This window comes from Aeromonas sp. SER (genome assembly GCF_038739615.1).
Classification (GTDB): Bacteria; Pseudomonadota; Gammaproteobacteria; order Enterobacterales; family Aeromonadaceae; genus Aeromonas; species Aeromonas jandaei.
On record NZ_JBCGFC010000002.1, the window covers coordinates 229,607 to 285,972 of the forward strand.

Annotated in this window: 55 protein-coding genes and 1 riboswitch (2 of these 56 running past the window's edge); of the genes, 17 read left to right on the forward strand and 38 right to left on the reverse strand. The window is 60.2% G+C overall.

Annotated elements, in window-relative coordinates; all coding sequences use genetic code 11:
• Positions 1-469: the 3' portion of a hypothetical protein gene (locus tag AAHA41_RS03895; RefSeq protein ID WP_323069801.1), read on the forward strand. The gene continues 281 nt to the left of window position 1, outside the view; 469 of the gene's 750 nt are visible here — the last part of the coding sequence; its start codon lies beyond the left edge, outside the window; the stop codon is at positions 467-469.
• A gap of 127 nt (positions 470-596) precedes the next feature.
• On the opposite strand, the gene AAHA41_RS03900 is transcribed toward AAHA41_RS03895, so the two are convergent.
• The 4 genes from AAHA41_RS03900 to AAHA41_RS03915 all read right to left on the reverse strand — a co-directional run bounded on the left by AAHA41_RS03900 (position 597) and on the right by AAHA41_RS03915 (position 3,760).
• A complete protein-coding gene (locus AAHA41_RS03900) occupies positions 597-1,184 on the reverse strand; it encodes a histidine phosphatase family protein (protein WP_323069802.1) in 588 nt (195 codons plus the stop codon).
• Between the two features lie 161 nt (positions 1,185-1,345).
• Positions 1,346-1,999, reverse strand: a complete 654-nt coding sequence (locus AAHA41_RS03905; protein ID WP_320656252.1) for a PAS domain-containing protein — start codon at positions 1,997-1,999, stop codon at positions 1,346-1,348.
• A gap of 65 nt (positions 2,000-2,064) precedes the next feature.
• Entirely contained in the window at positions 2,065-3,354 is a 1,290-nt protein-coding gene (locus AAHA41_RS03910; protein WP_323069803.1) for an L-serine ammonia-lyase, iron-sulfur-dependent, subunit alpha, read from the reverse strand.
• A gap of 22 nt (positions 3,355-3,376) precedes the next feature.
• Complete coding sequence (locus tag AAHA41_RS03915; protein ID WP_033115021.1) at positions 3,377-3,760, reverse strand: Rid family detoxifying hydrolase; 384 nt, start codon at positions 3,758-3,760, stop codon at positions 3,377-3,379.
• A gap of 250 nt (positions 3,761-4,010) precedes the next feature.
• Between AAHA41_RS03915 and AAHA41_RS03920 the strand changes: the two genes are divergently transcribed.
• From AAHA41_RS03920 to AAHA41_RS03930, 3 genes are all read left to right on the forward strand, one after another.
• A complete protein-coding gene (locus AAHA41_RS03920; protein ID WP_323069804.1) occupies positions 4,011-5,306 on the forward strand; it encodes a hypothetical protein in 1,296 nt (431 codons plus the stop codon).
• A gap of 192 nt (positions 5,307-5,498) precedes the next feature.
• Positions 5,499-7,505 (forward strand): methyl-accepting chemotaxis protein, encoded by a 2,007-nt coding sequence (locus tag AAHA41_RS03925; protein WP_323069806.1) that lies wholly within the window; start codon positions 5,499-5,501, stop codon positions 7,503-7,505.
• A gap of 277 nt (positions 7,506-7,782) precedes the next feature.
• On the forward strand, positions 7,783-8,073 hold the full coding sequence (locus AAHA41_RS03930) for a hypothetical protein (protein ID WP_071910965.1): 291 nt from the start codon (positions 7,783-7,785) through the stop codon (positions 8,071-8,073).
• Positions 8,074-8,123: 50 nt separating this feature from the next.
• Here the strand turns inward: AAHA41_RS03930 and AAHA41_RS03935 are convergent, their stop codons facing one another.
• Positions 8,124-8,312, reverse strand: a complete 189-nt coding sequence (locus AAHA41_RS03935) for a hypothetical protein (protein WP_033115019.1) — start codon at positions 8,310-8,312, stop codon at positions 8,124-8,126.
• 269 nt (positions 8,313-8,581) lie between these two features.
• Positions 8,582-10,483 carry a biosynthetic arginine decarboxylase gene (gene speA / locus AAHA41_RS03940; RefSeq protein ID WP_041208699.1) on the reverse strand — a complete coding sequence of 634 codons (1,902 nt, stop codon included), beginning with the start codon at positions 10,481-10,483 and terminating at the stop codon, positions 8,582-8,584.
• A 966-nt stretch (positions 10,484-11,449) separates the two neighbouring features.
• Here speA and pepT point away from each other — a divergent pair.
• Together pepT and AAHA41_RS03950 are read left to right on the forward strand one after the other, a co-directional pair.
• Positions 11,450-12,673, forward strand: a complete 1,224-nt coding sequence (pepT, locus tag AAHA41_RS03945) for a peptidase T (protein ID WP_323069808.1) — start codon at positions 11,450-11,452, stop codon at positions 12,671-12,673.
• 143 nt (positions 12,674-12,816) lie between these two features.
• Positions 12,817-14,529 carry a GNAT family N-acyltransferase gene (locus AAHA41_RS03950; protein WP_323092135.1) on the forward strand — a complete coding sequence of 571 codons (1,713 nt, stop codon included), beginning with the start codon at positions 12,817-12,819 and terminating at the stop codon, positions 14,527-14,529.
• A 77-nt stretch (positions 14,530-14,606) separates the two neighbouring features.
• Here AAHA41_RS03950 and AAHA41_RS03955 read toward each other — a convergent pair whose 3' ends face one another.
• The 4 genes from AAHA41_RS03955 to AAHA41_RS03970 form a co-directional block, all read right to left on the reverse strand.
• Positions 14,607-14,918 carry a SelT/SelW/SelH family protein gene (locus tag AAHA41_RS03955; protein ID WP_323070590.1) on the reverse strand — a complete coding sequence of 104 codons (312 nt, stop codon included), beginning with the start codon at positions 14,916-14,918 and terminating at the stop codon, positions 14,607-14,609.
• 40 nt (positions 14,919-14,958) lie between these two features.
• On the reverse strand, positions 14,959-16,080 hold the full coding sequence (locus AAHA41_RS03960; RefSeq protein ID WP_043851246.1) for an adenosylhomocysteinase: 1,122 nt from the start codon (positions 16,078-16,080) through the stop codon (positions 14,959-14,961).
• 197 nt (positions 16,081-16,277) lie between these two features.
• Positions 16,278-17,015 carry a hypothetical protein gene (locus tag AAHA41_RS03965; RefSeq protein ID WP_323070589.1) on the reverse strand — a complete coding sequence of 246 codons (738 nt, stop codon included), beginning with the start codon at positions 17,013-17,015 and terminating at the stop codon, positions 16,278-16,280.
• Positions 17,015-17,575, reverse strand: coding sequence for a YceI family protein (locus AAHA41_RS03970; protein WP_041208710.1), 561 nt, complete (start codon positions 17,573-17,575; stop codon positions 17,015-17,017). The genes AAHA41_RS03965 and AAHA41_RS03970 overlap by 1 nt, the downstream gene beginning before the upstream one ends.
• Positions 17,576-17,684: 109 nt before the next feature.
• Here AAHA41_RS03970 and AAHA41_RS03975 point away from each other — a divergent pair, with 109 nt between their 5' ends.
• A complete protein-coding gene (locus AAHA41_RS03975) occupies positions 17,685-18,581 on the forward strand; it encodes a LysR family transcriptional regulator (protein ID WP_323070588.1) in 897 nt (298 codons plus the stop codon).
• Here AAHA41_RS03975 and AAHA41_RS03980 read toward each other — a convergent pair.
• Entirely contained in the window at positions 18,578-18,991 is a 414-nt protein-coding gene (locus AAHA41_RS03980; protein ID WP_323070587.1) for a hypothetical protein, read from the reverse strand. The genes AAHA41_RS03975 and AAHA41_RS03980 overlap by 4 nt on opposite strands.
• A 66-nt stretch (positions 18,992-19,057) precedes the next feature.
• On the opposite strand from AAHA41_RS03980, the gene AAHA41_RS03985 reads away from it, so the two are divergent.
• Positions 19,058-20,788 (forward strand): formate--tetrahydrofolate ligase, encoded by a 1,731-nt coding sequence (locus AAHA41_RS03985; protein ID WP_323070586.1) that lies wholly within the window; start codon positions 19,058-19,060, stop codon positions 20,786-20,788.
• Positions 20,789-20,913: 125 nt separating this feature from the next.
• Here the strand turns inward: AAHA41_RS03985 and AAHA41_RS03990 are convergent, their stop codons facing one another.
• Together AAHA41_RS03990 and folE are read right to left on the reverse strand one after the other, a co-directional pair.
• Entirely contained in the window at positions 20,914-22,563 is a 1,650-nt protein-coding gene (locus AAHA41_RS03990; protein ID WP_182925825.1) for a methyl-accepting chemotaxis protein, read from the reverse strand.
• A gap of 387 nt (positions 22,564-22,950) precedes the next feature.
• Positions 22,951-23,607: a GTP cyclohydrolase I FolE gene (gene folE, locus AAHA41_RS03995; protein ID WP_071910945.1), complete on the reverse strand. Its 657-nt coding sequence runs from the start codon at positions 23,605-23,607 to the stop codon at positions 22,951-22,953.
• 227 nt (positions 23,608-23,834) lie between these two features.
• On the opposite strand from folE, the gene moeA reads away from it, so the two are divergent.
• Complete coding sequence (gene moeA / locus AAHA41_RS04000; protein WP_323070591.1) at positions 23,835-25,061, forward strand: molybdopterin molybdotransferase MoeA; 1,227 nt, start codon at positions 23,835-23,837, stop codon at positions 25,059-25,061.
• On the forward strand, positions 25,058-25,813 hold the full coding sequence (gene moeB, locus AAHA41_RS04005; protein ID WP_323070585.1) for a molybdopterin-synthase adenylyltransferase MoeB: 756 nt from the start codon (positions 25,058-25,060) through the stop codon (positions 25,811-25,813). The genes moeA and moeB overlap by 4 nt, the downstream gene beginning before the upstream one ends.
• Before the next feature lie 96 nt (positions 25,814-25,909).
• Here the strand turns inward: moeB and AAHA41_RS04010 are convergent, their stop codons facing one another.
• The 18 genes from AAHA41_RS04010 to moaA form a co-directional block, all read right to left on the reverse strand.
• A complete protein-coding gene (locus AAHA41_RS04010; protein ID WP_323070584.1) occupies positions 25,910-26,725 on the reverse strand; it encodes a hypothetical protein in 816 nt (271 codons plus the stop codon).
• Positions 26,718-27,761 (reverse strand): plasmid segregation protein ParM domain-containing protein, encoded by a 1,044-nt coding sequence (parM, locus tag AAHA41_RS04015; protein WP_185226818.1) that lies wholly within the window; start codon positions 27,759-27,761, stop codon positions 26,718-26,720. The genes AAHA41_RS04010 and parM overlap by 8 nt, the downstream gene beginning before the upstream one ends.
• A 105-nt stretch (positions 27,762-27,866) precedes the next feature.
• Entirely contained in the window at positions 27,867-28,643 is a 777-nt protein-coding gene (locus AAHA41_RS04020; protein WP_043851238.1) for an alpha/beta fold hydrolase, read from the reverse strand.
• Between the two features lie 76 nt (positions 28,644-28,719).
• The gene (gene modC, locus AAHA41_RS04025; protein ID WP_323070583.1) at positions 28,720-29,796 is read right to left on the reverse strand and encodes a molybdenum ABC transporter ATP-binding protein; all 1,077 of its coding nucleotides are present in this window, start codon (positions 29,794-29,796) and stop codon (positions 28,720-28,722) included.
• Positions 29,793-30,473, reverse strand: coding sequence for a molybdate ABC transporter permease subunit (modB, locus tag AAHA41_RS04030; RefSeq protein WP_323070582.1), 681 nt, complete (start codon positions 30,471-30,473; stop codon positions 29,793-29,795). Before modB ends, modC begins: the two co-directional genes overlap by 4 nt.
• A gap of 104 nt (positions 30,474-30,577) precedes the next feature.
• A complete protein-coding gene (gene modA, locus AAHA41_RS04035) occupies positions 30,578-31,306 on the reverse strand; it encodes a molybdate ABC transporter substrate-binding protein (protein ID WP_323070581.1) in 729 nt (242 codons plus the stop codon).
• Positions 31,307-31,390: 84 nt separating this feature from the next.
• The gene (moaE, locus tag AAHA41_RS04040; protein ID WP_323070580.1) at positions 31,391-31,864 is read right to left on the reverse strand and encodes a molybdopterin synthase catalytic subunit MoaE; all 474 of its coding nucleotides are present in this window, start codon (positions 31,862-31,864) and stop codon (positions 31,391-31,393) included.
• Positions 31,865-31,964: 100 nt separating this feature from the next.
• Entirely contained in the window at positions 31,965-32,210 is a 246-nt protein-coding gene (gene moaD, locus AAHA41_RS04045) for a molybdopterin synthase sulfur carrier subunit (protein WP_064339746.1), read from the reverse strand.
• Positions 32,207-32,716, reverse strand: a complete 510-nt coding sequence (gene moaC, locus AAHA41_RS04050; protein ID WP_071910928.1) for a cyclic pyranopterin monophosphate synthase MoaC — start codon at positions 32,714-32,716, stop codon at positions 32,207-32,209. Before moaC ends, moaD begins: the two co-directional genes overlap by 4 nt.
• 9 nt (positions 32,717-32,725) lie before the next feature.
• Positions 32,726-33,232: a molybdenum cofactor biosynthesis protein B gene (gene moaB, locus AAHA41_RS04055; protein WP_041208733.1), complete on the reverse strand. Its 507-nt coding sequence runs from the start codon at positions 33,230-33,232 to the stop codon at positions 32,726-32,728.
• 258 nt (positions 33,233-33,490) lie between these two features.
• Positions 33,491-34,084: a cytochrome c3 family protein gene (locus AAHA41_RS04060; protein WP_042031377.1), complete on the reverse strand. Its 594-nt coding sequence runs from the start codon at positions 34,082-34,084 to the stop codon at positions 33,491-33,493.
• Positions 34,085-34,095: 11 nt separating this feature from the next.
• Positions 34,096-34,551, reverse strand: a complete 456-nt coding sequence (locus tag AAHA41_RS04065) for a nitrate reductase cytochrome c-type subunit (RefSeq protein ID WP_033114992.1) — start codon at positions 34,549-34,551, stop codon at positions 34,096-34,098.
• Positions 34,551-35,426, reverse strand: coding sequence for a quinol dehydrogenase ferredoxin subunit NapH (napH, locus tag AAHA41_RS04070; RefSeq protein ID WP_323070579.1), 876 nt, complete (start codon positions 35,424-35,426; stop codon positions 34,551-34,553). The genes AAHA41_RS04065 and napH overlap by 1 nt, the downstream gene beginning before the upstream one ends.
• Positions 35,423-36,157 carry a ferredoxin-type protein NapG gene (gene napG, locus AAHA41_RS04075; RefSeq protein ID WP_104014318.1) on the reverse strand — a complete coding sequence of 245 codons (735 nt, stop codon included), beginning with the start codon at positions 36,155-36,157 and terminating at the stop codon, positions 35,423-35,425. Before napG ends, napH begins: the two co-directional genes overlap by 4 nt.
• A 15-nt stretch (positions 36,158-36,172) precedes the next feature.
• Complete coding sequence (napA, locus tag AAHA41_RS04080; RefSeq protein WP_043851229.1) at positions 36,173-38,662, reverse strand: nitrate reductase catalytic subunit NapA; 2,490 nt, start codon at positions 38,660-38,662, stop codon at positions 36,173-36,175.
• A 154-nt stretch (positions 38,663-38,816) separates the two neighbouring features.
• On the reverse strand, positions 38,817-39,074 hold the full coding sequence (locus tag AAHA41_RS04085) for a chaperone NapD (RefSeq protein WP_033114988.1): 258 nt from the start codon (positions 39,072-39,074) through the stop codon (positions 38,817-38,819).
• A 13-nt stretch (positions 39,075-39,087) separates the two neighbouring features.
• The gene (gene napF, locus AAHA41_RS04090) at positions 39,088-39,621 is read right to left on the reverse strand and encodes a ferredoxin-type protein NapF (protein ID WP_323070578.1); all 534 of its coding nucleotides are present in this window, start codon (positions 39,619-39,621) and stop codon (positions 39,088-39,090) included.
• Positions 39,622-39,859: 238 nt separating this feature from the next.
• Positions 39,860-40,855 carry a GTP 3',8-cyclase MoaA gene (gene moaA, locus AAHA41_RS04095; protein ID WP_323070577.1) on the reverse strand — a complete coding sequence of 332 codons (996 nt, stop codon included), beginning with the start codon at positions 40,853-40,855 and terminating at the stop codon, positions 39,860-39,862.
• Positions 40,843-40,983, reverse strand: a riboswitch (molybdenum cofactor riboswitch). Its footprint overlaps the gene before it by 13 nt.
• A gap of 84 nt (positions 40,984-41,067) precedes the next feature.
• On the opposite strand from moaA, the gene narQ reads away from it, so the two are divergent.
• The 3 genes from narQ to AAHA41_RS04110 all read left to right on the forward strand — a co-directional run bounded on the left by narQ (position 41,068) and on the right by AAHA41_RS04110 (position 44,097).
• Positions 41,068-42,780, forward strand: a complete 1,713-nt coding sequence (narQ, locus tag AAHA41_RS04100) for a nitrate/nitrite two-component system sensor histidine kinase NarQ (protein ID WP_041208739.1) — start codon at positions 41,068-41,070, stop codon at positions 42,778-42,780.
• Positions 42,780-43,418, forward strand: a complete 639-nt coding sequence (gene narL / locus AAHA41_RS04105) for a two-component system response regulator NarL (protein WP_033114985.1) — start codon at positions 42,780-42,782, stop codon at positions 43,416-43,418. Before narQ ends, narL begins: the two co-directional genes overlap by 1 nt.
• A 103-nt stretch (positions 43,419-43,521) precedes the next feature.
• Positions 43,522-44,097, forward strand: coding sequence for an LON peptidase substrate-binding domain-containing protein (locus AAHA41_RS04110; RefSeq protein WP_033114984.1), 576 nt, complete (start codon positions 43,522-43,524; stop codon positions 44,095-44,097).
• A gap of 248 nt (positions 44,098-44,345) precedes the next feature.
• Here the strand turns inward: AAHA41_RS04110 and AAHA41_RS04115 are convergent, their stop codons facing one another.
• The gene (locus tag AAHA41_RS04115) at positions 44,346-46,442 is read right to left on the reverse strand and encodes an ATP-binding protein (RefSeq protein ID WP_323070576.1); all 2,097 of its coding nucleotides are present in this window, start codon (positions 46,440-46,442) and stop codon (positions 44,346-44,348) included.
• Positions 46,443-46,457: 15 nt separating this feature from the next.
• Positions 46,458-47,642, reverse strand: a complete 1,185-nt coding sequence (locus AAHA41_RS04120) for an FIST N-terminal domain-containing protein (protein WP_323070575.1) — start codon at positions 47,640-47,642, stop codon at positions 46,458-46,460.
• A 116-nt stretch (positions 47,643-47,758) separates the two neighbouring features.
• Here AAHA41_RS04120 and yvcK point away from each other — a divergent pair, with 116 nt between their 5' ends.
• On the forward strand, positions 47,759-48,673 hold the full coding sequence (gene yvcK / locus AAHA41_RS04125; protein ID WP_139395660.1) for a uridine diphosphate-N-acetylglucosamine-binding protein YvcK: 915 nt from the start codon (positions 47,759-47,761) through the stop codon (positions 48,671-48,673).
• A gap of 29 nt (positions 48,674-48,702) precedes the next feature.
• Here yvcK and AAHA41_RS04130 read toward each other — a convergent pair whose 3' ends face one another.
• The 3 genes from AAHA41_RS04130 to lpcA form a co-directional block, all read right to left on the reverse strand.
• Positions 48,703-49,038 (reverse strand): Hpt domain-containing protein, encoded by a 336-nt coding sequence (locus tag AAHA41_RS04130; protein ID WP_071910911.1) that lies wholly within the window; start codon positions 49,036-49,038, stop codon positions 48,703-48,705.
• 297 nt (positions 49,039-49,335) lie between these two features.
• Positions 49,336-50,127 (reverse strand): class II glutamine amidotransferase, encoded by a 792-nt coding sequence (locus AAHA41_RS04135; protein WP_071910909.1) that lies wholly within the window; start codon positions 50,125-50,127, stop codon positions 49,336-49,338.
• A 134-nt stretch (positions 50,128-50,261) separates the two neighbouring features.
• Positions 50,262-50,840, reverse strand: a complete 579-nt coding sequence (lpcA, locus tag AAHA41_RS04140; protein WP_033114978.1) for a D-sedoheptulose 7-phosphate isomerase — start codon at positions 50,838-50,840, stop codon at positions 50,262-50,264.
• Positions 50,841-51,096: 256 nt separating this feature from the next.
• Between lpcA and fadE the strand changes: the two genes are divergently transcribed.
• Both fadE and AAHA41_RS04150 read left to right on the forward strand, forming a co-directional pair.
• Positions 51,097-53,553 (forward strand): acyl-CoA dehydrogenase FadE, encoded by a 2,457-nt coding sequence (fadE, locus tag AAHA41_RS04145; RefSeq protein WP_323070574.1) that lies wholly within the window; start codon positions 51,097-51,099, stop codon positions 53,551-53,553.
• 157 nt (positions 53,554-53,710) lie between these two features.
• Complete coding sequence (locus tag AAHA41_RS04150) at positions 53,711-54,985, forward strand: amidohydrolase (protein WP_041208746.1); 1,275 nt, start codon at positions 53,711-53,713, stop codon at positions 54,983-54,985.
• A gap of 97 nt (positions 54,986-55,082) precedes the next feature.
• Here AAHA41_RS04150 and AAHA41_RS04155 read toward each other — a convergent pair whose 3' ends face one another.
• The gene (locus AAHA41_RS04155) at positions 55,083-55,445 is read right to left on the reverse strand and encodes an RnfH family protein (protein WP_005344097.1); all 363 of its coding nucleotides are present in this window, start codon (positions 55,443-55,445) and stop codon (positions 55,083-55,085) included.
• Positions 55,438-55,872 (reverse strand): SRPBCC family protein, encoded by a 435-nt coding sequence (locus tag AAHA41_RS04160; RefSeq protein ID WP_005344096.1) that lies wholly within the window; start codon positions 55,870-55,872, stop codon positions 55,438-55,440. The genes AAHA41_RS04155 and AAHA41_RS04160 overlap by 8 nt, the downstream gene beginning before the upstream one ends.
• Positions 55,873-56,041: 169 nt before the next feature.
• Between AAHA41_RS04160 and smpB the strand changes: the two genes are divergently transcribed.
• Positions 56,042-56,366, forward strand: the 5' portion of a protein-coding gene (gene smpB / locus AAHA41_RS04165; protein ID WP_005344095.1) for an SsrA-binding protein SmpB. The gene runs 164 nt beyond the window's last position; the window shows 325 of its 489 coding nt (coding positions 1-325); its start codon is at positions 56,042-56,044; its stop codon lies off the right edge, out of view.

Here is a 56,366-nt window from a genome sequence, read left to right on the forward strand (position 1 = left end):
CTACGTTGCGCGCATCGCCCCCATCACCCTCGCAGTCTACGCCCGGCAGGAAACTATTCCGCCCCTGAGCAACATAGAGGCACTGCGCAACTACCGGATTGGTGCCATCGATGTGGCAGAGCTGAGGGAGCTGCTTGATAACGCAGCGATCCGCTACGAGCTGCTGCCCAAGGCCAGTCTGGGGATCGCCATGCTGCAGGCCGGGCGCTTCGACCTGTTGATTAGCGACGAACTTCCCGAGCTGATCACCTCCCCCAGACATAAAAACAGGCTCCAGCGAGTGATGATCCTTGCCCGGGTGGAAAGGTGGCTGGCCTGCCATCCACAGATCCCGCCCGACACAGTGAAACGCCTGCGCACATCGCTCTCCCTTGGAGTCTTTGGCGATGCCATGGCCGATATCTGGCAAGGGTATGGTTTGAGCTCGGTATATGAGGGGGTCAGACGGGAGTGGATTGTGATTCCCTGACCACATCCCTATTCAACCTTCTCTCGCGGCCAACTTCAGCAATGTCAGCACAGGTTTCCTCTCCTGTTTTCGCCCTCCCCACCTTTCACCTCGAGCTATCAATGGAGCCCCCCCCCGCTTGAGGCAGTCAGCAGGCTATCCGGGTGATCTTGCCCGCTTGCAGCTTGTAGAAGGCATCCTGCGGCAACTCCTGAGCCCAGATCGCAGCCTCATCGAGGTCGGCATAGACGCCACGCAGCATGGCGCCGAGCAGACCGTGGGAAATGACGATGGCGCGCTCGGCGACCTTCGGGTCCAGCAGCCACTGCTGGGCGCGACGCTGAATGCTGAGGACACTCTCGGCCCCCGGCGCCTGCAGATACCAATCGCCCCTGCCGGTATCGAGTTCAGGGTGAGCCTGGCAGAGCTCGGGGATCCGGCACCCTTCCCACTCTCCCATGCCAAGCTCCATCAGCCGCTCATCCCAGATGATGCGATCGGCGGGCAAACCCAACTGCTCGCACACCAGCAGGGCGGTCTGGCGGGCGCGCCCGAGCGGGCTGGCGTAGACGGTCCAGCGGGCGGGATCCGCCAACTCGTCGGCAAGCCGCCGTCCCATGGCAATAGCTTGCGCTTCACCCTTCTCGGTCAGATCGGAGTTACAGCGTCCCTGCAGGCGCTGTTCGGCATTGAAAAGGGTCTGGCCATGGCGCAGCAGATAGATGATTCGTGACATGTGATTTCCAGCTGATTCAACGAGATGGGAACAAGGCGACAACCCGGGTGGTGCGGTAACGGCTTTCATTGCCCATGCTGGGTAACGCACAGCCAGCGTTACGGCCTGTGACTCTGGCTGTTGTCGCTTGTGCAGAGTATGGGGAGGCAGGTGTCATGCACCTACCCCTTCTTGATCTCCCGCAGGTAGCGGTAGATGGAGTGGACCGAGATGCCGAGCTGACGCGCGGCGATCTGGGCACTGTCTTTAAGCTCGAAGATCCCCATGTCGTGCAGCTGGTTGACGATAACCCGAGTCTTCTGGGAAGGGGGCACGGCGTCATTACCGCGCACCTCGGCGCTGACAGTATCTATGGTGCTGTTGAGCGCTTCGTCGATGTTACGGGCAAACACCTCGGGGGTCGCGTGGTTCTCGCTGGCATGCATGCACTCGGGCATCATGGCACGCAACACGGATTGTAGCGGGGCATCCATGTCGGTGTTGATGCAGAGCAGCCCGATCGCCTTGTGCTCCCCGTTGCGAATGACGGTGGTGAGCGAACGCAGGGTCTTGCCGGTGGCACACTTGGTCATGTAGGGGTTGGAGATATCCTGCCCGCTCTTGAGCTTGATCATCGCCAGGTTGGTGATGGGGGCGCCGACGCTGCGGCCGGTGATATGACCGTTGGCAATCTTGATGATCGAGGGGTTGCGCACATCCAGACTGTGGAGCAGCACCTCGGTGTGCTGACCATACATGGCGGCGATGCCATCCACGATGATCTCCATCGATTTGAGGATCTGGAAATCGTTCTGACTCAACTCTTGCAGCTTCACATTCGGACCTTCTTGCAAGGGCTGCTGCCGGGCGATGGACGCCGGGCAGCAGCCGACAGGGACACTCAGGCGGACATGATATCAATAATGGTGCTGTCTGTGGCAGACATGCCGTCCTTCACCATCTGACCCACGTTGCGAATGGTCTGATCCACGTTGTCGGAAACAATCCCCTGCCCCGACACCGAGTGGCTGTTGAGCGCCATCAGGAAGCCACGTACCGCCGCACCGGAGGAGGTGCTCACCTTCATGGCACAGGAGGCTTTGGCTCCGTCACACACCATGCCGGCACTGTCACTCAGCACGTTCTGGATGGCGAAGCAGGATTGCTCGAAGCTGCCGCCAGCGAGATAGACCATGGCCATGGCGGCTGCCGCGCTGGTCACGGTATTGCCGCAGAAGGCCGACAGCGGCGGATAGTGGGACTTGATATAGATGGCGCCCAGATGGCTCATGATGAGAGCGCGAGCCAGCAGCTCTTCACTGGCACCATAGCGCTCGGCAATCACCATCACCGGAATGGTGGCCGCGATGCCCTGGTTACCGCTGCCAAAGTTGCTCATGGCAGGCAAGGTGGCGCCCCCCATACGGGCATCGGAGGCAGCCGCCGTCATCATCACGATGCGGTTCATCACATCCTCGCCGATAAGACCGGCATCAATGTTCTGCTGCATGGTACGACCTATCTCGAGACCATAGGGGTTGTTCATCCCCTCGGCGGAGAGCTTACCGTTGAGTTCGGAGGCCTTGAGGATGAACCTGATCTGCTCGAACTCCACCTGGGTAGCGAACTCATAGATGGCGGCGATGCTGATATCCACGCCATCGCAGATGGAACCGGTGGCACCGCCCTGGCTCTGATCGGCGGTGAAGGTCACCTCGCCATCGCGACGCTGCTCGACGATGCGGGTATGGCCGCCGCACAGGGTCACTTCGGCGCTGTGCTCTTCACCATTTTCATCAGAGCCATAAACAGTCACGCGGCAGAAGATAAACTCGGGGGCAGCAGTGCGGCTGACCAGCACGCCACCTGCATCGATCAGGGCTTGGGCACGGGCCACCTGATCTGCGGTGATGGCGGCCAGCACCTCCAGTCCGCCATCGGCATTGCCACCGAGGGCGCCGGCTGCGGCTGCGATCGCCAGACCAATCTTGCCGGTACCCGGCACATAGACACCCATCGAGTTCTTGTAGAGATTATCCGACACCGCCACCTCGATACGACGCGGTGCGCAGCCCAGTTGCCGGGCGGCAACTGCGGCGGCATAAGCGGCGGCGATAGGCTCGGTACAGCCCAGCGCCGGTTTGACAACCTGTTGAATAATCTGCAGATACTGCTGCCACGCTTGTTTCATTGATTGAACCTTTCTCTATCCGTTACCGAGCGATATGGGCGATCGCTTCCACTTCAACCTTGACGCCCATCGGCAGATCCTTCACCGCGAAGCAGCTGCGCGCCGGACAATCTTTCTGGAAATAGGCTTTGTAAACCTCGTTAAACGCGGCAAAATCGCTGATCTCGGCGAGATAGCAGGTAGTCTTGAGGACTGTCTCCAGCGAGCCGCCGCCCGCCTCCAGCACCGCTTTCAGGTTTTCGAGTGCCTGACGACTCTGTGCCTCAATACCGCCGGCAACCACGCCGCCCTGCTGTTTGCACACCGGCAGCTGGCCGGAGGTAAAGATGAGGTCGCCATAGGCAGTGCCATGGCTGTAAGGTCCGATGGCGTCGGGAGCCGAGGCCGCAGTGATGATTTTTTTCATATTAACCACTCCGTAATTGCAATTATTTTTGCATTTATAGCTCTGCTTTCGCTCAACATTATTTGCTTTTTAGTTTATCCATTCAACAAAAAGATAGAAAAATGGCGTAAAAAGGCATCTTTAGGTCTCATAGTAAACCGTGATCACCCTCCTGATTTGAATAAAAGAGAGCGCGGACGCATTGTTTGCAACGCATTCATTCAACTATATTTGCGCCCGCTCTTACCCTTACAACGACAAGAAGGTTCTAATGGACGCGCATAGCACCACACTCAACGGCCCCATGATGGGCACCCTGGAATGGAAAGAGGCGGTTCGCTTCGACAGCACCGACTGGGGCTGGATCATCATGAGCATCGGCATGGCCATCGGCGCGGGGATCGTCTTCCTGCCGGTACAGGTGGGGCTGATGGGCTTGTGGGTCTTTCTGCTCTCGGCGGTAATAGGCTATCCGGCCATGTATATGTTCCAGCGCCTCTTTATCAATACCCTGGCCACCTCGCCCGAATGCAAGGACTATCCCAGCGTCATCACCGGCTACCTTGGCAAGAACTGGGGTGTGCTGCTCGGCGCCCTCTACTTCGTGATGCTGGTGATCTGGGTCTTTGTCTACTCCACCGCCATCACCAACGACAGCGCCTCCTTCCTGCAGAGCTTCGGCGTCACCGACGGCCTGCTCTCGGAAAATCCCCTCTACGGCCTGCTGCTTATTTGCGGTCTGGTGGCGCTGGCCTCGCGCGGCGAAAACCTGCTGTTCAAGATCTCCACCTTTATGGTGCTGACCAAGATCAGCGTGGTGGCCGTGCTCGGCCTGATGATGGTGGACAAATGGGATGCGGCCAACATCACCGCCATGCCCGTCGCCGGAGACTGGATGAAGGATGCCATCATCATGCTGCCCTTCACCCTCACCTCCATCCTCTTTATCCAGAGCCTGAGCCCCATGGTGATCTCCTACCGCTCGCGGGAGAAGTCGCTGGAGGTGGCCCGTTTCAAGGCGATGCGCGCCATGAATATCGCCTTCGGCATCCTGTTTGTGGTGGTATTCTTCTACGCAGTCTCCTTCACCCTGGCCATGGGTCACGATCAGGCGGTCAAAGCCTCCGAGGAGAACATCTCCGCACTGGCGATGGTGGCGCAGGGGATGCCCGGCCAGACCCTCAAGCTCCTCAGTCTGACCCTCAACATCTTTGCGGTAATGACCGCCTACTTCGGCGTCTATCTGGGCTTTCGTGAAGCCTGTCAGGGGCTGGCGATGAACCTGCTGCGCCGGGTGCTGCCGGACAACCGCATCAACAAGGGATTGGTGGGCAAAGGGATCATGGTGTTCACCGTCATGCTCTCCTGGGGTGCCATCGTGCTCAACGCCCCGGTGCTGAGCTTCACCTCCATCTGCAGCCCCATCTTCGGTATGGTGGGCTGCCTCATCCCGGCCTATCTGGTCTATCAGGTACCGGCGCTGCACAAGTACAAGGGCACTTCCCTCTACATCATCATCGTCACCGGCCTGCTGCTCTGTGTCTCGCCTTTCCTGGCGTTCAACTGAGTAGCCAGATAACCAGACAGCCAACAGACGGGTCACCTTCGGGTGGCCCGTTTTCATTGCTATTGCGCTGGCAACAGAACAAAAAGCCAAGGGGATCACAACTTCCCCCTCTCCCTGACCGAAGTGCTGCGGCGAGGAGTAATATTCAGCCATAACCGCATGCACCCGTCTTTTCGGGTATCGAGGCCTCATATGAAATGGATTTTCAACCCGGCTATCAGGCTGGGCAACCAGCTCTCTTTCAAATACAAATTTCTGCTCTGGTCCTGTCTGATGCTGCTGCCGCTGGCCTACAGCATGGCCAATCTGCTGGGACGGCTGCAGGATGACAACGAACAGGCCCGCAAGGAGCTGGCCGGCGTCATCAATCTGGCCCCGGTGCCCGCCATCGAGCAGGCGCTGCTGACCCACCGCAATCTGGTCACCCAGCACGCCTACGAGCAGAACCCGGTGGGAGAGGATAAGGTCAAAGCTGCCGCTCAAGCGGTGGAGGATAGCCTGCGCGCCTTTGCCGATACCCGTCAGGAAAATCCCGCTTTCGACGCCCTCAAACAGGGGTGGGCTGCCCTGCAGAGCGAAGGGGGCAAGCTGGAGGTTGATCAGAGCAATCTTCGCCACGACAAGCTACTGACCGAAGTGCGCCACCTCTACAAGAACATCACCGCCGCCAGCAGCCTGATCCAGGATCCGGCGCTCGGCACCTATTACATGGTGATCCTCACCAGCGAACGGCTGCCACAACTGCGCGACCTGCTGGCTCAGGTGCGGGATCGCGCCGCTACCATCGCCGACTTCGGCCTGTTTCAGGCGGAAGGGTACAGCGGTCTGCGCTTTCGCCTTGACCTCATCAACGCCACCCTGCAGGAGCTGGAAGCCGATCTGACCCTGCTCTACCAGATTGAACCCGCCTATCGCGCCGAGCTGGGCCAGCAGACCGATACCCTGCTGCAACAGGTTCGTCAGGGGGTCGATACCATGGAAAACAAGATGATGAAGGATCAGCTGGTACAGCTCTCAACCAAGGAGGTGCTGGCGCTGGGAGATGGGCTCGACAACACCATCACCAAGCTGGCAGGCCAGGTGCGCCAGCGGCTGGAAACCGACCTGCATCAGCGCATGGCAGCCAACCAGCGCCATTTCTGGTGGGTAACGGCGCCACTGACCGCCATCCTGCTGCTCTATATCTACCTGATGATTGGCGCCTATCTCTCCCTGCGCGACACCGTGGGCCGGGTACGGGAGATCGCCGCCCGGGTCAACGCCCAGGATCTCAGCCAGCACATCGAGATCATCGGTCAGGATGAGCTGGCCGCCATCAGCCGTGATTACAACATCACCCTGGAGACCCTGCGCACCCTGATGCAGCGGGTACGGGAAAACGGCGTCACCGTGGTGGAGAGCGCCACCGAGATTGAGGATCGCACCTGCCGCTCGCAGGAGGTGATCGCCGCCCAGCAAGGGGAGACCCATCAGGTGGCCACCGCAATCAAGGAGCTGGCCGCAACTTCACAAGACATGGCGGGCAACGCCCTGCAGGCTGCCCGCATGACTCAGGAAGCCCAGCAAGTGGTGGGTCAGGGCGAGGCTGTGGTCGATCGCACCATCAAGGCGATCGACCATATCAACCGCGAAGTACTGCGCACCGCCGAGAGCATTCGTCAGCTGGAGCAGCAGTGCAGCCAGATTGGCGGCGTCATCAGCGTGATCCGCGGTATCGCCGAGCAGACCAACCTGCTGGCACTCAACGCCGCCATCGAGGCCGCCCGGGCGGGTGAACAGGGGCGCGGCTTCGCCGTTGTGGCCGATGAAGTACGCTCGCTGGCCAGTCGCACCCAGGGGGCCACCGTCGAGATCCAGCAGATGATTGAACAGCTGCAATCCGGCGCCCGCGCCTCGGTCAATGCCATGTCTGCCGCCAGCCGCGAAGCGCAGGAGGGGGTCGGTCTCGCCCAGGAAGCCCAGCACGCTTTCGGCGCCATCACCGAGAAGGTGGATCGGATGGTCGATACCAATGCCATCATCGCCAGCGCCATCGAACAGCAGGGCGCTGTGGTCAACGAGATTGAGCGCAATGTAGTGCGCATCTCCGATGGCAGTGACGAGGCGCTGCAGGTCGCCAACGAGGCGCGCGATGCCGCTCGCCAGATCCACCAGCTTACCGAGCAGCTGCGCAGCATGGTGCAGAGCTTCGTCCTCTAAACCAGCCTGATCGGGTCAGCAATCAGTTAAAACCAGTCTCGTCGGGCTGGTTTTTTATACTCTACTTCTACCCCGCTAACCCCGTGCGGGGTGATGAAAAAAATCGCCATCTCTGTTGCGTGCAAGAGTGCCGCCAGAGTAAGCTCGGACGCAATAAAAAAGAGTCGAACGCTACCCATCCCCTGCACAAGTACAAGATACCGGCAAGAAAGTGGAAAAGCAGTTCAACCCGCGGAAGGTCACATCACGACAAACCCGTTCAGGCGAGGCATCGCAGATGGCGAAGTACCAGTTTTTCACCATGCCGGACTCCAACCGGCAGCACTACACCTTTATCGACATGGCCTCCCCCACCTTTCTGCCCGAAAAAGAGGCGCTACTGGCGCAGGGATTTGAAGTCGAGGAGGATTTTATCGATGCCCGGAGTCCGCAAGAGGCGGTGGAGAAGTACCGATCCAACTTTCTCTACGTGGCCGATGAAATAGGCAAATCAGACAGCAGCTACGCCTTTGCCGTCGCACTGATGGAGATGGGCAAGAGAGTATTTGGCCGCAACTCGGGCCATTAATCGTTAAAGAAGGATTGGCCATCGCGGCAACAGGCGCGATGGCCACTGGTTTAACAGCAGGCCAGCTGGCGGAGCATCTCGATCAGCTCCTCTTCGCTGCTCGGCTCATAAGCAAGCTGCAGACAGGGAGCCGCGCCCCCCATCAACATGTAGACATTGGTGCTGCAGTGGTCGTAGTGATACCACTTACCATTGATGCAGACGTCGGTATAGCATCTCGGATCCCTTTCCAGTTCCATATTCACATCCTTTTGTTACATCTCCACAACATCACTTCTGACCGTAAAGTAACCGCCGCGGATCACACTTGATGCAGATCAAGAGAAGCGGCTGACAACCGCAGATATCTGCCGGATCTGTGGCCTGCACGGCCCGGAGTGGCCCATTGCTATCCGAATGAAGATGGGGAAAGCCCCGCGACAGCACTGCAGGCGTTCCACAACAAAAACGGCGCCCGCAGGCGCCGTTTTTTCATCTCCCCGCCAAAGCGAGGGGCAAGCCAAAAGGCTTATTCATCTTCCAGATAGGCGTAGCCTTGCAGACCCAGCTCCAGCTCGTCGAGCAGGGCTTTGCGGGTTGCGTCGTCCAGCGCCGGGTGGGAGGCGATCCGCTGGTAGTTCTCACGGATAACGGACGGGTCGATGTTGACGTAACGCAGCAGCTGGTCGACGGTATCGCCGCGCACCACGTTGCGAATGTCCATCTTGCCCTCTTCGTCCAGCCACACTTCCGCACAGTGGGTATCACCGAACAGGTTGTGCAGGTCGCCCAGGATCTCCTGATAGGCACCGACCAGGAAGAAGCCGACGTGGCACTCTTCGTTCTCGCCGTAAACCGGCATCGGCAGGGTGCTCTCGACCCCCAGACCGTCGACGTAGTGCTCGACCTGGCCATCGGAGTCACAGGTGATATCCATCAGGATGCCGCGACGGCTGAGCGGACGCTCGAGACCGGCCAGCGGCATCACCGGGAATACCTGACCGATACCCCAGGCATCCGGCAGGGACTGGAACAGGGAGAAGTTGGCAAAGCACTTGTCAGCCAGCTTTTCACTCAGTTCGTCAGCCAGCGCACGGTGGTTGCGGTTGACCGGATTGAGCAGCTCTTTGAGCGCCAGACAGGTGTTCTGGTGCAGCATCTCGGCCCAGGCACGCTGTTCGAGGTTGAGCAGACCCATGGTGTACTGGGTGTTGACGTCAGCCAGATCGGCTACCGAGTCGTGGAAGATCTCCAGCAGGGAGGGATCTTCACCGCTCAGATCCTGCCACCCTTTCCACATGTTCTGCAGAATGGTCGGCGCATCTTCGCCCGGCGCGCTGATGTCGTTCATCTCCACCCCTTCGGCACCAATGATGTTGGTGACCAGTACGGCGTGGTGAGCGGTCAGGGCTCGGCCGGACTCGCTGATGATGGTCGGGTGCGGCAGGTCGAACTCGCGGCAGACATCGCCGATGCCCCATACCACGTTGTTGGCGTACTCGGAGAGGCTGTAGTTGGCGGAGCAGTGGCTCTGGGAACGGGTTCCCTCGTAGTCCACCCCCAGGCCGCCACCGACGTCAACGACTTCGATGTTGGCACCGAGGCGACGCAGTTCGGCGTAGAAACGGCCGCACTCGCGGATACCGCCCTGAATGTCGCGGATGTTGGCGATCTGGGAGCCCAGATGGAAGTGCAGCAGTTGCAGACAATCCAGCTTGCCGACACTGCGCAGACGCTCGATCAGCGCCAGGATCTGGGAGGCTGACAGACCGAATTTGGACATGGAGCCGCCGCTCGATTCCCACATGCCGGAGCCGGTGGACGCGAGCTTGGCGCGCACGCCGATATTGGGCTTGATGTTGAGACGAGCTGACTCGTCCAGCACCATCTCCAGCTCGGAGGGCTTCTCTACCACGATGTAGACCTTGTGGCCCATCAGGTTGCCGAGCAGAGCGTGGCGGATATATTCGCGGTCTTTGTAACCGTTGCAGACGATCACCGAGCCTTGCTCATGGTGATGGGAAAGCACGGCCAGCAGTTCCGGTTTGGAACCAGCTTCCAGGCCAAGCCGGGGCTTGTCGCTGTAGGACTGGCTGATGGTCTCGATGACACGACGCTGCTGGTTTACCTTGATCGGGTAAACGCAGAGGTAGTCCCCTTCATAGCCTGACTTTTCGATGGCCTGACCGAAGGCATTGAACAGCGCATCGACCCGGCTCTTGAGAATGTCGGGGAAGCGCAGCAGCACGGGGGTGGTCAGCCCGGACTGACGCAACTGTTCGATGGCGTCAGAAAGCACGATCTGTGCGTCAGGGCGTGACTTGTCGGGAGCAACGGTCACATGACCGGCGTCATTGATATTGAAAAAACCCGCACCCCAGTAGGGAACGTTGTAGACCTTCAAGGAGTCCTTGCTGGACCAGTTAGTCATGGGCTATGCCTCGCAAATGAGCGACGGGAAGTCGCCTTCGTTACCCTCAATCACATCCAGACCATCTTGTGCAAAGCAGTGTTGCGCTTTGCACATCGCGGCAAGCCAGAGGCTGCCTGGTGGATCTTGGGAAGTAACGAGTCTTGATGTGGGGCTGGTGGCTTTACATCAAGCTCAACGGTATGCGGTGCTACTTTACGTTGCACCGCGGTACTTTGATGACAAACGACATCAGCCACGTCGTCCGTTCATCATTCGGCAGCCATCACGACAGCAGGAGAGGGTTCCAAGGAAGAGAAGCGAAGGCGCCAGCACGCATGCGTGTTGATAGACGACAACAACCACAGCCCAGCTCATATCCAGTGACCGCCCATGACAAGGGAAGATGATGAGCCGTTGGCCCACTCGGTCAAAAGAAAGATGAGTGTCTGTTGTTCTCCCTGATACCGGAGCCTAACCGGTATTAAAGAAACCATTCCCCAGCAGTGTCTGTCGTTTCTGCGTGCCTCGCCCTATAGGCGTATGATCCTTCCGGTTTCTGGCGGCTCTGCCTGCTTCAGGGTTACCTTCGGATCGGCGCGGAGTGTACACACTTACCGCGGGCGGTGACAATAAAAAATAGTGCTCAAAATCCGCTTTTAATAAGCCACTCAAATCTTGCTGGCGGGCAGGCGGGGGCTGGGATAGCGCATGATCGCCCCACCCTGTTATGCGCGCTGAAAAGAGTCGCGTTTCCCCCTCCAAAGAGGCAGCCCTTGTGATGCGGGACTTGCAGGCCAAACACCCCGCTGCCGACCATGATTAAAAATCCCCGAAGTGGCGACTTTTATGCGCAATAAACCGGCAGCAGCTGTGCTTGTGCCCGCTGGTAGGACCAAGGCAAAAAATGGAAAAAACCTGCGCTGACGCAATGAGTGGTGAGGCTGGATTGGCGCAAAATGAGCGTTCACAACCGGAGGCTGATTAATGGATACCCTGCTTGAGCGTTTTTTGCGTTACGTGACTTTTCATACCCGCTCTGACGAGACCAATCCCGCCTGCCCGAGCAGCGAGGGACAACTGATCTTCGCCCGCGCCCTGCAAGAAGAGATGGAAGCGCTGGGGCTGACCCAGGTTACTCTGGATGAGCACGGCTACCTCACCGGCTGCCTGCCGGGCAACCAGCCGGATGCTCCCGCCATCGGCCTGATTGCCCACATGGACACCGCCGACTACGAGGCGGAGCACGTGGTGCCGCAGATCATCGAGAACTATCAGGGCGGCGATATCTGTCTTGGCAAGGGTGACGAGGTGCTCGCCATCCGTGACTACCGCTTCCTGAAAAACTATCTGGGGCAGGACCTCATCACCACCGACGGCACCACCCTGCTGGGAGCCGACGACAAGGCGGGTATCGCCGAAATCCTCAGCGCCATCGACCATCTGCAGGCGCACCCCGAGATCCCGCGCGGTGATGTCTGGGTCGGCTTTACCCCGGACGAAGAGATTGGCCGTGGCGCCAACCTCTTCCCGCTCGACCGATTCCCGGCCAAGTGGGCCTACACCGTCGATGGTGGTGAGCTGGGCGAGCTGGAGTTCGAGAACTTCAACGCCGCCAGCGCCAACATCCGCTTCGTCGGCAACAACGTCCACCCCGGCACCGCCAAGGGGAGCATGATCAATAGCCAGACCCTGGCCGCCCGCTTCCACGCCGCCATGCCGGCCGACGAGACCCCGGAGTGCACCGAGGGATATGAGGGCTTCTTCCATCTGGCCCAGATGAGCGGCACCGTGGAGGAGAGCACTCTGCACTACATCATCCGCGACTTTGACGACCAGCGTTTCGCCGAGCGCAAAGCCTTGATGGAGAGCCGGGTAGCCACCATGCAGGCCGAGCATCCCAAGGCGCGCATCGAGCTGACCCTGACCGACAGCTATCGCAATATGCGCAGCCAGATTGAGCCGCACATGCATATCGTCGAGCTGGCCCGCGCCGCCATGGAGGCAGCCGACGTGGTGCCCAAGATCAAACCCATTCGCGGTGGTACCGATGGCGCCCGCCTCTCCTTTATGGGTCTGCCCTGTCCCAACATCTTTACCGGTGGTCACAACTTCCACGGCAAGCACGAGTTCATCCCGTTGCAATCCATGGAAAAAGCGGTCGCCACCCTGGTCGAGCTGGTTCGCCTCACCTCGGCCTGGCGCGGCTAAACCGGCCATCGTCACCACAGTGACAACCAAGAGGGGAGCCGCTTAACCGGCTCCCCTCTTTGCCATCAAACTGTCATCCCATCGACATCTGCCGGGAACAGTCACCCGCCATGCTGGGGGCAAAGGATCGCCGGAGCCCCCAGATGTTCACTATCGATACCCTGCTTGCCCAGCACTTCCCGCGCCTCAATGGCCATCCCCGGCTTGCCAGCCTCGGCAAACGAGCCCTTGGCTGGCTGCTCAACGAACCCGCCTTTAACGACTTTGCCCTGCGCCATCCTCACCTGCGCGGCCTCGACTTTGTCGAGCAGGTGCTGGCGGAGCTGGCGGTAGATTGCCGGGTGAACGAGGCGCAGCTTGAGCATATCCCCGCCAGTGGCCGGGTCATTATCGTTGCCAATCACCCCATCGGCTCCCTCGACGGGCTGGCATTGCTGCGCCTGCTCGGTCGCATCCGCCCCGATGTGAAAATCGTTGCCAACCGCTTGCTGGCCCAACTCGCGCCGCTACGTCCCCTGCTGCTGCCGGTGGACAACATGGAGGGCAAGACCGACCGGCAGGCCATTCTGGCCATGGGGGAGCATCTTGCCAGAGAGGGGGCGCTGGTGATCTTCCCCGCCGGCGAAGTATCGCGCCTCGGCCCCGGCGGAATCAAGGATGGCCCCTGGCAGGGCGGTTTTATCAAGCTGGCCAAACGCACCGCCACCCCGTTGGTACCCATCCACGTGGGAGGGCGCAACAGCGTCGCCTTCTATCTCGCCTCCTGGCTCAACAAACCCGCTTCAGCCCTGCTGCTGGTGCGCCAGCTGTTTCGCCAGCAGGGGCAGACCCTGCCGCTCACTATAGGTGCGCGCATCCCGGTCACCGGCTTTCAGGCGCTGCCGGCCAAGAGCGCGGCAAAACTGATGCGCAGCCACCTCTACCGGATTGGCCGCGGCAAGCCGGGACGGCTGCAGACCGAAGCCCCCATCGCCCTGCCGGAGGATCGTCGCCAGCTCAAACAGGCCATCGAAAGCTGCGAGCAGCTCGGCACCACCCCGGATGGTCAGGGGATCTACCTCTACCGCCGCCACGAGGCGAGCCACTCGGTGATCCTGCGCGAACTGGGTCGGCTGCGGGAGATCGCCTTTCGCGCGGTCGGGGAAGGTTCGGGCAAAAGACGGGATCTCGACCCCTTCGATGATGACTACCACCACCTTATCCTCTGGGATCCTGCCCGGCTCGACATCATCGGCGCCTACCGCTTCGCGCCGGTGGCCGAGCTGCTGGCCAGCAAGGGGCTGGGTGGTCTCTACAGCCACACCCTGTTCGGCTTTGAAGAGAAGCTGCTGCCGCGGCTGGAGCTTGCCATCGAGCTTGGCCGCAGCTTTATCCAGCCCGCCTACTGGGGCAAACGGGGGCTCGATTATCTCTGGTTCGGTATAGGCGCCTATCTGGCCCGCTATCCTCGCTACCGCTACCTGTTTGGCCCGGTGTCGCTCTCCGGCAGCCTGCCACCGCAGGCCAAGGATCTGCTGGTGAGCTTCTACCGCCAGCACTTTGCCCCCGAGCTGGCGCTCGCCCCCTCCCGCCGCCCCTATCCCGCCACGCCAGCGCTGTTTACCGGTCTCGACTACGGCGCCGACCTCAAGGAACTCAAGGAGCGTCTCGGCAATCTGGGTTGCGCCATTCCCACCCTCTACAAGCAGTACTCTGAGCTGTGCGAACCGGGCGGAGTCCAGTTCATGGACTTTGGCATCGACCCCGACTTCAACCACTGCATTGATGGCCTGGTGTGGGTCGATGTGAGCCGCATCAAGCCCCACAAACAGGCACGCTATATCGGCCCCCTCGCCAGCACGATAACCGACGAATAGCCGGAGCTGACGGGCCGCAAAGGAAAAAGAGAGGGAGGCCAGCACCTCCCTCTCTCATCTTATCCGACAAGCCGCTTTTACTCGGCAGCAGGTTTGCGATCCGAGTGACCCAGATCCCGCTCGGGTGCGATGACATCCCGCACCCGCTGCTTGATCTCCTTGGCCTCGGGGAAGCCCTCGTCGGCGACCCGATCCCACACCAGCACACCGTCCACCAGAATTCGGAACTCCCCTTTGCTGGCGGGCACCAGCGCTACCTCGCCCAGCTCGCTGTCGAAGATGGAGAGCAGCTCCTGCGCCAGCCATGCAGCCCGCAGCATCCAGCGGCAGAGGGTGCAGTAGCGGATCTCGATCCGCGGTTTAACTGGGGAAAGGGTCATGTCGCTCATGCGGTTCTCCATCAAGGGTATCGAAAGGGAGCAGGGTAGCTCACTGCTCGACCCCGTGGAAGTCGGCCAGCCAGTAACGGGCGATGGTGCGCATGGTGGACTCCGGCAGCTCGAACAGGCCGGGCGCCAGCGGGCCGGCGGCCAGCATGCGGATCCCCTCCATGATCTCAGCCAGCACCAGGTAGACATACTCGCCGATGACGGCGCCGTGGACGAAATTGACCGCCTCGCCCCGGTTGAGCAGATAGATCTGGGTGCCATCGGGCCGGTTGAGGGCCAGCACATGGGGGCACACCTCCTCCGTCGGCCAGGGGAGCTGGGCTAGCGAGAAGGCAAACTCGTCATCGGCGGAGGTGACCGAGGCGACCATGGTGCCGGGGCGCAGCAGTTGCAGATCCGCCAGATCGAGCGAACCGTTGCCGGTGGAGCAGATCACCAGCTCGGCGCGGCTCAGGGCCTCCGCCTTGCTGATGAGACGAAAACCGTGGGAGAGCGCCTCCACCTGACGCAATACGTCGGTCTCTACCAGCCCGAGGTGAAGGTTGCGACAGCGCAGGTCGCGCGCGATGCTGCGCCCCACCTTGCCATAGCCAAACAGCGCCGCCTCGCAGACGTTGAAGGTTCGGTTGAGATTGCGGGCCAGCGACTCGGCGGAGTAGACCACGCTCAGACCTATCTGGATATCTTCCGCCTGTTTCAGGGGGCTGCGCGCCACCGAGACCACCGGGGTCGCCAGCACCTCCTGCTCGTAGCGCTGATGGCCATTTTCGGTCATCTCCACCACCCCAAGCAGACGGGGGCCAAAATATTCGCTGAGGGTCACCTGTGTCGTGGCAAAGTAGCCACCGATATCGAGGATCAACAGCCTCTCGTGGGGTGCCACCAGCGGCGCGATCTGCTCGATGACCCCCTGCGGACAGTTGGTCCACTGGCGATTGAGTGGTACGACCGGATAGTGGCGGGAGACCCACTCCAGGGTCGGGCCGTGTACCGATTTGGGTTTGGGCAGGATAGCGCCGATACGGCCAATCTGGCTGAGAGCCTCGATGAAACGGGGACGATCAGGAAGCAGGTGGGTAACCAGCAGAATGCAGAGACCTTCGATACGGCCCTGCCCGGTGAAATGGCGAAAAAACAGATGCTCAGATCCTTGACTGCGCAACTGTGGCCTCCTTAATTTGCCCCAAAATGTGTGCTGCAAAGCAAGCAAACAGAACCCGGCGCAGCCGGGTTCTGTGTGTGTCCAGATAAGTGAAAATCCTTTTTATCTTAAACACATAGGAGGGCTCAATCTTTATATCTCAAGAGTATGAGCAGGTATGCAAAAATGACTGTAATTGGCTGTTTTTCATGCAAAAATCAGTACAAAGAAGCGGCAGGCCAGACATGCCACAGACTGAGTCCGCTACCCGCCCCGGCCAGCAGGATCAGAACCCCCCAGCGCAGTGGCGCTCCCTTGCCACGCAATAGCCACTCCAGCAACGGCAGCAACCAGACCGGCAGCAGAACCACCAGCGGCACCTCCACATATTGCCAGGCGAGCATCTGGACGAAGGCGAGCGCCAGCGCCAGACCGGCAGGCGCCACATTGACCCCGGCAAACGTGGCAAGCAGTGCCCGAAAACCGGCGAAGGCGGCCAAGGCACCGGCCAGCTGGGCAATCAACAGGCTGCCATCGATACCGATCACCAGCGCCAGCCAGATGAAACCAAGGGCAAAACCAAGCCCCTCGCGGCTGTCACCACGCAGGCCCACCCAGCCAAACCAGAGGATGGCGGGCAACAGCGCCAGCCAGATCATCGGCTCGCTTGTCAGCACCGAGGCCAGCCCCTGCCACCAGATCAGGGCGCCGACCACGGCAAAGAGCAGCAGCGAACCACGCAGATCGCTCACCTGCACCGCGATGGCCGGCACCAGCAGCGCGAGCGGCAGCCACTGCCACGCCTTGACCGGCAGACCATAGGCTCCGCCCAGCAAGGATCCCACCAGCCAGACCGCCAGTGCACCCCAGAGATAGCCCAGCCGTGGCCAGCGCCACGACAGCAAAGCGGCTCCCAGAGGAGCCGCCAGGGTTTGCAGCAGAAGTGAAGCGCCCATTACTTGCGCACGCCTTCAACAAACAGATTGATACTCATCTCGTCCGGGATGTTCGGCACCATGTAGTTCACGCCAAAGTCGCTGCGCTTGATGGTGGTGGTGGCGTTGAAGCCGCTACGGTAGCCACCCCAAGGATCCTTGCCTTCGCCAACCTTCACCAGATTGAAGGCCACCTCTTTGGAGACGCCGTGCAGGGTCAGGGTGCCTTTCAGTACGCCTTTATCCTTGGTTCCCTCATAAGCAGAGCTGACGAAGGTCATCTTCGGATACTGCTTCACGTCGAGAAAATCGGGGCTGCGCAAGTGCTTGTCACGGGGTTCATGGTTGGAGTCCACGCTGGCAGCATCCACCTCGAAGCTCGCCTTGGCGGCAGCCGGATTGGCATCATCCATGCTGAAAGTGCCGCTGAAAGTGTTGAAACGCCCCACCAGCTCGGAGAAGCCAAGGTGGCCCACCTTGAACTGCACTGTGGTGTGCGCCGGGTCGACATCGTACTCCGCCGCCATCAGGGGGGCAGCCATAAAGAGGCAGGAGGCCAGCAGGGCTTTGCTCATTTTCATCCGTTCGTTCCTTCATCTTGGGGTTCACATCGTTGGCTGACATGCTAACCTCGTCGTCAGAATGAATAATCAGTGATTCATTAAATTCATTATTTACTGAGGATGGAAAATGGATCAGATCGCCGCCATGCGCACCTTCATCAAGGTGGTGGAGTGCCAGAGCTTTACCAAGGCCGCCAACCAGCTTGGCATCTCGGTGGCCATGGCCTCCAAACTGATGCAGCAGCTGGAGGAGTCGCTCGCCACCCGGCTGCTGTCGCGCACCACCCGTCAGGTCAACCCCACCGAAGCGGGCCAGTTTTACTACCAGCGCTCCCTCGCCCTGCTGGCGGAACTGGAAGAGACCCACAGCCAGCTGACCCACCACAACCAGCAGCCCAACGGCACCCTCAAACTCTCGGTGCCGATGGACTTTGGCTACCTCCACCTCTCCCCCGCCCTGCCTCTGTTTCGCGAGCGCTTCCCCGATCTCAAGCTCGATATCGAGTACAGCGACCGGCGGGTCGCGCTGGTGGAAGAGGGATTCGATCTGGCGCTGCGCATCGGCCACCTCAGCGACTCCTCGCTGGTGGCGCGCCAGCTTGCCACCATCCGGGTCGAGCTTTGCGCCAGCCCAGGCTATCTGGCACGCAAGGGGTGGCCGGAGAAGCCCGAAGATCTCAAGCTACACGACTGTCTGGTCTACACCCTGACCCAGCCGGAGTGGCACTTCAAACGGGAAAGCGAGCAACAGAGCATCCGGCCACAGGGACCGCTGCGCGCCAACAACGGGGTGGCGCTGACCCGTGCCGCTTGTGATGATCAGGGCATCATATTGCAGCCCACCTTCATCGTGGGGGAAGCCTTGCAGGATGGCAGGCTGGTCAGCCTGCTGCCAGAGTGGGAGAAGGGCGAGGTGGGGCTCTATGCGGTCTATCCGCACCGCCGCTTCGTCTCGGCCAAGGTGCGCTGCTTTATCGAATTCGTGCAGGAGCGCTATCTCGCCCCGCAGCAGTGGGAAGCTTAAGCCTTGGCGGGCGTTGCCGGGGACAGGAGTGCCCGCAGTTGCAGCTCATCCTGGATCAGCTGCCAGCGCGGCAGCCGAGTGCGGATGGTGGCAAGCTGTTGTTCGCTCAGCGCATAGGGAAGGGCTACCGTCACCTCGGGGCAATCGAACATGGCGGCCAGCTGCAGGATCAGGATGAGGTTGGCCTCATCACTGCGGCGATTGTTGACCCGCTTGGCAATTTCCTGGCGCAGCTGGGTTTGCGGATCCTCGGTCATCGCCTGCCAGCCAAAACCAAACAGGGGCACCAGCGCACTGACAATGCCAAGGGCGGTCAGCGGCCGTTTGGGTGGATGATAGAGCGAGTTGAGATCCAGTAGAAGAGGCTCCTGCATCTGCTCACCGCCACCAAATAAAATCGTTTTTGTCATTGGATTACCCATTATATTCCACTAGACTGCGCCGCATATTAAGCCCGCCATGCCAACGAGGTGCTGATGCTAAGCGATATCGAGATCTCCCGCCACTCCCCCCGCCTCCCCATTCATGAACTGGCCAAGCGCCTCACCATCCCGACCAACCTGCTCAGCCCCCATGGCCACTACAAAGGCAAACTCAGCCTCGACCTGCTCAAGTCGCAGCCAGAACAGAGCGGCAAGCTGGTTCTGGTGAGTGCCATCACCCCCACCCCGCTCGGCGAGGGCAAGACGGTGACCACGCTGGGCCTCTCCATGGGGCTCAATCATATCGGTCAACCTAGCATCGCCACCATCCGCCAGCCGAGCCTCGGCCCGGTGTTCGGGGTCAAGGGGGGCGCTGCCGGTGGCGGTCATGCCCAGGTGGTGCCGATGGAGGAGATGAACCTCCACCTCACCGGCGATTTTCACGCCCTGACGGCGGCCCATAATCTGGCGGCAGCCGCCCTCGATGCCCGCCTGTTCCATGAGCGCAAACTCGGCGACCAGTTCAGCGCCAAAACCGGCCTGCCGCAGCTCGATATCGATGCAGACAACATTCTCTGGCCACGCACCCTCGACATGAACGATCGCGCCCTGCGCCACCTCACCATCGGTCAGGGTGGCGCCGCCGACGGGGTGGAACGGCTGGATCGCTTCGTCATCACCGCCGCCTCCGAGCTGATGGCCATTCTGGCGCTGGCAAGCGATCTGAAAGACCTGCGCCAGCGCATCGGCCGCATCCAGCTGGCCCGCGACCTGCACGGCAAGCCCATCACAGCCGAGCAACTGGAAGTGGCGGGCGCCATGACGGTGCTGCTGAAAGACGCGCTGCAGCCGACCCTGATGCAGACCACAGAGCAGACCCCGGTACTGGTACACGCCGGCCCCTTTGCCAATATCGCCCACGGCAACTCCTCGGTGATCGCCGATCGCATGGCCCTTGGTCTCACCGATTACGTGGTGACCGAAGCAGGTTTTGGCTCCGACATGGGGCTGGAGAAGTTCTTCAACATCAAGAGCCGCCAATCCGGCCTGACCCCCGCCTGCGTGGTACTGGTGGCCACAGTGCGCGGCCTCAAGGCCAACAGCGGCCTGCTTGACATTCGCCCGGGCCAGCCGCTGCCGGAAAGCCTGCTGCGTGAGGATCTGCCGACCCTCCAGCAGGGCTGCGCCAACCTCGCCTGGCATATCGCCAATGCCCGTCGTTACGGCGTTCCCGTGGTGGTCGCCATCAACCGCTTCCCAACCGACAGCGAGGCCGAACTGGCGCTGCTGGCCCATGAAGCGCAGCAAGCCGGTGCCTGTGGCGCGGCCATCTCCAATGCCTTCACCCAGGGTGGTGCCGGTGCCAACGAGCTGGCCCGGGCAGTGGTCGCTGCCTGTGAACAGCCGGGCAAAGTCAAATTGCTCTACCCCGACGAAGCGAGTCTCGACGCCAAGCTGGCTACTCTGGTGGAGTGTGGCTACGGTGGCTGCGGGGTGCAGCTGTCGGACAAAGCTCGCCAGCAGCTGGCACAACTCTCTGCCGAGGGGTGGGATCACTTGCCGGTCTGCGTGGCCAAGACGCCGCTCTCCATCAGCCATGACCCGTCCCTCAAGGGGGTACCGACCGACTTCGAAGTGCCCATCGACGAGGTGAAGCTCTGCGCCGGTGCCGGTTTCGTCTATGCACTGGCGGGCCCCATCATGACCATGCCGGGCCTTGGCAGCCTGCCGGCCTATCGTCACATCGACATCGATGATAACGGCGACATCGTCGGCCTGAGCTGAATGGTCGGATAAAGGATCTGGTTCCGGCTGATTAGGCTGCGCTAATCAGCACTGCGATAAAAAAACTGCCAGAAACAACAAGGCCCCGTCACTGGACGGGGCCTTTTGCTATCTGCCAAACGCTCTTAGAGGGTAAAGCGCTGGGTCATATGGTGCAGCGAGGTGGCCAGTTTGCTCAGCTCGATGCAGGCCTGAGCGATCTGCTGCGCCCCCTGGGCATTCTCATCAGCCGCGTTATGGATGTTGACGATGCTGCGGTTGAGCTCTTCGGTCACCGCATTCTGCTCCTCGGTAGCGGTAGCGATCAGGGTGTTCATGTCGGTGATGTGCACCACGGCACCATTGATGGTATCGATGCTGTGTCCCGCTTCCCGTGCCAGACCCACACTCTCCTGCATCTGCTGACGGCTCAGCTGCATGGCGCTGCCCGCCTCGGCGGTGCGAGCCTGCAGCACCTCGATCATCTTGCTGATCTCGGCAGTGGAGTTCTGGGTTCGCTGGGCCAGGGAGCGCACCTCGTCCGCCACCACGGCAAAGCCACGCCCCTGCTCGCCAGCGCGGGCCGCCTCGATGGCCGCATTGAGGGCCAGCAGATTGGTCTGCTCGGCAATACCGCGAATGACGTCGAGCACCATGCTGATATTGGTACTGTCCTGCTCCAGCTGCTGCACCACGGAGCCAGCTTCCTCTATCTTGACCGACACAGCCTCGATGCTGCCGATGGCGCTGCGCACCACCTGATTGCCCTGGGTCGAGGTGCGGGAGGCATCCTTGGCGGCACTCATGGCATCCGTGGTATTGCGGGCCACCTCGTTCACTGTGGACTGCATCTCGTTCATGGCAGTCGCCACCTGAGAGACTTCGCTCTGCTGACGCGCCATGCCGCTGGCAGATTGATCGGAGATGGCGCTCACCTCCTCCACCGCGCTGCTGAGCTGGCTCACCGAGCCGGCGATCTCGCTCACCAGATCAGCAAGGGCGCCCTGCATCCGGTCAATGGCGGTGCCGAGCTGACCCAGCTCGTCACGCTTGAAGCGATTGCCACGGATCCACTCCTGCAGCTCCCCCTTGCCAAGCGCGCCGCTTGCGATGCGCTGGGCCTGACGGGCCAGCATCACCAAGGGATCGCGGATCTGGCGGGTCAGCACGGTAGAGAGCACGGCCGCCAACCCCAGTCCCAGCAACAGGGCAATGATGATGCTCAGCTTGGCGCTGTCAAATGCCGCCACCACCTGAGCACGGGAGCCCACGGAGTAGCCATGGTTGATGCGGATCAGATCCGCCACCGACTTGGCCAGATTGGTGTAGAGGGTGACACCCTCGCTCATGAACAGCTGCTGGGCCTCGGCCAGCTGGCCGCCATCCTGCATCACTCTGATACGCTGATGCAGGGCCACGTACTTGTCCCACTCCTGTTTGACGATGTCGAAGGTGCGGCGCTCTTCCACATCCTCAGCCCAGATGGTGGCATCGTGGGCTTTTACCTGCCTGGCGACCTCTTGCAGGCTCTGTTCGCCAAGATCGCGATAGTGGGCCTTCTGCTGCGGATCAGCCGCTACCAGAAACACATCCAGTTCATAGCGGCGCAGGGTGTTGATGGTCTCGCCCAGCGTGCTGGTGCGTACCACGGCGGGCAGTATGCTGTCGGTAAAACCGATGGCGGCCCGGTTCATATTGCCAAACTGCAGCAGCGAGAAGCCGCCGATGAAGGCCATCATCAGGCCGAGCATGGCGAAGCCGGCAGCGAGTTTCTTGCCAATGGTCATGGTATTCATGGCATGTCCTGGATTTGAGTGAACAGATAACGCCCGTCTGAACCGTATGGATACGGTTCGCTGTCACCACCTCCATGGCGGCTCATCCAGCCTTGATCAATCTGTGTCCCTACCTGAACGAAGCGAACGCGTTAACAAGATGCTCAGCCTGACCGCCCACGGCAGCAGTAGCGGCAGGCTATTTTGGCCAAAAAGCCAGCGAAAGGAGGCACCTTGCTGGCTTGCTTGCACTCTCCAGGAGAGCCAGACAAGCCATGGCGACTTATATCGACCGGGAGGGGCGATCCCTTGAGGAGATTTATCGATGAAACTGACGGGTTACGAGCAGGGAAAATTGAGAGAAATATCAAGGAGACACAGCGCTGCGGCACCATGTCTCCTTGCCTGTCAGCTCTTCAGGCCGGAGAGAAACTCGGCGCGGGTATCGGGCTGGGTCTTGAAGACACCACCGAGGGAGGTGGTGGTGGTATAGGAGGTGGAGTCCATCACCCCGCGCGCCTTGACGCAGTAGTGGGTCGCCTTGATGCTGATGGCCACATCCTTGGTGCCAAGCAGGGTCTGCAACGCCAGCAGGATCTGTTGGGTCAGTCGCTCCTGAACCTGCGGTCGGCGGGCAAAGAACTGCACGATACGGTTGATTTTGGAGAGCCCGATCACCTTGCCGCGGGGAATGTAGGCCACATGGGCCAGCCCATCGATAGTGACGAAGTGATGCTCGCAGGTACTGGTGAGACTGATGTCCCGCACCATGATCATCTCGTCCACCTGCATCTTGTTCTCGATCACCGTCACCTTGGGAAAAGTGGCGTAATCGAGGCCGGAGAAGATCTCGTTGACGTACATCTTGGCAATGCGATGCGGCGTTTCGGCCAGACTGTCATCGGCCAGATCCAGCCCTAGCGTCTCCATGATGGCGCGCATGTGGCCTTCGATCTTCTCCCTCTTCTGCTGGCTGTCCAGCTCGTTGGCAACCAAGGGGGTTTCCAATCCCTGGGCCTCGAGGGCCGCCCTGACCAGCAAGGCTTCCTGACTCAGTGTTGTCATTCTCTTCTCTCCCATGCTCAGGGACGTCGGGGCCGCCACGTGGGTCACCCCAAGCTTGATGATTGTAAGGCGGCATAGTAAACGGCCATTGCCGCCAATATTCAAGTCAACTTGCGTCCGTCATCATACTTTATGACCATAGCCCGACTTTTACCGCCCCATCCGCTGCCCATCCCCGGCAATTTTTGTGATAATCCCGCCCTCAATCATCACAAGAGGTCATGACGATGGGATTTGATACCAGCGGACTACTGCCGTTAAGCGATGCCCTGCAAGGAATGCTGGAGCAACTGGCCTGCTGTTGCGACAGCGAGCAACTGCCCCTGCCACAGGCCCTTGGCCGGATCCTTGCAAGCAACATCGCCTCTCCCCTCGCCGTGCCCCCGTTCGACAACTCCGCCATGGACGGTTACGCCGTGCGGTTGGCCGATCTCGCCGCCGGCATCCCGCTCATCATGGCGGGTAAAGCCTTTGCCGGTCAGCCCTATCAGGGCGAATGGCCCGCCGGTCACTGCGTGCGGATCATGACCGGCGCCCCGGTTCCCGCAGGGACAGATGCAGTAGTGATGCAGGAAGAAACGCAGGCCGACGGCGATCGGATCACTTTTCTGACACAGCCCAAACCGGGCCAGAATATCCGCCGCGCCGGCAGCGATATCGGTAAGGGTGCCTGTGTGCTGCAAGCTGGCACCCGCCTTACCCCGCGCGAGATGCCGCTGCTGGCCTCCCTCGGCATCGCGACCGTGCCGGTTCGCCGACCGCTGAAAGTGGCCATCTTCAGCACTGGCGATGAGCTCAAGCCGGTTGGTACCCCGCTGGCCCACGGCGACATCTACGACTCCAACCGCTACGGCGTGCGGGCCATGCTGGCGCGGCTGGGCTGCGACTGCCTCGACCTTGGCATCATCCCGGACGATCCCGCCCAGCTGCGCGCCGCCTTTATCCGCGCCGATGAAGAGGCCGATGTGCTCATCACCACCGGCGGCGTTTCGGTAGGGGAAGCGGACTTCACCAAACAGCTGCTGGACGAGCTCGGCGAGATCGGCTTCTGGAAGCTGGCCATCAAGCCGGGCAAGCCATTTGCCTTCGGCCGCCTGCCCCGCGCCTGGTTCTTCGGCCTGCCGGGCAACCCGGTCTCCGCCATGGTCACCTTCGATCAGCTGGTGCAACCGGCGCTGGCTAAGCTGGCGGGCCAACGCTTCGAGCGCCCGCTTCAGCTGCAGGCCGTCACCACCGAGCCGCTCAAGAAGAGCCCGGGCCGACTCGACTTCCAGCGCGGCATCCTGAGTCAGGGACCAAATGGCCTCGAAGTACGCAGCACCGGCTCGCAGGACTCCGCCGTGTTCAGCTCCCTGTCGCGGGCCAACTGCTACATCATCCTTGAGCGCGAGCGGGGCCGTGTCGCTGTGGGCGAAACCGTCACCGTCGAACCGTTCGGGGAATTGCTGCTGTGAGCGAGATCCTGAGCGACGCAGAGCTGTTGCGCTACAACCGTCAGATCATCCTCAAATCCTTCGATTTCGAGGGACAGGAGGCGCTCAAGCAAGCCAGGGTGCTGGTGATCGGCGCTGGCGGTCTTGGCTGCGCCGCCAGCCAGTATCTGGCAGTGGCCGGAGTCGGCCAGCTTACTCTGGTCGATTTCGACAAGGTGGAGCTCTCCAACCTGCAGCGGCAGGTGCTGCACTCCGATGAGCGCATCGGTCACTACAAGGTGGACTCAGCAGCGCAATCGCTGCGCGCCCTCAACCCCTGGCTTGAGGTGGAGACCCACGCTGCCGTGGCTGACGAGGCGCTGCTCGATACTCTGCTGCCACGGCATCAGCTGGTCTTGGATTGCACCGACAATCTGGCCATTCGCAACCTGCTCAACCAAAAAGCACGTCAGCACAGGGTACCGCTGGTCAGCGGCGCCGCCATCCGGCTGGAGGGTCAGCTCTGCAGCTTCACCTGGCAGGAAGATGAACCCTGCTACGCCTGCCTCAGCGCCCTGTTTGGCGAGCAGGCCCTCACCTGTGTCGAAGCCGGGGTACTCGCCCCCGTGGTAGGTCTGGTGGGCAGCCTGCAAGCGCTCGAAGCCATCAAGATCCTGGCCAGCATGGGCAAGAACTACAGCGGCCGCCTGCTGATGATCGACGGCCTTGGCGGCACCTTCCGCGAGATGAAGCTGCCCAAACGCCCCGAGTGTCCGGTCTGCTCACATCTGTAAGCACGGCAGCTCCCGCATAGCGATGTGCTCCGTTGCAGGCAATAGAAAGCCGACCCCATGGGTCGGCTTTTTGCATTGTGTTTACGTCAAGTGCCGTCAGAAAATACCCTTGGCCTTGACTCGTTTGATGTTGGCTACTTGAGCCGACAGATCTTCCACTATGGGCTCAACCTCAGCGCCATCACTCACCTGTCGCACTGGCGCACTGGCCAGCCGCTGGATCAATCTGTGCTGCTCGCGGATCAGGCGAGATTGCTCTTCCAGCTGACGGGACAACAACTGGATGCTGCTCTGCAGCGGTGCCAGATCCTGCTCGCCTGCAGTTGATGGCAACTTGCCCGCAATCGCTTCAGCCAGCTGATCATGATCGAGGGGGGTTGGCAGACCTTGCCTCAGCTCATCCCACAGCTCGGTAGGCTGCTGCTCGCCAAGGCGGCTCACTATCTCCTCCACCAACTGGTCGGAAGAGGGGGCTCCTCCCTGCTGGCCAAGACGACTCACGATCTCGTCAGCCAGCGAACCGTTATCTGCCTGCTCCAGCCGCGGAGCCAGTCGCGCCACTATCTCCTCAACCATGGCATCCGTAGCGGGGCGTTCGCTGCCCTCCCCGCCCAGATGGAAGCCACAACTGGCAAAGGCATGGCGCAGGGTGGTCATGCTCACCTGCTCCGGCCCCAGTGCATTGGCAATTGCCTTGCAGAGGTTGGGCGCCAACACATACATGAACATGCCCGAGAGATAGATATCCTTGTGGAAACGGCTCTTGGAGAAGTCGAACTCCTCGCTGCCATCCTGGATCTTGCGCGCCCGCTGATACCAGTTCTGCAACACCCCGACCGCATAGCGATCAGACTCCAGCGCCCCCGGATCCATATAGATGGAGAAGGACATGCGCTTGAGTTGACTACTCATCGCCAACCTCGGCCATCACGGGCGCTTCGCGATAGACCTCATCCTCTTCGGTGGTGTAGAGGCAGATCTCGCGGGCCAGTGCGGACTGGGCATCATCCAGCAGCTCGACTCTGTCACCCAGGGTCGGGTAGGCCGCTTTGATGGCATCGTGGATGAGGGAAGCACCACCGCCGACCAGATAGACGCGGTTAGGGTTCTTGGCAAACTTCTTCGCTTCATGGGCAACCTGGGAGCCCAGTTCGTCGATCTTGTTCTGCATCTTCTCGAGGATGCGCGGGATCTGGCTCTCGTCATTGACCACCTCGCGCACGAAACTCATATCGTGACGACGCTTGATGAACTCGTTGGCCACCAGATAGCTCGAATCGCTGTCTGCTGCCGCCAGCGCCTTGCGGGTGGCGTCGGTCACCATGGAGACGCCGATCTCGTTGTTGCCGTAGACATCGGAGACATCGTCAAACTCGCCAACGATAATACCCATGTCCAGGGTGGTGCCACCGCAGTCGATCACCAGCGTTTTGGTAAATTCGTTGCAGCCCGAACCGACCAGACGGGAGAGTGCCGCTGGCAGGCTCTCCGGCATCACTTCCACGCTGACGATGTTGAACAGCTCACCCTTGTTGAGGGTGATGGCACGCATCAGGTTGCGACGCTTCTTCTCGATCTTCTCTTCGTTACGCTGGCAGTCATCCGGGTGATAGAACTCGGTGATGGGCAGAGTCACGGTAATGGCTACGTCACAAGGAGTTACGCCGGTTTGCAGCAGGGCATGATGCACGGAGAGCAGGTTGAGATCGTCATACTGGTACTCAACATGAGTGGTCGCCAGTGATTTGTCCGACGTCGCATCATAGGTGTACTTGGTATTGCCTATCTCGTAGTTGTAGATCTTCTTGTCTTTGCGCAATGCGGCGCTCTTCCAGTCCTTGCGAAAAGAGTTGGGAGAGATGATGGTCTTGAGCACCTTGTTCTCAATCCAGCTCACCTTGACATTGGTCGAGCCATCATCGATGGCCATTTTCATTACTTCAGACATGGGGGAAGCACCTGTTGATAGAGCAAAATTGGTCCGATTGCCTTGTCAACTGCCACTGGCAAGGCGATCGGACCACTACATACACGGAGTAGAAAGGCGACAAGTTTAATGAGTTTCTAAAATCCGGTGAAGCAAATGATTGAAACCGGAAGGGTCTTCCGCCGGCCAAGCGTGGTGACCCTCGGGGGTGTGGATGGTGGCGTTGGGCAGGGAGGCGAACTGCTCCACCCGCTTGGCAAGCGGCAGATAGTCGTGACTGGTGGAGATAATGGCCACCGGCTGCCAGATGTTGCCGAGCCGGGCGCGTACCGACCAGCCGGGCAGCGCCTCCAGCAGCGCCTTGTAGGTTTTCTTTTTATTGCGCACGAAACGCAGCCGGAAGGTGTGGCGCACCTGAGCCAGCTCAGGGCCGGGAAAGAGCTCGCGCCCCAGCCACCAGGCGAGCGGACGCATGCCAAACCAGCGCAGCCACTTGAGGCGCTGGGCAAGCCGCTCCTGCTCTTTGGGGGTCTCCAGCAGAAATTCGCTAAAGCCGTTGACCAGTACCAGCCCCTGCACCTTGTGCGGCAGTTGCAGCGCCAGCTCCAGCGCCACCATAGCCCCGAGCGACAACCCCACCACCCAGGCGGGGCCGGATTGCTCATCAAGCCAGCGCACTACATCTGCCGCCAGAGTGGCCACGTCAAACGGTCCCTCCTGCATGCTCTGGCCGTGGCCACGCAGGTCGAGTGCCACCACCCGATAGTGCTCGGAAAAATGCTCAATTTGTGCCTGCCAGTCGAGGCTGGAGGAACCCAGCCCATGCAGCAGCAACAACAAGGGGCCCTCCCCCGCACTGCGCAGGGCAAGACCGTTGGATTTCATCACCTGATTGCGGCGCATCAGTTCATTGCCTCTCGACTCATCCGCTGAACCATCCTGTTGTTCGTTTTTTATGCTTCAACCAGATATATCCCGCTCAGCCCTCGCTGACCAGACTCACCGCCTTGATGTAGGCGTAGATCTGCTGGTTCGGGGTGAGCGCCAGCCGTCTGGCGGAGCGGCTGGTGATCCGGGCCAGCAGTATCTGCTGACCCAGCGCCAACTGCAACAGGGTCTGGCCAGGGCGTACCTCGCGTTCAGCCAGCAATCGGGTGGTGAGGCAGTTGGAGAGACTGGAGTGCTCGATGGGAGAGGTGGCGATCACCACATCCCGCCCAGCCACCTTGATCTGCAGGGGGCCAACCTCATCCGGCACATGAGTCATGGTGACGCGCAACTGTTGCTCACCAAGCTGCAGGGTCGCCATCTGCTCGTCATTATCGTAGTGAGAGAGGGTCGCCGTCAGCATCACCCCGGCATCGTCGCGACTGGCAAGCGAAAGGTCGGTACGGGCAAAGATCTCGCTCGGTCGACCTTGCGCCTCCACCCGGCCATCCGCCAGCAGCACCAGCTGATCGCAAAGCAGGCTCACCTCCTCCATGGCGTGGCTGACGAAGATCATCGGAATGCCGCTCTCCTGCTGCAACCCCTTGAGCACGTGGGCCTGATGGATGCGGCTGCGTCTGTCCAGCGCGGAAAAAGGTTCATCCAGCAACAGCAGATCGGGCTCGGCCAACAGCGCCCGGGCCAGAGCCACCCGCTGACGCTGGCCACCGGAGAGGCCGTGGGCTGGCTGGGCCAGCAGTTCGGCAAAACCGAGCCGAGTCGCCAGCGCCTCGGGCTGCCAGCGTCCTCGCCCCTTGCGGGCTGCCAGTTGCAGATTGCCGAGCACCGTCAGATGGGGGAAGAGGCGCGAATCCTGAAACACCAGTCCGATCCGGCGCGCCTCGGGCTGAAGATCGCTCAGCGCCCTGCCCTGCCAGTTCAAAGTGTCGCCCGGTGCGCGATCCAACCCGGCGATAATGCGCAGTAGGGTGCTCTTACCGCAGCCGGAGGGGCCGAACAGAGCGAGGATGCCCCCCAGCTCCAGCGCCAGCTCGCAATCGAGGGTAAAGGCGCCGAACTGGCGCAGCACCTTGAGTTGCAGCAGGTGTGTCGTGAGGATTTCGCTCATCCGAACAGCCTCCGTTGCCGACGTTGCAGCACGCCGTACACCAGCACCAGCATCACCAGCGAGAAGCCCATCAGGCCGCCCGCCAGAATATGGGCATTCTGGTAATCCATCGCCTCCACATGATCAAACAGGGCAATGGAGAGTACCTGGGTCTCGCCCGGGATGTTGCCACCAATCATCAGCACCACCCCGAACTCCCCGAGGGTGTGGGCAAAGCCGAGCGCCGCCGCCATCACGAAGCTGGGCAGCGTCATCGGCAAGATGATGTGAAAAAAGCGATCAACCGGGCCGAACCCCAGGGTAGCGGCAGCCTCCAGCTCCTTGTTGCCCATGTTGACAAAGGCGGAGGTGAGCGGCTGCACCACGAAGGGAAGCGAGTAGAGGATCGAGGCAAGCAGCAGACCGGTAAAACTGAACGCGAGCGGCGCCCCGAAGGTATCGCGCCACCAGGCTCCCAGCCCATAGGAGGGGGAGAAGGCCAGCAACAGATAGAAACCGAGCACCGTTGGCGGCAGCACCAGCGGCAGGGCCACTAGGGCTTCTACCACGGGTCTGAGCCGATGCTGGCTGCGCGACAACCACCAGGCCAGCGGCGGCGAGAGCAGCAGCAGGATGGCGGTAGTGCTGGCTGCCAGCTTCAGGGTAAGCCAGACCGCCAGCAGATCCCCTTCACTCATCGCCTTCCTCCCGGGTAGATGCCGACAACCATAGAAAGCGTTCTTTCATCGCACTGGCGGGCCGACCCGAAGGCCAGCCAACCGTTAGCTGATCTGCCATGCCATCACTGCGGCAGTGCATAGCCCGCAGCCTTGATCTGTGCCTGACCCGGCCCCTTGAGCCAAGCGACCAGCGCCTCGACCGCGGCTCCTTTCTTCAATACCAGCCCCTGTTGTTCGATGGGGGGATAGAGGTCAGCCGGTACGGCCCAGGCTTCGCCGGTCTTGCCCGCTTCCACCAGGTTTGCCCAGGCGACGAAGCCCAGCTCGGCGTTGCCGGTGTCGACGAACTGCCAGGTCTGGCCGATGTTGGTACCGGTCAGCAGGCGGTACTGCTTGGGATCGATCTTGAGATGGTCGAGGGCCGCCATGGCTGCTGTGCCGTAAGGAGCAGTTTTCGGATTGGCGATGGCAAGGTTGCCCTTCCAATTGCGCAGAGTTGCCTCGTCAGGTGCTGGCCCCCCCTTCTTCCATAGCCCCAGCTGGCCGATGGCATAGGTGAAACGCTCGCTCCCCTTACCCTCCTGCTCCAGCTTCTGCGGGGTTTTCACATCGGCGGAGAGGAAGAGATCGAACGGGGCGCCGTGACTGATCTGGGTATAGAGCACGCCGGTCGCGGCGGAGGAGATGGCCAAGGTGTGTCCGGTCTTGGCGGTGAACTCCTTGCCGATACGCTCTATGGTGCCCTTGAAGTTGGCGGCCACGGCCACCTTGACCTCGTCGGCCTGCACGACACCGACGTGCAACGCACTGGCGCAGACCCCAGCGATGACTACGGATAACAGCGGTTTCATTCCTTTACCTCCTGACTGGGGCAGCTTTTGTTACTCCCCAAAACAGGGCCACGGCTCCCGATGAACCTGCGCCCCTCAAACAGATCAAGCTTGCCAGCGGGCGGCGGCAGTGTTGTCGCTCTCCTTGGCCTCGACCCAGCGTTGTACCCCTTCGGCGGTCAGCTCTTTTTTCCAGAACGGCGCCCGGGTTTTCAAGAAATCCATGATGAAGTGGCAGGCCTCGAAGGCCGCCTCGCGGTGGGCACTGCTCACCACCACCAGCACGATTTGATCGCCGAGCAGCAGCTCGCCGATGCGGTGAATAAGGGTGCACTCCTGCAGTGGCCAGCGCTCGCGCGCCTCCTGCACGATGGCGGCCAGCGCCTTCTCGGTCATGCCGGGGTAGTGCTCTAGGGCCAGCCCCTTCACGTGCTCCCCCTGATTGAAGTCGCGCACCTTGCCGACAAAGCTGACCACGGCGCCGGTGTCCTGCCGGTTGGCAAGGCGGGCATATTCATCGGCCAGCGAGAAATCGGCCCGCTGTACCAGAATGCGATCCGTCATGGTTGCGTTGCTCATCCTTAACCTCCGGTCGTTACTGGAGGGGCAGGGAAGAAGGCCACCTCATCGCCACCACACAGCTCAGTGGTGCGATCCACGGTCATTATTTCACTCATCATCAACCTCCGGTAACCGGAGGGAAGAAGGCGACCTCATCGCCATCGTGGATAGGCGTGTCCAGCGGCACCAGGGTCTGGTTGACCGCCACCAGCAGTTTGCCAGCCTCGAGAGCCAACGCCCACTTGTCGCCGCGCTCAGACAGGGCTGCACGCAGCTGCTCGGCAGTGGCGTAGTCGCAAGGCAGGCTCAGCTCGTCGCAGGCCACCAGCTCTCTTACTTGCGCAAAAAAGAGTACCTTGATCATGCTTGCTCCCCGCTATTTGACCCCAACTGAAAATGGCCGGACTTGCCGCCTTTCTTCTCTACCAGACGAACCTGTTCGATCACCATGTCTTTTTGCACCGCCTTGCACATGTCGTAGATGGTCAGCGCCGCTACCGACGCAGCGGTCAGCGCCTCCATCTCCACCCCGGTCTTGCCGGAGAGCTTGCAGAGGGTGCGAATATGTACCCGGTTCTGCTCGGCCAGCGGCACTATCTCCACCTCGACCCGGGTCAATGCCAGCGGGTGACAGAGGGGAATGAGATCCGCGGTCTTCTTGGCCGCCATGATGCCGGCGATACGGGCGGTGGCGAACACGTCGCCCTTGTGGTGCTTGCCGCTCAGGATCAGGGCCAGCGTTTCCGGTGCCATGGCGACAAACGCCTCGGCGCGAGCCTCACGCTCGGTCACCTGCTTGTCGGTCACATCCACCATATGGGCTTCGCCGCTCTGGTTGAGATGAGTCAGGTTAGAATGGTTCTGGTTCATCACTTGCCCTCAAAGATGGGAGACAAAGTTGCACGGCTTGGTGCGGGCATCGAGCTGATCGCGGATGAGCTTCTCCCACCCCAGCTGGCAGGCACCGGTAGAGCCCGGCAGGCAACAGATCAGGGTGCGATTGGCCAAACCCGCCAGCGCGCGACTCTGCATGGCGGAACCCTTGATTTCGGCAAAGGAGAGCTGGCGGAACAGTTCGCCAAAGCCCTGTACGGTGCGCTCGAACAGCACGCCGACCGCCTCGGGCACCCGGTTCTGCTCGTTGAAGCCGGTACCGCCATTGACCAGCACCACCTGCACCCCCTCATCGGCGATCCAGTCGCTCACCTGAGCGCGGATACGAAACAGGTTGTCGGGGCAGAGCGCGCGATCGGCCAGCTGATGGCCCGTTTCAGTCAGGGCGGAAACCAGATAGTCCCCCGAGCTGTCATCGGCGGCAGTGCGGCTGTCGGAAACCGTCAGCACGGCGATCTTGAGGGGAATGAATGCGTTGTTTTTCTGTCCCATCGGGCAGCTCCTTGTGGCTATGGGCCGTCAACGAGGCAGGAAGAGAAGAGAGTATGAGAGGCCATCCGCCACCACCAGAACCGGTGTGGACAGAGTGGACTACTTGCTCAAGCGTTTGACGGCGGGCTGATTCTATCAAAGGTTTCACGAGATATGGGATTTAAAAGACTCACAAATCTGATGCTTGTCCCAGATATGCCGAGTTGTTGCGGCACGCCCAAAAACACAGGCCGGGTTGCCCCGGCCTGAACTGCTTGGTTAGAACCCTTTCACCCCGGTCATGTCGGGTAGCTGGTGCGCAATCCCCTTGTGACAGTCGATGCAGGTGGCCTGCCCCTCCTTGCCGAGGTTGGCCGAGTGCATCTTGGCGGCACGCTGCCCCTGCAGGGAGAAGTCCATGTACTCGAAGTTGTGGCAGTTGCGGCACTCGCGCGAATCTGTTTCTTTCATCCGCTGCCACTCCCGCTCCGCCATTTCGCGGCGGTGACTCTCGAACTTCTCGCGGGTGTCCACCTTGCCGGTGATCATGCCCCACAGCTCCTTGGAGGCCTGCACCTTGCGGATGATCTTGTAGGTCCACTCGTGCGGTACGTGGCAATCAGGGCAGCTGGCGCGCACACCGGAGCGGTTGGAGTAGTGGATGGTGTCGCGATACTCCTCGAACACATTGTCCTTCATCTCGTGACAGCTGGTACAGAAGGCTTCGGTGTTGGAAGCCTCCATGGCGGTGTTGAAACCGCCCCAGAAGATAACGCCGCCGAAGAAGCCCATCAGCAACAGCACCCAGAGGGCCGCCTTGGAGGGGGATTTGAAGGTGATCCACAGACGCTGGATAAAGCCGGGTAATTTCATCTATGGATTCCTCAGTTCAGCGCTTCAACCGGTTTGAACGTATTCCCCACCAACGGCTTGGCATCCGCTTGCGGGACATGGCACTGCAGGCAGAAGTAGCGACGGGGGGAGACCTCGCCCAGGGTCATGCCATCGCGGGTTTCGAAGTGGGTCGGGCTTATTTTGGGGGCCTTCATGGCACTGGCATTCTTGAAGCTGTGACAAGCCAGGCACTTGTTGACCTTGGTATCCACCTCGTAGTTGCGGATATCGTGGGGGATCAGCGGCGGCTGATGCATGTACTGGCGATCATAGGGCTCGCCATCCTTGCGAAAATTCTTCATGGGGGCGGCATTGGCATCGGTCACCAGATCGGTGGCGCCCCGCTCGGACTTGAGCCCGCCGGTGCTGTTAGTGATCTCGGGGACAGCCGCCATCAGGGAACCCGCCATCAGACAGGCCAGCATTGCTCCAATCAGCTTTTTCATTATGTGTTCTCCGACGTTTTTTCTGCCTTGATGGCAAAACCTACAGTGATTTCAAAAACTTGTTCCGCGCAGATATCGATGCAACGGCCACAGTTGGTACACTCCTGAGCCACAATCAAGGGCCCGTGACCACGCTTGGCACCGTGAACGGGGCCGCGCAGGATGGGGCGTTCCGGGCAAACCGCATAACAATCCATGCAGTTGTTGCACCGCTCGCGCCCCTTGGCAGAAATCTTGATGAATCCGACCCGGTTGAGCAGGGCATAGAAGGCCCCTACCGGACAGAGATGACCGCACCAGCCTCGCTCAACCACGAAGAGATCGAACAAGAACAGTACCGCCAGCAGGGCCCAGCCCGCCCCCATGCCCAACAGCAGACCGCGCATGGCGAGCGACACCGGGTTGACCAACTCCCACACCAGCACGCCTGTCACCGCCGGTGCCACCAGCGCCATAACCAGCAGCCAGTAACGGGTAGCACGGCTGAACTGACCGTTGCCCTTGAGGCCAAGCCGCCCCCTGAGCCAGGCCGCCGCATCAGTGATGAGGTTGACCGGACAGACCCAGGAGCAGAACACCCGCCCACCGACCAGCCAGTAACCGGCCAGCACGATGGCAGCCCCCAACCAGAGGGTGGTGATGGGCCAGTGGCCCGCCGCTACTGACTGCAACAGCGTGAGGGGATCGGTGAGCGGCACCGTCTCCAGCAACAGCGAGCTGGAGAGGTTGCCCTTGAGGATCCAGACACCCGCCAGCGGCCCCAGCAGGAACAATGCGAGCACACCGAACTGACTGAGCCTGCGCAGCAGCAGGAAACGGTGGGAACGCCACCAACCCAGCTTGATGCGAGCCTCTTCCCCCGGATAACGACTCATAGTCCCTCCGGTTTACGGGTCGGCAGAGTGAGCCTGTCGCCGATGAGCGACTTGCCCGCCTTCGCCTTCTCTTCCCAGCCGAGCCGGTAGTGATGACCCAGCTCCCCCTTGGCGAGCTGGCGCGGAACCACCTTGATGGCTGCCTCCTCCAGCACGCAGGCATGCTCGCACTTACCACAGCCGGTACAGATATCGCTGTGCACCGTGGGCAGGAACATGGCGTGCTTGCCAGTGCGCTGGTTGTGCTGCAGATCCAGGGTGATCGCCTTGTCGATCAGCGGGCAGACCCGATAACAGACATCGCAACGCAAACCCAGATAGTTGAGGCAGGTCTCGTGATCGATGAGCACTGCGACCCCCATCCGCGCCTGATCGATGTCGGTCATCTGCTGATCCAGCGCCCCGCTCGGGCAGGCCACCACACAAGGGATGTCATCACACATCTCGCACGGGACGGCGCGCGCCTTGAAGTAGGGAGTCCCCGTGGTCACCGGCTCAAACAGCCGGGCCAACTTGAGCGTGTCGTAGGGGCACGCCTCGACGCAGAGTCCGCAGCGCACGCAGGCGCCGAGGAACTCAGCTTCGTCGAGGGCAGCAGGGGGACGCAGCGCCTGAGCCGGCACTGCATGCACCTGCTGGCGGGCCATGCCGCCGAGCCCCACGCCAAGCAGGCTCACACCGCAAGCCCCCTTGGCCATGTCGGCCAGAAACTGGCGACGACTACGACTCATCTCGTGCTCCCCGCCTTAAGCCTTCATCACCTTGACGGCGCACTTCTTGTAATCGGTCTCTTTCGAGAGCGGATCGGTGGCGTCCAGGGTCAGCTTGTTGACCAACTGGCTGGCATCAAAGAAGGGCATGAAGACCAGTCCTTTCGGCGGACGGTTGCGACCACGGGTCTCGACCCGGGTTTTCACCTCACCACGGCGGGAGGAGACGATCACCTCTTCACCACGACGCACGCCACGGGCTTTGGCATCGTCCGGGTGCATGAAGAGCACCGCATCCGGGAAGGCGCGATAGAGCTCGGGCACCCGACGGGTCATGGTGCCGGTGTGCCAGTGCTCCAGCACACGGCCAGTGGAGAGCCACAGGTCGTACTCTTTATCCGGCGACTCGGCGGCAGGCTCAAACGGCAGGGCGAAGATGACCGCCTTGCCATCAGGCTTGCCATAGAAGCGCACCCCCTCGCCCGCTTTCACGTACGGGTCAAACCCTTCGCGATAGCGCCACAGGGTCTCTTTGCCATCCACCACCGGCCAGCGCAGACCGCGCGCTTCGTGGTACTGATCGAACGGCGCCAGATCGTGGCCATGGCCACGACCGAAGGTGGCGTACTCTTCGAACAGACCCTTCTGGACGTAGAAACCGAAGTGCTCGGCCTCGTCATTCAGCAGACCTTTGCTCTGCTCTTTCGGGAACTGGTTGACCTGACCGTTGGCATAGAGCACGTCGAACAGGGTCTTGCCCTTCACTTCCGGCATCTTGGCAATCAGCTCAGCTGGCCACACTTCCTCGACCTTGAAGCGCTTGGAGAACTCCATCAGCTGCCACAGGTCGGACTTGGCCCCTTCCGGCGCTTTCACCTGCTGGTGCCAGAACTGGGTGCGGCGCTCTGCGTTGCCGTAGGCCCCCTCTTTCTCCACCCACATGGCGGTGGGCAGGATGAGGTCAGCGGCCTGGGCGGTAACAGTCGGGTACGGGTCAGAGACCACGATGAAGTTGCGCGGGTCGCGATAGCCAGGCAGACGATCGGTATTCATGTTGGGACCGGCCTGCATGTTGTTGTTGCACATCACCCAGTAGGCGTTGAGCTTGCCATCTTTGAGCATGCGATCCTGCAGCACGGCGTGGTAACCCACCTGCTCCGGGATGGTGCCTTCCGGCAGTTTCCAGATCTTCTCGGCGATGGCGCGATGCTTGGGATCGGTCACCACCATGTCGGCCGGCAGACGGTGGGCAAAGGTACCCACTTCCCGCGCGGTACCGCAGGCTGAAGGCTGACCGGTCAGGGAGAAGGGGCCAGAGCCCGGCTCGGAGATCTTGCCGGTGAGAAGGTGGATGTTGTAGCAGAGGTTGTTGGCCCAGACACCGCGAGTATGCTGGTTGAAACCCATGGTCCAGTAAGAGACCACCTTCTTGCTCGGATCGGCATAGAGCTTGGCAAGTTTTTCCAGCTTCTCTTTGGAGACGCCGGAGAGCTTGGAGACAGACTCCACATCGTAGTCGGCCACGAACTTGGCAAACTCTTCGAAGGTCATAGGAGTGGCATCGCCGCTGTCCGGATTCTTGGCTTTCTGCTGCAGCGGGTTGGTCGGACGCAGACCGTAACCGATGTCGGTGACCCCCTTCTTGAACACGGTGTGCTTGTTGACGAAGTCCCAGTTCACCTTGTCGTTCTGGATGATGTAGTTGGCGACATAATTGAGGATCGCCAGATCGGTCTGGGGCGTGAAGACAATACCGTTGTCCGCCAGTTCGAAACTGCGGTGCTCGAAAGTGGAGAGCACGTGCACCTGTACATCCGGATTGGAGAGACGACGATCGGACATCCGCGACCAGAGGATGGGGTGCATCTCGGCCATGTTGGAGCCCCACAGCACGAAGGCGTCGGCCTGCTCGATATCGTCATAGCAGCCCATCGGCTCATCCATACCGAAGGTACGCATAAAGCCGACGACCGCGGAGGCCATGCAGTGGCGGGCGTTGGGGTCGATGTTGTTGGTACGGAAACCGGCCTTCATCAGCTTGGCGGCGGCGTAACCTTCCCAGACGGTCCACTGGCCGGAACCGAACATGCCGACAGCTGTCGGGCCCTTCTCTTTGAGGGTGGCCTTGAACTTCTCGGCCATGATGTCGAAGGCCTGATCCCAGCTGATGGGAGCGAAGTCGCCATCCTTGTCGAACTTGCCGTTCTTCATCCGCAGCATGGGCTGAGTGAGGCGATCCTGACCGTACATGATCTTGGAGAGGAAGTAGCCCTTGATGCAGTTGAGGCCACGGTTGACCGGCGCATCGGGGTCGCCTTGAGTCGCCACGACACGGCCATCCTGGGAACCGACCAGCACGGAGCAGCCGGTACCGCAGAAGCGGCAAGGCGCTTTATCCCAGTGGATGGCAGTCTTGTCGGTACTGGTGATGAGATTGGCCGCCAAGGTGGGGGCACTGACACCGGCCACGGCAGCGGCAGCCGCCACCGCGTTGGCCTTCATAAAGTCGCGTCGACTCAGCTTCATGACATATCCTCGCATTGCTTGTCGCGTAAGTTATCGAGTGTATTTAACTGGCGCTCGCTCAAGGCTACGAACCGCATACCAGTGCCTCGTTTTTATCGCATCAACTAGAAACCACTCTGCCAGGTCGTGGTGACCCGACTTCACGGCACCTTATTCATTGCTGGGCATCAAGTTCATCGAACTGATGGTAAATCAGGGCGGCAGAGAGCACGCCCGGCATCGCCTGTATCGCATCGATGGCCGCCATGATCGGCCGCTGGCTTGCCCCTTCCAGGGTCACCACCAGCTTGCCTTCGTCGGTGACGGCGTGGATCTCGGCACCGTCGAGGGCCGCGATCTCTTCTGCGAGCTGGTGACGCAAGGTAGGCTGGGTCAGCACCACCAGACTCGAAACATGAAACTCCTGACTCATTGTGACTCCCGGGTCATTCAATGCCTGATTCATTCTGACTCTTCTGCGCTCTGGCCGCCGAGCCATCCACCTTGATGCTGCCAACCGGGCAGTCCTGCACACAGGCACCACAGCCGTTGCAGCTATCGAGCTCAATGACCGGGGTGGGTACCCGCCCCAGTGTCGGAATAAAGCGAATGGCCCGCGGTTCACAGCTGTCCTGACAGCTCTGGCAATAAACCTGGCTATTGGCCAGGCAGTTGGCGGCAATGGACGCCTTGTATTGCCAGGGCGTCTCCGATGCTGGCCGGAATAGCGGCTCCTTGCAGGCGGCAACGCAGTCACCGCAAAAGGTGCACTCGCCGTGCTGAAAATCGACGGTGGGAAAACCGCCCTCGCCGTTTATCAGGATCTGCTCCGGGCAAGCGGCCAGACAATCACCGCAGCGGGTACATCCGGCCGAGAATTGCGACCAGGCCACCGACCAGGGCAGTTGCACCGGAGGCTCGGCAACCCGCAAGCGGCCCCGAAACAGGCCACGGCGGGCAAGATCGATCTCTTCCGGCATATTGACTCCCGTTTCAGTGATGAAGGGTGCGGCACGAGTCCTTGATTGGCATTTTCGATACCAATTATAAGAGTGGGTGTATATTGCGGCCCTGACAAGTTAAGGGATATACCACCAGGGAGATAAACAGGGGGGATTTTTGCGCCAGATCAAAGCCTTGGCGCAGAACAAAAAGGGAGGTATCGATGAAAATACCTCCATGTGAGGATTGCTATTTAATCAATGGCTATTTTTGTGGTCAGCCACCGATTGAAGCAAGGTGAGGGGTTGCTCCGGCATTGCCTTCGTGCAAACGGTGGGTGGCACTCTTGCCGACAAGAGCGGAACGGATCCGCTGCTGCAGCGCCTCCTGCTGCTCGTCTGCCGTCAACAGATCCCGCAGCTCGACTCCATTGTCGCCAAACAGACAGAGGTGCAACTTTCCTGCCGAAGAGACTCGCAGCCGGTTGCAACCGGCACAGAAATCCTTGCTGTAGGGCATGATGAGACCCACCCCACCCTGCGACTCCGGATGCATGAATACCTGCGCCGGGCCGTCATCCTTGCCGCGCAGCTGCTGCAGCCAACCACTCTTCAGCAGGCGCTGCTTTATCCCCTCACCGCTGACATGGTGATCGCGAAACAGGGTATCCATCTCGCCGGTCTGCATCAGTTCGATAAAGCGCAGCTCAATCGGCTTGTGCTTGATCCAGTGGAGGAAAGCCTCCAGCTGATAGTCATTGAGCCCTTTGAGGAGCACGGCGTTGATCTTCACCGATTTGAAACCTGCGTCGAGCGCCGCCTCGATCCCCTCCATCACCTCCGCCAGCTTGTTCTCACCGGTGATCTGGTGAAACTGGCGCGGATCCAGGCTGTCAACACTCACATTCAGCGCATTGAGACCGGCGTCAAACCACTCGCGGGCCCGCTCTTTCAAGCGATAACCATTGGTGGTCATGGCGACTTTTTCGATGCCCGGCGTGGTCGCGATCACATTGACGATCTCGGTGAAATCACGACGCAAGGAGGGCTCGCCACCGGTAATTCGCACCTTGCGGGTTCCCATGGCAGCAAAGCCATGCACTACGCGGCGGATCTCGTCGAGCGAGAGAAAGGATTTTCGTCCTCCCTTGTGACCTTCCGGAGGGTGATAACCATCCGGCAGACAGTAGGTGCAACGGAAGTTGCACACATCGGTCACCGAGAGACGCAAATAGTAAAAACGACGGGAAAAACCATCTTCAAGAGGCAACATAAACACCTTTCCAAATACGGGAGGCCAGGGCATTTCTTTCCTGACCCTTACAGCTCGAACATCGGCTGACGGCTGGTTCTCCCCTATCGCAAGGACTTAGGCAGAACCGCTCGGAGTTCATCTAGTTTTTCGATGCTAACACAAGTTGGAGTACACTCCCACGCATCTTGACGACGCCTTGTCACAATTCAGAGGTCAATATCAACATGAGCATGGGACACAGATTCAGAGTCCATTCAGTCAGCAGCGCCATCGGGCGCGCCATGGTATTGATCCTCTTCATGGCCAGCCTCATTGCGGTCGTTGCCATGGTCACCCTCTTCTACTCGGTACCCGATGCCAAGGCGATCAACCTCTCCGGTTCGCTGCGGATGCAGGCTTACCGGATGGCTTACGAGATCGAGCGGGGCGAGAGCGTACTGGGCCGCCTCTCCCAGTTTGAAGAGACGCTGCACGCCGCAGAGCTGCAGGAGACCCAGCGCTGGATCACCCCCGCCTCCCTGCGCCGCACCTATGGCGAAGTGCTCGATCAGTGGCAGGAGATGCGTCAGCACATCGAAAACAGCACCCCCAGACGGTACACCGACAACACCGAGAAGTTTGTGGCGGCCATCGACAATTTCGTCAATCAGATGCAGTACCACGTCGAGTTCAAGGTACGGATGCTGGCACTGGCTGAGGGGCTAGGTCTGCTCGCCATCATCCTCATCGCCTGGTTTACCGTGCGCTTTACCCGCAAGCAGGTGGTCGCCCCGCTCAATCAGCTGGTCTATTGTGCCCGCCAGATCCAGCGCCAAGATTTCGATCTGCAACTGCCCAGCCACGGTGAAAATGAGCTGGGAGAACTGTCGCGCGCCTTTGTCACCATGGCTGACGAATTGGGCAAGCTCTATCGCGAGCTCGAGAACAAGGTGGAGGAGAAAACAGCCAAGCTGCAACAGGCCAACGACACCCTCTCCTTCCTCTACAGCACGGCCCAGAAGCTGCACGCAGCACCGCTCAGCACCCGCACCCTCATCAAGCTGCTGGACAGGGCGGCAGCCCACCAGCATATCGATTACATCCGGCTGACCCGCTTCGAAAATAACGCCATGCCGGTCTACACCTCCGGGCGCACCGGCTGGCCCGGTGATCTCGATGCGGTGGCCAGTTTCTATCTGCAGATGGATGATCAGGAGTTTGGCCGGCTCGACATCATCAGTCAGCACCCCATTGACGAACGGCTGATCAGAAACTTCACCATGCTGCTGGCCCAGGTGCTGCACAAGGATCAGACCCTGCTGCAACACCAGCGGCTACTGCTGATGGAGGAGCGGGCCGTCATCGCCCGCGAACTGCACGACTCGCTGGCACAGGCTCTCTCCTACCTCAAGATCCAGTCCACCCTGCTCAAACGCTCCTACGCCAAGGGGCAACAGGATAAGGCACAGGAGGCGATGCAGCAGATCGACGAAGGGCTCAGCAACGCCTACACCCAGCTGCGTGAGCTGCTCGGTACCTTCCGTCTCACCATTGGTGACGCCAATCTGGGCGAAGCGATCCGGGTAATGCTCGATCAGCTGCAGCCCCAGACCAACGCCGAGATCCGGTTCCACTACGGTCTGGCCGACTCGGATCTTGAAGCGGGCCAGCACATCCATATTCTGCAGCTGATCCGTGAGGCAGTGCTCAACGCCATCAAACATGCCAATGCGCAAGTGATTGATGTTAGCTGTGAGACCCTCGCCAGTGGTAACATCGAGGTTCAGATTTCAGATGACGGTGTCGGTATTGGACTCGCCAGCTCGGCGATCAACCATTACGGCTTGAGTATCATGAACGAACGCGCCAACAAACTGCACGGCCTGTTGACCATCAACGAACAGCAGCCACAAGGCACCCGTGTGCATCTGACCTTTCCCACCAGTCTAGCGAGAGACGCCTGATGGACGAGATGAAATACAGTGTTCTGGTCGTAGATGACCATCCCCTGATGCGCAAAGGGATTGTGCAGTTACTGGCTCTGGAAGAGAACATGGAGGTGATCGGTGAAGCCTCCAACGGTACTGACGCCGTGGCATTGGCCAAGGAGTCAGAGCCGGACCTGATCCTGCTCGACCTCAATATGAAAGGGCTCTCCGGCCTTGATACCCTCAAGGCGCTGCGGGCCGAAGAGGTCACCTCCCGGGTCGTCATCCTGACCGTCTCCGACGCCCGCCAGGATGTGGTAGCCCTGCTCAAGGCCGGTGCTGATGGCTACCTGCTCAAGGACACCGAACCGGACCTGCTACTGGCCCAACTGGCCGACGTGATGACCGGCAAGCAGATCCTGAGCGAGCCGCTGCGACCCTACCTCGAGAATATCTACGAGCTGGATCACCTGCAGCAGAAGCTTGAGAGCTTAACGCGTCGCGAAATGCAAATCCTGCGTGAAATTGCAAAAGGCCTCTCCAATAAACAGGTCGCTTCCGTGCTCCATATCTCCGAGGGTACGGTCAAGGTTCACGTGAAGAGCCTGCTGAAGAAACTCGAGGCGCAGAGCCGCGTGGAAGCGGCTGTCATGTATCTTGAGCAGCGTAACTAAACGCCCTCAAACGCCCGAAAAGCCACCCTACGGTGGCTTTTTTCATTCTCTGGCACAGTCGCTGCATTGACCTATTCAGCAACTACTCAATGGAGGATGGAACATGAAACTGCAACCTTTGGCCCTGTTCCCCTTGCCTTCCCACATACTCCCGGGCGGCAAGCTGCCTCTGCGTTTGTTCGAGCCCCGTCATCTGCAGATGCTCAAAGAGTCATTCATCAACGATCAGGGCTTTGGCATCGTGATGGAAGAGTCGACTACCTCGGGACAAGCAGGTCGCATCCTGCCGGTCGGTACCCGGGTCAAGGTGACTGACTTCTACACCCTGAACGATGGGATGCTGGGGATCACCGTACTGGGGCTGGAGCGCTTCTGCATCCACGAGATGGAGACCGACGAGCTGGGACTGCGTCGCGCCAAAGTGGAAACGCTGCCCAACTGGCCCAGCACCCACTCCGATTTCCACGACAAATTGCTGGTGAATCGCCTGCGCGAGGTGTTCGAGCAATATCCGGAACTTGATGAACTCTACCCGGAGAAGCGCTTTGAAGATGCCGCCTGGCTCTGTCAGCGCTGGCTCGAAATCCTGCCGATGCCGATTTATGAAAAGCAGATGCTGATAGCCAAACAGAACAGCGAAGCGGCTCGCAAATTCCTGCATCGCCTGATTTCACAATGACAAAAACAGCTTTGCAAAATGCAATTATTCCAACAATGAAAATCGAAATTTCGCATTTTGCAAATGAGTAGGAACGCAACAAGCCATAACAAGAGAGAGCCGCTGCGCTAAACGGCCAAATTGAACATAAAAGAGTCATTTAAAAGTTGGCACAGATTTTTCATATAGATTTGTACAACCCGATTTATCCCGTGCTCTCTTCAGTATTTGCTGAAGATCTGGTCAACCCACAAAGTTGACCATTTTTTTTATCCGCGCGTCGGCAAACGCTGACCAAAGTGTCGTTGCAAGCAGTCACGCAGCCGTGACAAGGTGATCGGCTTGGCGAGAAAATCATCCATCCCCTGCGCCAGACAGCAGGCCTTGTCCTCTGCCATTGCATTGGCCGTCAACGCGACGATGGGCATGGTGTAACCCATCTCCCGCAGCCGTCTGGTCGCCTCCAACCCATCCATCTGCGGCATCCGCATATCCATCAAGATCAGATCCGGCTGCTGTTGCTCCACTTGCGCCAGCGCATCCAGCCCATTGACGGCCAACCGGACATGGCTCACCAGTTTTTGCAGCATCAGTGACACCACCAGCTGATTGACCGGACTATCCTCCACCACCAGCACATCGAGCGGCAGCAGGGCGGGAGCACTCTCTTCCCGCGCAGGCTGGCAGTGACAGGGTAGCGCCATGTTGCTGAGCTCAAACCAGAAGCAACTCCCCTGGCCTAGATCACTCTCCAGCCGGATCTCCCCACCCATCAGAGAAACCAGCCGCTTGCTGATGGCAAGGCCAAGGCCGGTCCCCGAGAAGCGACGGGTGGCCGAGTTATCAACCTGCGAGAAGGGTTCAAAAAGCTGGGCCTGATCCTCCGGGGCAATCCCAATCCCGGTATCACTTACCGAAACCCGCAATTTTTCCTCATGCCAACTCAGCCGCAGGGTCACCCTCCCCTCATCGGTAAATTTGAGGGCGTTGTCGAGCAGATTGCCAATCACCTGGGAGAGCCGCATCGGGTCTCCCTGCAACTCCCCGGGCACCACATCGTCTACTTCACAGCACAACTCGATCCCCTTGGCATCAGCCCTTGCCTGCAGCGGCTCGATAAGCGACTGACAGAGGCGTTCTGTCTGCATCGTCTCGCAGTGAAATACCAGGGTCTGGGATTCGATTTTCGAGAAGTCGAGCACATCGTCGATAATGGTTTGCAGTAATCTGGCCGAGTGGGTCGCGTGACGCAGCAGGCTCTGCTGATCCGGTGCCAGCTCGGCATGTTGCAACAGATCGAGCATGCCCAGCACCGCATTCATCGGAGAGCGGATTTCGTGGGTCATCATGGCCAGAAACTGGGATTTGGCGCGGTTGGCCGCCTCGGCTTCGTCCCGCGCCCGAGCCAACTCCTCCTCACGCCGGATCTGGCTGCTGATGTCCCGGGCGGTGCCGCGATAGCCGATAAAGTTGCGCTCTTCATCGAAGCTGGGCTCGGCACTCACCTCCATCCAGCAAGGGCCCCCCTGCAGGGCGACCTGCATCCGCACTGCACGAACCGGCTGACGCTGTTCCAGCAATTCGAGGTAGACGTTGGCTTCCCGGCTGCCCTTGTTGCAAACATAGTCATAGAGGGTCGGCCGGGTAGAGAGCGGCATCTGCTCATCGAGATAGCCGGGCTCGGAGGCATAGCTGAGTCTGTGCTCGGCATCCGTCTCCCAAAACCAGTCCGACGCCATGGCGGCAAAACTGCGAAAACGGCGCTTGCTGGCCTGCAGAGCCTCGGTCTTGGCCGCAACTTGCTCCTGCAAGCGGGCCCGATAGGTGATGTTGACCAGTGCCTGCGAGATGAGCGGGCGGCAGCGCTGCATCGCCGCCTTACTGGTGGGGTCGAACGTGCCGGCACGGGAGTGGCGGCAGATGATGGTGGCGCTGAATCCTGGGGCCTGCAGCCCGGTGAGCATCAGGCTCGCCCATCCAGGCGCTGCAGCGAGATCCGCCAGCTCCGGCAACTGGGAAGGGTCGTAGATCACCAGCGTCTCTCCCGCAATCGCCCGGCCAAATGCTGGCGTCATGGCCCAGCCACGCCCCTGCTCCACAGGATCGGTAGTGAGGTGAGTAATCCCCGTTTTTCCCTCCCAAGCCACCACATCCGCATGCTCAAATCCGATAAAGGGCTTGAGCACCTGGATGAGGCTCTCCAGCACCTGCTCCGGCGTCTGGGCATCGGCCAGTGTCGCTACCCCGCTTAATAGAGTCTGTGATTCATGCCGGTATTTGGCCTCGCGCTCACGGCAACGCATCAGATCGACCAGAGTGGTCTGCAGTTTGTCGCCCAGGGCTTCCAGTTCGCTGTTGCCAATCATCTTGTTGCCTGTTCTCTAACGGGTCAGGAAGATCACGCTCGATACCATCAGGTTGCCGTGAGCCAGCTCACCGTGGGGCAGCCGCCCCTGCTCGCCGAACGTAAAGGGAGTGATAAAGGGGATTTTGCCGAGACGAGCACGGCTCTGTTTGACAAACTCGCACAACATATCACCAAGCGCCAAACGGCAACCAGCACAAAAGATGATAAGCGCGCCGATAGGCTGCAATTCCACATCGACACCATAGCCCGGCTCGATCCGGATTGCATTGAGGCTACGTTGCAGCAATCCCTCTTGACTGCTGTACATCAGGAGCAACCGTTCGCCCGGCACCACGTCGGTAAAGAGGCGCAAGCCTCCCTGCTCGGTGACCGCCTCCGGATGAGAGAGCTTGTAATAGGGAATGCCATCGAGGGAGCCCACCTGACGAGCCAGTGGATTGAGCGTGGTTTCGCGCAAGATGGGGCCCACAGGCCAGGGGGACTCGCGTCCGCACCAGCGGGCATAGACCTCAGCAGCGGGCTGGTGATCTATAGTCAACACCTCCCGCCCATGGCAGACGGTGATCTCGCCGCTGCATTCGGCAGGGACGTAGCCGGAGTGAAACTGAAACGCGAGCTGGCAATCGGGATAGAGCACCGCCAACACGATGCCATCGCGGGTCATCGACTCATCCCAACAGAGTTGCCAGTTGCCGCTGACACTGTTGTCGGCCGCAGAGCCCCCCACCACGGGTACGGATGCACCCAATTCTGCCTCAATGCCGGCCAGCAGCCCCTCCTCCTGGCCGGGACTGGCATGAAAGAGGATAAGCTGGGGTAACTCGCCGGGTCGGTCACAGTCACTCATGGCGCGACGCAGCAACTGCCTCACATCGACCTGACTACCGCTGGCGCCGGCGATGCCATAGGCCCCCGCCTCATCGTAAAATGCCGCCGCAGCCAGACCATATCCCTGTCTGGCATGATGGCCCACTTCGGTCATCACCCCGCCGCAGGAGCTGCACCCCAGCACACGGGTGGTCGGGAATTGGCGTTTTAGCTCGGAACAGACTATCTCGCCCTCATGGGCCTCGGTAAAATAGATCAGCAACAGGGAGGGAGCCTGCATGGAATGGTGGCGCAGTCGCGCACAGATCTCTTGAGCCGCCAACGCTGAGCTTTCAGCGAGGGAGTGAACGGTCAGAAATTTCAACACCATCTCCTTGTCGTATTAACGGATGCCAGTCGCAAGCAAAAATCATACCCTTATCAAACAATTACCTCGGCCCACTTGCTAATATAGCGGTCAACTGAGACCAATGACAGGATGCCTTCATGTGGCAGAAAAACATCAATGACTTCGAGCGGGTCGTAGCCATCGGTGGTGGCCACGGTATGGGACGAGTGCTCTCATCCCTCTCGTTCTTGGGTCAACGCCTGACCGGCATAGTCACCACAACAGATGATGGTGGCTCCACCGGACGCCTGCGCAAGAGCCAGGATTGCATCGCCTGGGGCGATCTTCGCAACTGCCTCAATCAGCTGGTGACCGATCCCAGCATCGGCAGCATGCTGTTTGAATATCGCTTCGCCGGCCGGGGCGAACTGGCGGGACACAACCTCGGCAACCTGATGCTGCTGGCACTCGATAACCTCTGCGTCCGTCCTCTTGATGCTATCAAGCTGATCAGCGACATGCTCAAAATCGAGTCACAATTGCTACCCATGTCTGAATTTCCGACCGATCTTTGCGCCAACATGGAGTGTGGCACCCGGATCTTGGGAGAGGTCTCGATCGACCAGCTCGCCTCCCCACCGCTCTCCCTTGGCCTGATGCCCGAAGTGCAGGCCACCAGAGAGGCGGTACAGGCGCTGCAACAGGCGGATATGGTCATCCTCGGGCCGGGCAGTTTTCTCACCTCCATCATGCCCCCTTTGCTGCTGGCAGAGATCGCCCAAGCCATCAACGAGAGCAACGCCATGGTGGTCTTTATCTGCAATCTGGTCGCGGAGAAAGGGCCAGCTGGCCAGCTTGATCTGAAGAGCCAGTGTCGTTGGCTGGAATCAAGAATAGGTCTGGGACGGATTGACGCCATCCTCGCCCCCAGCGAGGCCGGAGGAAAAGGGGAGTGGCAAGGCAAACTGATCGAGGCGGAGTTGGGGGAGAGCGAACTGCCTCACCGCCACGATCGCTTGAAGCTGAAACTTGCGCTGGACAGAGTGATCCAGCATCTGCTCAACGCACGCTGACTAATCTGCATGCGCCGAACCCAAAAGCCTCACTGATAGGTTGCGAGAAAAGAGAGAACCTGGGGCAGGGAGTGCTCCAACTCTTGCAATTGACGCCCCGCTTCACCGGCATCGGCCTGCTTGCAGGCCATCTCCAGCGCCATCACCTGCTGGTAGCTGGGCATGGCGCCGTAGCTGCCACAGGATGATTTCATGCTGTGGGCAACTCTGGCCAGTTGTGCCCAATCGCCCCGCTCATAGAGTGGCCTGAGCTGACCCAACTGCTCACCCACCTCTTCGATAAAGACAGATATCACCACCGGCAACATCTCCTGACCAATGTCATCGGCCAACTGCTGCAATACCTTGCGATCTACCCACTCCATGTGTGCCTCCCCTGAAAGGTATTCAAACAGACTATACTATAGATAATTCCATCAACAAGATCGCCTGCACAGCCGTCATTCCTCTGATGATGAAGTGAGCTCCAAGGTGGAAAACGTGAGAGATCTCTCACTATCGATACAGTGCAAATGGCAAAAGATACAAACAAATTGCCATACATTAACAATTAAATAACAATCTGTTTTGTCAGAGTGATATTGCTCAGCAACACCTCTCATCCCTTTTTGCCTTTATGGCTGCTGCGAAGAACCAGGGTAGTTTTCTACCCTGGTATTTTTTTATGGTGTGACGCTGATTTGGTTAGTCGCCACCCGCTCCCCAAGCCGGAACAGATTGAATTCGCCGGGGGCCATCTTGATCCAGTTCTCATTGCCGGTCAGCGGCCGCGTCGTGACCAGCGTCACCACATCGTTGGGTGTGGTCTCGCTCTGGAAATCGATCACCACCTCTTCATCCAGCAAACTCGCCTCGCCAAACGGCGCGCAGCGAGTCAGCCAGTGCAGGTTGTTGCTGCAGTAGGTCATCACATACTCCCCGTCCGAGAGCAGCATGTTGAATACCCCAAGCCCCCTGAGCTCATCACACAAGGTGGCCATGTAGCGAAACATGGCGGGAAAGTTGGCGGGACGCTTGGGGTACTTCTGCTCCAATCGGTCGAGCAGCCAGCAGAAGGCGTGTTCGCTGTCGGTGTCTCCCACCGGGCGATGTCGCCCGGTTGGCAACTTCTTGTAGCCGGTGAGCTGGCCATTGTGGGCAAAAGTCCAGTAACGGCCCCACAGCTCGCGGGTAAAGGGGTGGGTATTTTCCAGCGAGACGCAGCCACGGTTGGCCTGGCGGATATGGCTGACGACAGCGCAGCTCTTGATGGGCAGCGCCTGTACCAGTCTGGCGATGGGTGACTGGGCGCTGGGTTCGGGATCCTTGAAGGTGCGAAAGCCCTTCCCTTCGTAAAAGGTAATGCCCCAGCCATCCTTGTGAGGGCCGGTCTTGCCGCCACGCAGCATCAGGCCGGTAAAACTGAAACAGATATCGGTCGGCACATTGGCACTCATGCCGAGCAGTTCGCACATATCCGGATGCCCCCTTCCTTGACTACATAACAACTGGCTTAGCACTCGGGCTGGCCAGCAAAAACCGGATTAGAAGAGCAGAGAGGAGTGCATCACTGGTACTCCTCCCTACTCCTTTATCGACGAGTTGCCGATTACTTGGCCATCTCTTTTTCGACCAGCTGGATCAGGATGTGGATCACCTTGATGTGCACTTCCTGAATGCGATCGGCATAGCCAAAGTGCGGCACCCGGATCTCGATGTCGGCCAGACCGGCCATCTTGCCGCCATCCTTGCCGGTCAGGGCGATCACTTTCATCCCCTTGGCGCGGGCAGCTTCGATGGCCTTGATGATATTGCCGGAGTTGCCGCTGGTGGAGATACCGAGCAGCACGTCGCCACGACGGCCCACCGCTTCCACATAGCGGGAGAATACATAGTCATAGCCAAAGTCGTTGGAGACGCAGGAGAGGTGGCTCGGATCGGAGATGGCGATACCGGCATAACCCGGGCGGTTCTCGCGATAGCGACCGGTCAGCTCTTCGGCAAAATGCATGGCATCGCAGTGGGAGCCGCCATTGCCGCAGGAGAGCACCTTGCCCTCCTCCTTGAAGGAGTCGGCCAGCAGCTTGGCTGCCGCTTCGATGTTTTTCAGGTTCTGCTCGTCAGCCAGGAAAGCCTGCAGCACGCTGGCAGCTTCAGTCAGTTCGTTGCGGATCAATTCTTGGTACATGATGTCTCTTCCACTGTTTTTAGTGTGCGTGTAAGTCACCGCTATTCTCGCATAAGCCAATCCCGGAGTCGCCCCCTCCCCCCTGCAACACAACCCTGTTGCCGCGAGCGTTACGGGGATCACAGTCGCAAGGTAATGAAGATGTAAACAGCTTGATAACTTTGTGCGTATGAATTACAACAGGGGCCATATCCAACAGGTCTGACCTCTGGATCAGTGACGCCACGTTGGCAATCTTTCACGCAAGGAGCAAGCAATGACGACGACCCTCACTCTGCTCGGGGTGATCCTGGTTATCGGAGCCCTGGCCTACCGCCGGACATCCCTGTTCATCTCCACCCTGGTCACCGGCGCTGCGCTGGTGCTTGGTGCTATCTATGGTCATGTGCCCTTGCTGGTCTGGGCGCTGTTTGCGGTGATCGCCATCCCGCTCAACCTGATGGAATTTCGCCGCACCCAGATAACCAAGCCGCTGTTCAAACTCTACAAATCGATCATGCCGGAGATGTCCCGCACCGAGAAAGAGGCGATTGAAGCGGGTACGACCTGGTGGGAAGCCGATCTGTTCGCGGGCAACCCGAACTGGAAAAAACTGCACGCCATTCCGGTCAGTACCCTCTCGACTGAAGAGCAGGCCTTCCTCGACGGCCCGGTAGAAACCGTCTGCCGCATGGTCAGCGACTGGGAAGTGACCCACGAGCGCGCGGATCTCTCCCCCGAGGTGTGGCAATACCTGAAGGACAACAAGTTCTTCGCCATGATCATCAAGAAGAAATATGGCGGCCTCGAATTCTCGGCCTACGCCCAGTCCTGCGTCCTGCAAAAGCTGTGCGGCGCCAGCGCCGTGCTCGCCTCCACCGTCGGCGTGCCCAACTCGCTGGGCCCGGGCGAACTGCTGCAGCACTATGGCACTGACGAGCAGAAAGATTACTACCTGCCCCGCCTGGCGGTCGGCAAAGAGATCCCCTGCTTCGCCCTGACCAGCCCGGAGGCGGGTTCTGACGCCGGCTCCATCCCCGACTTTGGCATCGTCTGCAAGGGCGAGTGGGAAGGCAAAGAGGTGCTCGGTATGCGCCTCACCTGGAACAAGCGCTACATCACCCTCGCCCCTATCGCCACCGTACTGGGCCTCGCCTTCAAACTGCGTGACCCCGAGCACCTGCTGGGTGACGAGGAAGAGCTCGGCATCACCTGCGCGCTGATCCCTACTCACATCAAGGGGGTCGGCATCGGCCGTCGCCACTTCCCGCTCAACGTGCCGTTCCAGAACGGTCCGACTCAGGGCAAGGATGTGTTCGTCCCGCTCGATTTCATCATCGGCGGCCCGGCCATGGCCGGTCAGGGCTGGCGCATGCTGGTCGAGTGTCTGTCGGTAGGACGCGGTATCACCCTGCCCTCCAACAGTACCGGTGGTGTCAAGATGCTGGCCCTGGCGAGCGGCGCCTACAGCCGCATCCGTCGCCAGTTCAAGCTGCCCATCGGCAAAATGGAAGGGATTGAAGAGCCGCTGGCCCGCATCGGCGGCAACGCCTACATCATGGGCGCCGCAGCCAACCTGACCGTGACCGGCATCGACCTTGGCGAGAAACCCTCGGTCATCTCCGCCATCGTCAAATACCACCTTACCGATCGCGCCCAGAAGTGCATCATCGATGCCATGGACATCCACGGCGGCAAGGCCATCTGCATGGGCCCCAACAACTATCTGGCCCGTGGCTATCAGGGTGCCCCCATCGCCGTTACGGTGGAAGGGGCCAACATCCTGACCCGCAGCATGATCATCTACGGTCAGGGCGCCATCCGCTGCCATCCGTACGTGTTGCCGGAGATGCTGGCGGCCAGCCACCCGGATCAGGAGCAAGCCCTCAAGGACTTCGACAAAGCGGTATTCAGCCACGTCGGTTTTGCCATCAGCAATATGGTACGCAGCTTCTGGCTGGGTGTGACCGGCGCCCGTTTTGCCGCGGCACCCTATGGCGACCAGACCAAAGGTTACTACCAGAAGCTCTCCCGCCTCTCTGCCAACCTGGCCTTCCTGTCAGACATGGCGATGGGCACCCTAGGTGGTGAGCTCAAGCGCAAGGAGCGAGTCTCCGCCCGTCTGGGCGATGTGCTGAGCCAGCTCTATCTGGCCTCCAGCGCCCTCAAGCGCTATCAGGACGAGGGACGCCAACAGGCCGACCTGCCGCTGCTGCACTGGGCACTGCAAGATGCCCTGTTCAAGGCCCAAGAGGCGATCGACGAGCTGCTGCGCAACTTCCCGAACCGCTGGATTGGCCTTGCCCTGCGCGCCGTGGTGCTGCCGCTGGGTCGCGACATGAAGCGTCCGAGCGACAAGCTGGACAACCAGGTTGCCAGCCTGCTGCAAACTCCGAGTGAGACCCGCAGCCGCCTGGCCAAGGGCCAGTACCTGACCCGCGAAGAGGGTAACCCCTTCGGTCTGCTGGAGCAGGCGCTCGATGACGTGCTGGCTGCCGAGCCGCTGTTTGACAAGGTGTGCAAGGCTGACGGCATCAAGCGCCCCTTCCTGGCTCTGGACAAGGTGGCCGACATCGGTCTGGCGGCTGGCGTGCTGAGCCAGAGCGAAGCGGAGCTGCTGCGCCGCGCCGAAGTAAGTCGCCTGCGCACCATCAACGTCGATGACTTTGACCCCATCGATCTGGTAGCCAACAAGAAGCTGTTTGAAGCCTCGGCTTACCATCGCGCCGCCTGATATCAAGGCATTCTGACAACGCCTCCCTTGTGGAGGCGTTTTTTATTTCATGCCTGCAACAGCGTGCACCAGCTCCCCCGACCAGCGCCCTTCCCCGTGTTCTCGCCCGCAAAACAGTGCACAATAGCCGGCAAACCGAATCACCAAGGAAGCCAGGATGACCCTTGAGCACCTGATCCAGTGGCGCCGCGACCTGCACCGCCTGCCGGAAGCGGCCTGGAAAGAGTTTCGTACCACCAGCCTGATTGCCCACCATCTGAATGAACTTGGCTATCACATCGTGCTTGGCGACAAGCTGCTGGCCAGCAATCTGATGATGGGGCGCGATGTCGATGTGGCCGCCGAGAAAGCCCGCGCCCGCCGTCAGGGAGCCCATCCCGACTGGCTGGAGCGCATTGGCGACGTGACCGGGCTGATGGGAGAGCTGGATACCGGCCGCCCCGGCCCGACTCTGGCCTTTCGCTTCGATATCGACGCAGTGGAGGTGGAGGAGTCTGCCGCCGAGCAGCACCTGCCGCAGCAGGAGGGCTTTGCTTCCCACAACAAGGGGTGGATGCACGCCTGCGCCCACGATGGCCATACTGCCATTGGTCTGGGGCTGGCCAGCCGCCTGATGGCGATGAAAGAGGAGCTGTGCGGGCGCATCAAGCTCTTCTTCCAACCCGCTGAAGAGGGGTGCCGCGGTGGCAAGGCGCTGGCTGCAGGCGGGGCCCTCGATGACGTGGATGCCCTGCTCTCGCTCCATATCGGCATTCACGCCGGCAGCGGCGAGCTGGTGATCAACCCCACCGAGTTCCTCTGTTCAACCAAGTTCGACGTGCACTTCATGGGCACCGCCGCCCATGCCGGGCTCGAGCCCAATGCCGGCAGCAATGCGCTGGCTGCCGCCTGCATGGCCACCACCGCCATGCTCGGCATTCCGCGCCACCGCGATGGCATGACCCGCATCAACATCGGCCAGCTCCACGCCGGCAGCGGGCGCAACGTCATTCCCGACCATGCCGAACTGCACGGTGAAACCCGCGGCGCCGACAGCGCCCTCAACGACTACATGTTCAGTCAGGTGCAACGCATCGTCGAAGGCACTGCCCTTGCCCACGGCGTCACCTACCGCATCATCAAGCAGGGTGAGGCCATCGCGCTCGATAACAGCCCGGCGCTGCAGGCCGAGCTGGCGGCGCTGGCTCGCAAGCAGGGGCTCGCCACCATCCAGACTCGCCGCTTTGGCGCCAGCGAAGATGCCGGTTTTCTGATGGAGCGGGTGCAAAAGCAGGGGGGCGAAGCGGCTTACCTGATCCTTGGCGCCGATCTGGCTGCGCCGCACCACCACAACGCCTTCGATTTCGACGAGCGGGTGATGCAGAGCGGGGTCGATCTGCTGGCGGCGTGGGCCCATGCCAGACTGGGGAATTCGGCTCTTATCAAGGGATAAACCCGGTGGCAATCAGCTCGGAAACCTGAGCAAACAGGATCAAAAAAGGCGCCCATCGGCGCCTTTTTATTTGCTAACCGCTTGTCGCAGCGCAATGTCACTCAGCCGGTTGGCCATCACCGCGCTTGCGGTTGGTATTGGGACGGCCACCAGTCACAGCATCGGCACGCCCCTCCTCCTTGGCCTTCTCGGCGCGCTTTTTACGCATCTCGCGCGGATCGGCAATGAGCGGGCGATAGATCTCGATGCGATCGCCATCCTGCAGCAGATCGCTCCCTTTTACCGGACGGCTATAGATGCCGAACTTGTTGACCGACAAGTCGATCTCTGGGTGCTTCTGCACGATGCCGGACTGCTCGATGGCGGCCTGTACGCAGGTCTCGGGTGATACCCGCAACGCAATCACCGTCTGGCGCTGCGGCAGGGCATAGACCACTTCGATATTGAGCTGATCAGGCACCGTACACCACCTTGGCCCGGTTGGAGAAGGCGGAGACCATGGAGCTCACCAGATCGCGGAACACCTGGCCAAAGGCCACTTCGATGAGCTTGGAGGTAAATTCGAAATCGAGGTCAAACTCCACCTTGCAGGCATCCACGTCGAGGGGAGTAAAGGTCCACCAGCCCGCCAGCTTGCTGAAGGGGCCGTCCACCAGCTCCATCCTGATCTGGCGGTTTACATCCAGCTGGTTGCGGGTAGTAAAGGTTTTGGCGATGCCCGCCTTGGCCACATCGACCGACGCCATCATGTAATCGTCACCCGCCTCATGAACACGGCTGCCAACACAGCCGGGCAGAAACTGCGGATAGGCATTCACATCGTTGACCAACTTGAACATCTGTTCGGCACTGAACATCACCAGGGCACTGCGAGTAATACGGGGCATGGCTTTTCCTCATCCAATCGCCGCGATTTTATCACCATGTTGGCGCTTTTGGAGGTAAAACCTCGGCCAAACTGCTCAGAAAGCGGCCACTTGACCCGTCGCGCGTTTTACAGCCGTCCCCGCCTACGTATAATACGAGCCTCCTAGTCATTGCCGGAAATCGCCCGTCATGAGCAAAAAAAACAGTAAAAACAAAGCCGGGTCCAGCACCATTGCACTCAACAGAACCGCGCGCCACGAATACTTCATCGAAGAGAAGATCGAAGCGGGTCTGTCCCTGCAAGGGTGGGAAGTCAAATCCCTGCGGGCGGGCAAGGCCAACATCAGCGAAGCCTATGTCATCTTCCGCGATGGCGAAGCCTACCTGTTCGGCTCCAGCTTCCTGCCACTGCAAGCGGCCTCCAGCCATGTGGTGTGTGACCCGACCCGTACCCGCAAACTGCTGCTGAGCCGTCGTGAACTCGACAAACTCGAAAGCCTGATTGCCCGTCAGG

Excerpts from the sequence above, each read along its gene's own strand:
- AAHA41_RS03900 (WP_323069802.1), bottom strand. The coding sequence starts at position 1,184 with ATGTCACGAATCATCTATCTGCTGCGCCATGGCCAGACCCTTTTCAAT.
- AAHA41_RS03910 (WP_323069803.1), bottom strand. The coding sequence starts at position 3,354 with ATGAAACAAGCGTGGCAGCAGTATCTGCAGATTATTCAACAGGTTGTC.
- AAHA41_RS03915 (WP_033115021.1), bottom strand. The coding sequence starts at position 3,760 with ATGAAAAAAATCATCACTGCGGCCTCGGCTCCCGACGCCATCGGACCT.
- AAHA41_RS03920 (WP_323069804.1), top strand. The coding sequence starts at position 4,011 with ATGGACGCGCATAGCACCACACTCAACGGCCCCATGATGGGCACCCTG.
- AAHA41_RS03925 (WP_323069806.1), top strand. The coding sequence starts at position 5,499 with ATGAAATGGATTTTCAACCCGGCTATCAGGCTGGGCAACCAGCTCTCT.
- AAHA41_RS03930 (WP_071910965.1), top strand. The coding sequence starts at position 7,783 with ATGGCGAAGTACCAGTTTTTCACCATGCCGGACTCCAACCGGCAGCAC.
- AAHA41_RS03935 (WP_033115019.1), bottom strand. The coding sequence starts at position 8,312 with ATGGAACTGGAAAGGGATCCGAGATGCTATACCGACGTCTGCATCAAT.
- speA (WP_041208699.1), bottom strand. The coding sequence starts at position 10,483 with ATGACTAACTGGTCCAGCAAGGACTCCTTGAAGGTCTACAACGTTCCC.
- pepT (WP_323069808.1), top strand. The coding sequence starts at position 11,450 with ATGGATACCCTGCTTGAGCGTTTTTTGCGTTACGTGACTTTTCATACC.
- AAHA41_RS03950 (WP_323092135.1), top strand. The coding sequence starts at position 12,817 with ATGTTCACTATCGATACCCTGCTTGCCCAGCACTTCCCGCGCCTCAAT.
- AAHA41_RS03955 (WP_323070590.1), bottom strand. The coding sequence starts at position 14,918 with ATGAGCGACATGACCCTTTCCCCAGTTAAACCGCGGATCGAGATCCGC.
- AAHA41_RS03965 (WP_323070589.1), bottom strand. The coding sequence starts at position 17,015 with ATGGGCGCTTCACTTCTGCTGCAAACCCTGGCGGCTCCTCTGGGAGCC.
- AAHA41_RS03970 (WP_041208710.1), bottom strand. The coding sequence starts at position 17,575 with ATGAAAATGAGCAAAGCCCTGCTGGCCTCCTGCCTCTTTATGGCTGCC.
- AAHA41_RS03975 (WP_323070588.1), top strand. The coding sequence starts at position 17,685 with ATGGATCAGATCGCCGCCATGCGCACCTTCATCAAGGTGGTGGAGTGC.
- AAHA41_RS03980 (WP_323070587.1), bottom strand. The coding sequence starts at position 18,991 with ATGACAAAAACGATTTTATTTGGTGGCGGTGAGCAGATGCAGGAGCCT.
- AAHA41_RS03985 (WP_323070586.1), top strand. The coding sequence starts at position 19,058 with ATGCTAAGCGATATCGAGATCTCCCGCCACTCCCCCCGCCTCCCCATT.
- AAHA41_RS03990 (WP_182925825.1), bottom strand. The coding sequence starts at position 22,563 with ATGAATACCATGACCATTGGCAAGAAACTCGCTGCCGGCTTCGCCATG.
- folE (WP_071910945.1), bottom strand. The coding sequence starts at position 23,607 with ATGACAACACTGAGTCAGGAAGCCTTGCTGGTCAGGGCGGCCCTCGAG.
- moeA (WP_323070591.1), top strand. The coding sequence starts at position 23,835 with ATGGGATTTGATACCAGCGGACTACTGCCGTTAAGCGATGCCCTGCAA.
- AAHA41_RS04010 (WP_323070584.1), bottom strand. The coding sequence starts at position 26,725 with ATGAGTAGTCAACTCAAGCGCATGTCCTTCTCCATCTATATGGATCCG.
- parM (WP_185226818.1), bottom strand. The coding sequence starts at position 27,761 with ATGTCTGAAGTAATGAAAATGGCCATCGATGATGGCTCGACCAATGTC.
- AAHA41_RS04020 (WP_043851238.1), bottom strand. The coding sequence starts at position 28,643 with ATGCGCCGCAATCAGGTGATGAAATCCAACGGTCTTGCCCTGCGCAGT.
- modC (WP_323070583.1), bottom strand. The coding sequence starts at position 29,796 with ATGAGCGAAATCCTCACGACACACCTGCTGCAACTCAAGGTGCTGCGC.
- modB (WP_323070582.1), bottom strand. The coding sequence starts at position 30,473 with ATGAGTGAAGGGGATCTGCTGGCGGTCTGGCTTACCCTGAAGCTGGCA.
- modA (WP_323070581.1), bottom strand. The coding sequence starts at position 31,306 with ATGAAACCGCTGTTATCCGTAGTCATCGCTGGGGTCTGCGCCAGTGCG.
- moaE (WP_323070580.1), bottom strand. The coding sequence starts at position 31,864 with ATGAGCAACGCAACCATGACGGATCGCATTCTGGTACAGCGGGCCGAT.
- moaD (WP_064339746.1), bottom strand. The coding sequence starts at position 32,210 with ATGATCAAGGTACTCTTTTTTGCGCAAGTAAGAGAGCTGGTGGCCTGC.
- moaC (WP_071910928.1), bottom strand. The coding sequence starts at position 32,716 with ATGAACCAGAACCATTCTAACCTGACTCATCTCAACCAGAGCGGCGAA.
- moaB (WP_041208733.1), bottom strand. The coding sequence starts at position 33,232 with ATGGGACAGAAAAACAACGCATTCATTCCCCTCAAGATCGCCGTGCTG.
- AAHA41_RS04060 (WP_042031377.1), bottom strand. The coding sequence starts at position 34,084 with ATGAAATTACCCGGCTTTATCCAGCGTCTGTGGATCACCTTCAAATCC.
- AAHA41_RS04065 (WP_033114992.1), bottom strand. The coding sequence starts at position 34,551 with ATGAAAAAGCTGATTGGAGCAATGCTGGCCTGTCTGATGGCGGGTTCC.
- napH (WP_323070579.1), bottom strand. The coding sequence starts at position 35,426 with ATGAGTCGTTATCCGGGGGAAGAGGCTCGCATCAAGCTGGGTTGGTGG.
- napG (WP_104014318.1), bottom strand. The coding sequence starts at position 36,157 with ATGAGTCGTAGTCGTCGCCAGTTTCTGGCCGACATGGCCAAGGGGGCT.
- napA (WP_043851229.1), bottom strand. The coding sequence starts at position 38,662 with ATGAAGCTGAGTCGACGCGACTTTATGAAGGCCAACGCGGTGGCGGCT.
- AAHA41_RS04085 (WP_033114988.1), bottom strand. The coding sequence starts at position 39,074 with ATGAGTCAGGAGTTTCATGTTTCGAGTCTGGTGGTGCTGACCCAGCCT.
- napF (WP_323070578.1), bottom strand. The coding sequence starts at position 39,621 with ATGCCGGAAGAGATCGATCTTGCCCGCCGTGGCCTGTTTCGGGGCCGC.
- moaA (WP_323070577.1), bottom strand. The coding sequence starts at position 40,855 with ATGTTGCCTCTTGAAGATGGTTTTTCCCGTCGTTTTTACTATTTGCGT.
- narQ (WP_041208739.1), top strand. The coding sequence starts at position 41,068 with ATGGGACACAGATTCAGAGTCCATTCAGTCAGCAGCGCCATCGGGCGC.
- narL (WP_033114985.1), top strand. The coding sequence starts at position 42,780 with ATGGACGAGATGAAATACAGTGTTCTGGTCGTAGATGACCATCCCCTG.
- AAHA41_RS04110 (WP_033114984.1), top strand. The coding sequence starts at position 43,522 with ATGAAACTGCAACCTTTGGCCCTGTTCCCCTTGCCTTCCCACATACTC.
- AAHA41_RS04115 (WP_323070576.1), bottom strand. The coding sequence starts at position 46,442 with ATGATTGGCAACAGCGAACTGGAAGCCCTGGGCGACAAACTGCAGACC.
- AAHA41_RS04120 (WP_323070575.1), bottom strand. The coding sequence starts at position 47,642 with ATGGTGTTGAAATTTCTGACCGTTCACTCCCTCGCTGAAAGCTCAGCG.
- yvcK (WP_139395660.1), top strand. The coding sequence starts at position 47,759 with ATGTGGCAGAAAAACATCAATGACTTCGAGCGGGTCGTAGCCATCGGT.
- AAHA41_RS04130 (WP_071910911.1), bottom strand. The coding sequence starts at position 49,038 with ATGGAGTGGGTAGATCGCAAGGTATTGCAGCAGTTGGCCGATGACATT.
- AAHA41_RS04135 (WP_071910909.1), bottom strand. The coding sequence starts at position 50,127 with ATGTGCGAACTGCTCGGCATGAGTGCCAATGTGCCGACCGATATCTGT.
- lpcA (WP_033114978.1), bottom strand. The coding sequence starts at position 50,840 with ATGTACCAAGAATTGATCCGCAACGAACTGACTGAAGCTGCCAGCGTG.
- fadE (WP_323070574.1), top strand. The coding sequence starts at position 51,097 with ATGACGACGACCCTCACTCTGCTCGGGGTGATCCTGGTTATCGGAGCC.
- AAHA41_RS04150 (WP_041208746.1), top strand. The coding sequence starts at position 53,711 with ATGACCCTTGAGCACCTGATCCAGTGGCGCCGCGACCTGCACCGCCTG.
- AAHA41_RS04160 (WP_005344096.1), bottom strand. The coding sequence starts at position 55,872 with ATGCCCCGTATTACTCGCAGTGCCCTGGTGATGTTCAGTGCCGAACAG.